General features: G+C 41.4%; 56 protein-coding genes, 3 pseudogenes and 1 other annotated feature (1 of these 60 running past the window's edge). Of the genes and pseudogenes, 53 read left to right on the plus strand and 6 right to left on the minus strand.

Features of this window, described 5'->3' with window-relative positions; translation table 11 throughout:
• The first annotated feature begins 192 nt into the window (after positions 1-192).
• From G613_RS0111835 to G613_RS19685, 14 genes are all read left to right on the plus strand, one after another.
• Positions 193-564, plus strand: a complete 372-nt coding sequence (locus G613_RS0111835) for a helix-turn-helix domain-containing protein (protein WP_029232844.1) — start codon at positions 193-195, stop codon at positions 562-564.
• Positions 565-1,113: a hypothetical protein gene (locus G613_RS0111840; RefSeq protein ID WP_026652490.1), complete on the plus strand. Its 549-nt coding sequence runs from the start codon at positions 565-567 to the stop codon at positions 1,111-1,113.
• 316 nt (positions 1,114-1,429) lie between these two features.
• On the plus strand, positions 1,430-1,915 hold the full coding sequence (locus G613_RS0111845) for an EndoU domain-containing protein (RefSeq protein ID WP_029232845.1): 486 nt from the start codon (positions 1,430-1,432) through the stop codon (positions 1,913-1,915).
• On the plus strand, positions 1,912-2,265 hold the full coding sequence (locus G613_RS0111850; RefSeq protein WP_236845909.1) for a hypothetical protein: 354 nt from the start codon (positions 1,912-1,914) through the stop codon (positions 2,263-2,265). The genes G613_RS0111845 and G613_RS0111850 overlap by 4 nt, the downstream gene beginning before the upstream one ends.
• Positions 2,246-2,920, plus strand: a complete 675-nt coding sequence (locus G613_RS0111855; protein ID WP_029232846.1) for a DUF4417 domain-containing protein — start codon at positions 2,246-2,248, stop codon at positions 2,918-2,920. The genes G613_RS0111850 and G613_RS0111855 overlap by 20 nt, the downstream gene beginning before the upstream one ends.
• 256 nt (positions 2,921-3,176) lie before the next feature.
• On the plus strand, positions 3,177-4,172 hold the full coding sequence (locus G613_RS0111860) for a serine hydrolase domain-containing protein (RefSeq protein WP_029232847.1): 996 nt from the start codon (positions 3,177-3,179) through the stop codon (positions 4,170-4,172).
• Between the two features lie 317 nt (positions 4,173-4,489).
• Positions 4,490-5,839, plus strand: a complete 1,350-nt coding sequence (locus tag G613_RS0111865; RefSeq protein WP_029232848.1) for an MATE family efflux transporter — start codon at positions 4,490-4,492, stop codon at positions 5,837-5,839.
• A 91-nt stretch (positions 5,840-5,930) separates the two neighbouring features.
• Positions 5,931-6,995, plus strand: a complete 1,065-nt coding sequence (locus tag G613_RS20055; protein WP_029232849.1) for a DUF3795 domain-containing protein — start codon at positions 5,931-5,933, stop codon at positions 6,993-6,995.
• A 257-nt stretch (positions 6,996-7,252) separates the two neighbouring features.
• A complete protein-coding gene (locus G613_RS0111875; protein ID WP_029232850.1) occupies positions 7,253-7,699 on the plus strand; it encodes a GNAT family N-acetyltransferase in 447 nt (148 codons plus the stop codon).
• A gap of 279 nt (positions 7,700-7,978) precedes the next feature.
• On the plus strand, positions 7,979-8,800 hold the full coding sequence (locus G613_RS0111880) for a helix-turn-helix domain-containing protein (RefSeq protein WP_029232851.1): 822 nt from the start codon (positions 7,979-7,981) through the stop codon (positions 8,798-8,800).
• Positions 8,801-9,043: 243 nt separating this feature from the next.
• Positions 9,044-9,220 carry a GNAT family N-acetyltransferase gene (locus tag G613_RS19220; protein WP_330361460.1) on the plus strand — a complete coding sequence of 59 codons (177 nt, stop codon included), beginning with the start codon at positions 9,044-9,046 and terminating at the stop codon, positions 9,218-9,220.
• Between the two features lie 101 nt (positions 9,221-9,321).
• Complete coding sequence (locus G613_RS0111890; protein ID WP_029232852.1) at positions 9,322-9,801, plus strand: MarR family winged helix-turn-helix transcriptional regulator; 480 nt, start codon at positions 9,322-9,324, stop codon at positions 9,799-9,801.
• A complete protein-coding gene (locus G613_RS0111895; protein ID WP_029232853.1) occupies positions 9,798-10,349 on the plus strand; it encodes a flavodoxin domain-containing protein in 552 nt (183 codons plus the stop codon). Before G613_RS0111890 ends, G613_RS0111895 begins: the two co-directional genes overlap by 4 nt.
• Complete coding sequence (locus tag G613_RS19685; protein WP_196805059.1) at positions 10,333-10,470, plus strand: hypothetical protein; 138 nt, start codon at positions 10,333-10,335, stop codon at positions 10,468-10,470. The genes G613_RS0111895 and G613_RS19685 overlap by 17 nt, the downstream gene beginning before the upstream one ends.
• Before the next feature lie 236 nt (positions 10,471-10,706).
• On the opposite strand, the gene G613_RS20215 is transcribed toward G613_RS19685, so the two are convergent.
• Positions 10,707-10,868 carry a hypothetical protein gene (locus G613_RS20215; protein ID WP_442852304.1) on the minus strand — a complete coding sequence of 54 codons (162 nt, stop codon included), beginning with the start codon at positions 10,866-10,868 and terminating at the stop codon, positions 10,707-10,709.
• A gap of 46 nt (positions 10,869-10,914) precedes the next feature.
• The gene (locus G613_RS0111910; RefSeq protein ID WP_029232854.1) at positions 10,915-11,796 is read right to left on the minus strand and encodes a LysR family transcriptional regulator; all 882 of its coding nucleotides are present in this window, start codon (positions 11,794-11,796) and stop codon (positions 10,915-10,917) included.
• 129 nt (positions 11,797-11,925) lie between these two features.
• On the opposite strand from G613_RS0111910, the gene G613_RS0111915 reads away from it, so the two are divergent.
• From G613_RS0111915 to G613_RS0111960, 8 genes are all read left to right on the plus strand, one after another.
• Positions 11,926-12,150, plus strand: coding sequence for a hypothetical protein (locus tag G613_RS0111915; RefSeq protein WP_022779700.1), 225 nt, complete (start codon positions 11,926-11,928; stop codon positions 12,148-12,150).
• 22 nt (positions 12,151-12,172) lie between these two features.
• A complete protein-coding gene (locus G613_RS0111920) occupies positions 12,173-13,174 on the plus strand; it encodes an alpha/beta hydrolase (RefSeq protein WP_029674885.1) in 1,002 nt (333 codons plus the stop codon).
• A 72-nt stretch (positions 13,175-13,246) separates the two neighbouring features.
• Positions 13,247-13,789, plus strand: a complete 543-nt coding sequence (locus tag G613_RS0111925; RefSeq protein ID WP_029232856.1) for a flavodoxin family protein — start codon at positions 13,247-13,249, stop codon at positions 13,787-13,789.
• Between the two features lie 12 nt (positions 13,790-13,801).
• Positions 13,802-14,407: a cyclophilin-like fold protein gene (locus tag G613_RS19885; protein WP_029232857.1), complete on the plus strand. Its 606-nt coding sequence runs from the start codon at positions 13,802-13,804 to the stop codon at positions 14,405-14,407.
• A 316-nt stretch (positions 14,408-14,723) separates the two neighbouring features.
• Complete coding sequence (locus G613_RS0111940; RefSeq protein ID WP_029232858.1) at positions 14,724-16,892, plus strand: alpha-L-rhamnosidase-related protein; 2,169 nt, start codon at positions 14,724-14,726, stop codon at positions 16,890-16,892.
• Between the two features lie 409 nt (positions 16,893-17,301).
• Positions 17,302-19,764: a glycoside hydrolase family 2 TIM barrel-domain containing protein gene (locus tag G613_RS0111950; RefSeq protein ID WP_029232859.1), complete on the plus strand. Its 2,463-nt coding sequence runs from the start codon at positions 17,302-17,304 to the stop codon at positions 19,762-19,764.
• Positions 19,761-21,992, plus strand: coding sequence for a glycoside hydrolase family 95 protein (locus tag G613_RS0111955; protein ID WP_029232860.1), 2,232 nt, complete (start codon positions 19,761-19,763; stop codon positions 21,990-21,992). Before G613_RS0111950 ends, G613_RS0111955 begins: the two co-directional genes overlap by 4 nt.
• Complete coding sequence (locus G613_RS0111960) at positions 21,989-24,355, plus strand: glycoside hydrolase family 31 protein (RefSeq protein WP_029232861.1); 2,367 nt, start codon at positions 21,989-21,991, stop codon at positions 24,353-24,355. The genes G613_RS0111955 and G613_RS0111960 overlap by 4 nt, the downstream gene beginning before the upstream one ends.
• Before the next feature lie 340 nt (positions 24,356-24,695).
• Here the strand turns inward: G613_RS0111960 and G613_RS0111965 are convergent, their stop codons facing one another.
• Complete coding sequence (locus tag G613_RS0111965; RefSeq protein WP_026528408.1) at positions 24,696-25,583, minus strand: LysR family transcriptional regulator; 888 nt, start codon at positions 25,581-25,583, stop codon at positions 24,696-24,698.
• Between the two features lie 190 nt (positions 25,584-25,773).
• Here G613_RS0111965 and G613_RS0111970 point away from each other — a divergent pair, with 190 nt between their 5' ends.
• The 3 genes from G613_RS0111970 (at position 25,774) to G613_RS0111980 (ending at position 27,286) form a co-directional block, all read left to right on the plus strand.
• Positions 25,774-26,295 (plus strand): flavodoxin, encoded by a 522-nt coding sequence (locus tag G613_RS0111970; RefSeq protein ID WP_029232862.1) that lies wholly within the window; start codon positions 25,774-25,776, stop codon positions 26,293-26,295.
• A gap of 65 nt (positions 26,296-26,360) precedes the next feature.
• Positions 26,361-26,636, plus strand: a complete 276-nt coding sequence (locus tag G613_RS0111975) for an aldo/keto reductase (RefSeq protein WP_081647879.1) — start codon at positions 26,361-26,363, stop codon at positions 26,634-26,636.
• A gap of 173 nt (positions 26,637-26,809) precedes the next feature.
• Positions 26,810-27,286: a pyridoxamine 5'-phosphate oxidase family protein gene (locus tag G613_RS0111980; RefSeq protein ID WP_029232864.1), complete on the plus strand. Its 477-nt coding sequence runs from the start codon at positions 26,810-26,812 to the stop codon at positions 27,284-27,286.
• Between the two features lie 33 nt (positions 27,287-27,319).
• On the opposite strand, the gene G613_RS0111985 is transcribed toward G613_RS0111980, so the two are convergent.
• Positions 27,320-27,979 (minus strand): Crp/Fnr family transcriptional regulator, encoded by a 660-nt coding sequence (locus G613_RS0111985; RefSeq protein ID WP_026670529.1) that lies wholly within the window; start codon positions 27,977-27,979, stop codon positions 27,320-27,322.
• 176 nt (positions 27,980-28,155) lie between these two features.
• On the opposite strand from G613_RS0111985, the pseudogene G613_RS19895 reads away from it, so the two are divergent.
• Both G613_RS19895 and G613_RS0111995 read left to right on the plus strand, forming a co-directional pair.
• Positions 28,156-28,284, plus strand: a pseudogene (locus G613_RS19895) (4Fe-4S ferredoxin); the annotation flags it as partial.
• Positions 28,285-28,366: 82 nt separating this feature from the next.
• On the plus strand, positions 28,367-29,314 hold the full coding sequence (locus G613_RS0111995) for an L-lactate dehydrogenase (protein WP_029232866.1): 948 nt from the start codon (positions 28,367-28,369) through the stop codon (positions 29,312-29,314).
• A 179-nt stretch (positions 29,315-29,493) separates the two neighbouring features.
• Here G613_RS0111995 and G613_RS0112000 read toward each other — a convergent pair whose 3' ends face one another.
• A complete protein-coding gene (locus G613_RS0112000; protein WP_029232867.1) occupies positions 29,494-30,546 on the minus strand; it encodes a LacI family DNA-binding transcriptional regulator in 1,053 nt (350 codons plus the stop codon).
• A gap of 239 nt (positions 30,547-30,785) precedes the next feature.
• Between G613_RS0112000 and G613_RS0112005 the strand changes: the two genes are divergently transcribed.
• The 19 genes and pseudogenes from G613_RS0112005 (at position 30,786) to fucO (ending at position 49,346) form a co-directional block, all read left to right on the plus strand.
• Complete coding sequence (locus G613_RS0112005; RefSeq protein WP_029232868.1) at positions 30,786-31,706, plus strand: ABC transporter permease; 921 nt, start codon at positions 30,786-30,788, stop codon at positions 31,704-31,706.
• 11 nt (positions 31,707-31,717) lie between these two features.
• On the plus strand, positions 31,718-32,632 hold the full coding sequence (locus G613_RS0112010; protein ID WP_013281097.1) for a carbohydrate ABC transporter permease: 915 nt from the start codon (positions 31,718-31,720) through the stop codon (positions 32,630-32,632).
• 72 nt (positions 32,633-32,704) lie between these two features.
• Positions 32,705-34,357, plus strand: a complete 1,653-nt coding sequence (locus G613_RS0112015; RefSeq protein WP_013281096.1) for an ABC transporter substrate-binding protein — start codon at positions 32,705-32,707, stop codon at positions 34,355-34,357.
• A gap of 204 nt (positions 34,358-34,561) precedes the next feature.
• Entirely contained in the window at positions 34,562-36,043 is a 1,482-nt protein-coding gene (locus G613_RS0112020) for a glycoside hydrolase family 32 protein (RefSeq protein ID WP_026661993.1), read from the plus strand.
• Between the two features lie 3 nt (positions 36,044-36,046).
• Complete coding sequence (locus tag G613_RS0112025; RefSeq protein WP_029232869.1) at positions 36,047-37,012, plus strand: carbohydrate kinase family protein; 966 nt, start codon at positions 36,047-36,049, stop codon at positions 37,010-37,012.
• Positions 37,013-37,197: 185 nt separating this feature from the next.
• Positions 37,198-37,857, plus strand: coding sequence for a flavin reductase family protein (locus tag G613_RS19530; protein ID WP_242826144.1), 660 nt, complete (start codon positions 37,198-37,200; stop codon positions 37,855-37,857).
• Positions 37,858-37,913: 56 nt separating this feature from the next.
• Positions 37,914-38,081, plus strand: a pseudogene (locus G613_RS20220) (LuxR C-terminal-related transcriptional regulator); the annotation flags it as partial.
• A gap of 6 nt (positions 38,082-38,087) precedes the next feature.
• A complete protein-coding gene (locus tag G613_RS0112035; RefSeq protein ID WP_155828083.1) occupies positions 38,088-38,777 on the plus strand; it encodes a hypothetical protein in 690 nt (229 codons plus the stop codon).
• Positions 38,778-39,003: 226 nt separating this feature from the next.
• A complete protein-coding gene (locus tag G613_RS0112040; RefSeq protein WP_029232872.1) occupies positions 39,004-39,771 on the plus strand; it encodes a ZIP family metal transporter in 768 nt (255 codons plus the stop codon).
• A gap of 72 nt (positions 39,772-39,843) precedes the next feature.
• A pseudogene (locus G613_RS0112045) lies at positions 39,844-40,152 on the plus strand (MGMT family protein); the annotation flags it as partial.
• 97 nt (positions 40,153-40,249) lie between these two features.
• On the plus strand, positions 40,250-40,723 hold the full coding sequence (locus G613_RS0112050) for a hypothetical protein (protein WP_029232874.1): 474 nt from the start codon (positions 40,250-40,252) through the stop codon (positions 40,721-40,723).
• Positions 40,723-40,962, plus strand: coding sequence for a helix-turn-helix transcriptional regulator (locus tag G613_RS0112055; RefSeq protein WP_029232875.1), 240 nt, complete (start codon positions 40,723-40,725; stop codon positions 40,960-40,962). The genes G613_RS0112050 and G613_RS0112055 overlap by 1 nt, the downstream gene beginning before the upstream one ends.
• Positions 40,963-41,024: 62 nt before the next feature.
• Positions 41,025-41,252 (plus strand) — a binding site (T-box leader).
• A gap of 91 nt (positions 41,253-41,343) precedes the next feature.
• Positions 41,344-43,104, plus strand: coding sequence for a threonine--tRNA ligase (gene thrS, locus G613_RS0112060; protein ID WP_029232876.1), 1,761 nt, complete (start codon positions 41,344-41,346; stop codon positions 43,102-43,104).
• 71 nt (positions 43,105-43,175) lie between these two features.
• A complete protein-coding gene (locus G613_RS0112065) occupies positions 43,176-44,669 on the plus strand; it encodes a sodium/proline symporter (RefSeq protein WP_029674893.1) in 1,494 nt (497 codons plus the stop codon).
• Positions 44,670-44,860: 191 nt separating this feature from the next.
• On the plus strand, positions 44,861-45,637 hold the full coding sequence (locus G613_RS0112075) for a class I SAM-dependent methyltransferase (protein ID WP_029232877.1): 777 nt from the start codon (positions 44,861-44,863) through the stop codon (positions 45,635-45,637).
• Between the two features lie 14 nt (positions 45,638-45,651).
• Entirely contained in the window at positions 45,652-46,689 is a 1,038-nt protein-coding gene (locus G613_RS19695) for an NUDIX domain-containing protein (RefSeq protein ID WP_196805060.1), read from the plus strand.
• A 46-nt stretch (positions 46,690-46,735) separates the two neighbouring features.
• Entirely contained in the window at positions 46,736-47,461 is a 726-nt protein-coding gene (locus tag G613_RS0112090) for a sulfite exporter TauE/SafE family protein (RefSeq protein WP_029674895.1), read from the plus strand.
• Between the two features lie 64 nt (positions 47,462-47,525).
• The gene (locus tag G613_RS0112095) at positions 47,526-48,086 is read left to right on the plus strand and encodes a TetR/AcrR family transcriptional regulator C-terminal domain-containing protein (RefSeq protein WP_029232879.1); all 561 of its coding nucleotides are present in this window, start codon (positions 47,526-47,528) and stop codon (positions 48,084-48,086) included.
• 111 nt (positions 48,087-48,197) lie between these two features.
• Positions 48,198-49,346 carry a lactaldehyde reductase gene (fucO, locus tag G613_RS0112100; RefSeq protein ID WP_029232880.1) on the plus strand — a complete coding sequence of 383 codons (1,149 nt, stop codon included), beginning with the start codon at positions 48,198-48,200 and terminating at the stop codon, positions 49,344-49,346.
• Positions 49,347-49,408: 62 nt separating this feature from the next.
• Here the strand turns inward: fucO and G613_RS0112105 are convergent, their stop codons facing one another.
• Positions 49,409-50,299, minus strand: coding sequence for a LacI family DNA-binding transcriptional regulator (locus G613_RS0112105; protein WP_029232881.1), 891 nt, complete (start codon positions 50,297-50,299; stop codon positions 49,409-49,411).
• Positions 50,300-50,458: 159 nt separating this feature from the next.
• Here G613_RS0112105 and G613_RS18740 point away from each other — a divergent pair, with 159 nt between their 5' ends.
• From G613_RS18740 to G613_RS0112140, 7 genes are all read left to right on the plus strand, one after another.
• The gene (locus G613_RS18740; protein WP_029232882.1) at positions 50,459-51,541 is read left to right on the plus strand and encodes a hypothetical protein; all 1,083 of its coding nucleotides are present in this window, start codon (positions 50,459-50,461) and stop codon (positions 51,539-51,541) included.
• Between the two features lie 12 nt (positions 51,542-51,553).
• Entirely contained in the window at positions 51,554-53,230 is a 1,677-nt protein-coding gene (locus G613_RS0112115) for a glycoside hydrolase family 13 protein (RefSeq protein WP_029232883.1), read from the plus strand.
• Entirely contained in the window at positions 53,227-54,678 is a 1,452-nt protein-coding gene (locus tag G613_RS0112120; RefSeq protein WP_029232884.1) for a sugar ABC transporter substrate-binding protein, read from the plus strand. Before G613_RS0112115 ends, G613_RS0112120 begins: the two co-directional genes overlap by 4 nt.
• Positions 54,679-54,690: 12 nt before the next feature.
• A complete protein-coding gene (locus G613_RS0112125; RefSeq protein WP_029232885.1) occupies positions 54,691-55,977 on the plus strand; it encodes a carbohydrate ABC transporter permease in 1,287 nt (428 codons plus the stop codon).
• The gene (locus G613_RS0112130; protein WP_029232886.1) at positions 55,974-56,801 is read left to right on the plus strand and encodes a sugar ABC transporter permease; all 828 of its coding nucleotides are present in this window, start codon (positions 55,974-55,976) and stop codon (positions 56,799-56,801) included. Before G613_RS0112125 ends, G613_RS0112130 begins: the two co-directional genes overlap by 4 nt.
• Before the next feature lie 32 nt (positions 56,802-56,833).
• Positions 56,834-57,022: an MATE family efflux transporter gene (locus G613_RS19900; RefSeq protein WP_029232887.1), complete on the plus strand. Its 189-nt coding sequence runs from the start codon at positions 56,834-56,836 to the stop codon at positions 57,020-57,022.
• Between the two features lie 414 nt (positions 57,023-57,436).
• On the plus strand, positions 57,437-57,671 hold the 5' end (the start) of the coding sequence (locus G613_RS0112140) for an ATP-binding cassette domain-containing protein (protein ID WP_029674897.1). 1,301 nt of this gene lie beyond the right edge of the window; 235 of the gene's 1,536 nt are visible here — the first part of the coding sequence; it begins with the start codon at positions 57,437-57,439; the stop codon falls past the right edge of the window.

Raw genomic sequence — 57,671 nt, forward strand, 5'->3', positions numbered from 1 at the left:
AGTTCTCAAAGAGATAATCGTTTCACAACGTATTACGTCTTTGGACAATTATATACGACTTATTACACCTCAGGACAATTGTCCTGGGGTGTTTTTACAATCTGTAGTTAACCTAAAAATGGTTAACTAAATTACTTGAATTTAATATAATTCAGTGATACGATAATTGATATAAAGAAAGGAGCTTGTATCATGTCATATACAAAATACGGTGAATTTGTACGTGTGTTAAGAATCAAACATCATGAAGTAATGGGCGATATGGCTGAAATACTTGGAGCTTCATTGCCGTTTATTTCAGCAGTAGAAAATGGAAGGAAAAATGTACCTGCTGAGTGGGTAGCAAAATTGGTTGAACACTATCATCTCTCATCAAAAGAAAGAGCAGAATTAGAAGAGGCTATAGAAGAATCAAGGGCGCAATATAAAATTGATTCAAAAAAGGCAGGGAATGCACAGAGAAAAGCAGTGTTAGCATTTGCTAGAGCATTTGACGAGATGGATGATGATACGGCAATTAAAATACTGGAATTATTAAGCAAAAAGGAGGATACATCAAAGTAAATGGATTACGAAACAAAACCAACTAGTAGAAAAGATTTACGAAGATTTGCAGTGTATTTTAGAGAATTGTTTGATGTTCCTCTTTCAGGACCATTTCCAGTCTTGGAGGCACTTGATAAGTTAAGAGATGTTTTTGAGGACTGTGATTATGAGATTGTTGAAGATAAGAAACTTGCTCCACAAACAATGGCAAGATGTACTCCAAATGATAAAGGCGGATTTACAATCGAGATAAAAGAGACAGTGTACTGGGGAGCATACAAAAAAGGTATTGGAGCGTTTCTTGGCTTTATATGTCACGAAATTTGCCATGTTTTCTTATTTGAAATAGGATTTACACCTCTTTATAACAGAAGCTTTGAGGATAATGAAGTACCTGCATATTGCAGTGTTGAATGGCAGGCCAAGGCATTATGCGCGGAGGTTATGATACCATATGAAGAAAGTAAGGGAATGAAGCCTAAGCAAATTGTAGATAAGTATCATGTTTCACAAGCTTTTGCTGCAAATAGGAGAAAATTGGATAGAGCTGATAAGAAAAAACATTGATAAATGAAAAAGCTTAATACATCATGTTTTTCATTCAGAGAAAGGAGGCGAAAATGATAAGAGGCTTTACGTAGATAAAGAAAAAACGCATAACTGTTGGCGCAGTTATACGTTCTCTCGAAGAAAGACTCAGTAGAATCTTTCAAAATCGGTATATATTATTCTACTTCAATCTTTCTAAGAGAGCAATAAAAATGTAACTAATAATCTTTTTATTGTTTGGCCAAGTATGATTCTTGGCAGAAAGATGAGGAGAAAATGGAAAAAGTAATTGTTTTAGTTCCTTGTCTGTCAGATATGACAGGAGGGAACGTCTATGGGTACAACTAAATCTGGAAGAACTTTAAATACACATGGCGCAAGAGGACAGGCCAGTCAGTATGCAGTGGTTCATTCTAATGAAGGAGATTATACAAAGGCATCAAAAAATAATAAGATAAGGCTTAAGCGTGGTGGGCACGGACAAGCTGGAATGAATGAACTTGATAAGTATGGCATAGAATATCATGTTGTAAAGACGTATTCCAATGGAGTTCGCGTTGGATATATTCCAAATCATAAGGAAAAAATGAAACAGACTGGAATGAATCAATCCTGGTTTCCTAAATCTTGGACAAGCAAAGATATAAAGCATGCTGGCGAACATGTAGCAAATCTCAAAGCAAATCGTCATGTTCAAGATGGAAAGCGAATTTATGGAATGTGGAAGGGTGTTAGAGTTGGTGTGATAAAGACTCATGGACAGATAGGGACGATATTTCCTGATGCAAAGCAACCGACCAAGAAAGGAAGCAAAAAGTGATGGATGTTATCAAGTTTAGAGAGATTATAAAACAGCGAGAAGAGACAGATGATGAATGGGATTATGGCGTAGAACAATGTTGGAAGCAAGAAGTAGAGCTTCTTACTAAAGATATTCCTTCAACAATTGAGTTTTTAAAAAATGATTGTACAGCCGAAGAGTATTCTTGGATAAGCGAGGTATTAGATGATATTGTGGAATTGGTGCCTAGCCAAGAACTCGTTCAGTGTTATAAAAATCTTATGACAAAGTTCCCTGAGGAATGCTCCAAATACAACATTGCCGGAAGCATTGAGAGTGCTGAAGCAATTCTTAGATGGGAGGCAGAACATGGGAAAGGCGGTAACTAATCTAGTTGATGAAGGATTTAGAGTCTCTTTGGTTGAAACTGCATTTTTCGACGGAAAGTATGAAATTCCACATATCGATGCACCAAGCAAAATCATTATACCTAAGGGTATGGTTCCGTTCTCGTTAAGAGAACGGAGCCAGGATAAAAGCGATTTTGTTTGCTTTTATGAGCATGATATCAACTTTCGTGAGATTCTAACGAACACTGAAGAATATGTCGATGATCTAAAAAGATTTCCAGGAATTATAACGCCAGATTGTTCGCTTTATATTGATGCTCCATTATGTGTCCAGATTGCAGATATTTACTTGAATAGGGCAGTAGGATACTATTTAAGCCAACAAGGAATATATGTTGTTCCTAACATTCGGTGGGGAGATGAAAGAACTTATAAAGCGGATTTTCTCGGAGAAAAGGTTGCGTTTAAGGGTGTAGATAAGCATAGTATTGTTTCTATTGGAACATATGGCCAAATCAGATCAGCTGAATCCAAAAGGTATTTTAGAGAAGGTCTAGAAGAAATGCTGAAGGAACTTGAGCCAGAAGTTGTTCTTGTTTATGGATCTATGCCTGATAAGATATTTTGTGGACTTTATGATAAGACGAGGTTCATACAATACCCTGATTGGACTACACGTATGAAACAAAAATGATTAGCACATAATATTGAACAGGATGGTAGATATAGGTATAATTATAAACAGTTGCTACAAAGTATAAATTTAAGTATTTCTGAATAGATTAACTTACAGTAGAACTAAGTCGCTGCGCGACGGCCTGCCAAGGCTGTGGCGCAGCGACTTAGTTCTCTTCGAATATAAAAATTTTAAGATTTTTCTTGAAAACAATTTTTAATCATATTAGCCTTTTCTTAGGACGTCCGAATCATTCCTAAGAGGAGGCTTTTTAATGACGAAAGAACAACTTCATAAATACGTTTCTGAAAGCACCGGAAACGAGAGTAACATTTGCCAGATTTATGCGATTAAAGAGGGGCTGGATGTTTATGACGACTGCTGGCACGGATTTAAGAACTTAAATGCCATGAATGTCAATTCTGTTACCAAAGGAATTATGGCGTTACTTGTAGGAATTGCGTTGGACAAGGGTTTTATCAAAAACGTGGATCAAAAGGTGATAGCTTTTTTCCCTGATTACATTGTAAAGCGTGGGGAGAAGACCATATATGATGTCACAATCAGGCATCTGCTCACTATGACAGCTCCTTATAAAGGCAGGTCAGAACCCTGGAAGAAGGTGTGTACTTCACAGGATTTTACATATGCGATACTTGATTATCTCGGAGGACGTAGCGGAATTACAGGTGAGTTCAGATATGCTACGCTTGGTATTCAGATTTTGGCAGGGATAATCGAGAAGGCAGCCGATGAGAAGTGCATAGATTTTGCCAACAATAATCTGTTTGTGCCGTTGAACCTTCCTGAGCGAATAGCGCATGGAGACAGCTCTAAAGAAGATCAGTTTGATTTTTTCATGAATAAGAATCCAAGGAAATATGAATGGTACAGCGACCCTCGGGGCTGCGTTACTGCGGGCTGGGGATTATGTATGTCAGCGAAAGATATGGCTGTAATCGGCGCTATGGTGTTGAATGATGGCTTGTATAACGGAAATAGAATAATCTCAGAAGAATATCTGAAAGATATGCTCTCTCCCCATCTCAAGCTAGGCGAACGGTTTGGCTTCATGAACTATGGCTACTTATGGTACAAACCCTATGATGATAAAGAGGTATATGCGGCGATTGGTGACAGCGGAAATATCATCTATATAAACAAAGAGAAAAAAGTATCTGTTGGAGTGACAGGTACGTTTAAGCCGAGGATATTTGACAGAGTGGATTTTATCGAGCAAAAGGTATTGCCTGCCATTGGTGTAGGGTGACCATAAATACTGATGATCTTCTAATTTTTGACTCCTCAATTGAAAATGAATATCTTAGACTATACAGGGCGGGTACACTGAGCGCAGAGCAGCTTAATGAGATAAGGCAAACAGGATTAGGAATTCTGTGATAGAATGAAATAACATCTGAGGATAAAGGATTTCAATGTACTGATCACAAAAACTACGTTTGAAATGAATCCCGGAAATCATTTCAAAGATGCCGATTTGCGTCTTGCAAAGGGAATAGCCTGGATACTTAAATGATCTTAACTATTAAATAATTAACATCAAGAGAAAGACCAAAGAGAGCGGCCATGACAAATACAGAACAGACCACACAAAATATGACCTCAGGAAACAGTATGAAACAGATCATACTGTTCTTTTTGCCCTTATTATGGGGAAATCTTTTCCAACAACTATATAGTCTTGTGGATAGCATTATAGTTGGCAAGGGAATCTCGGATCAGGCGCTGGCTGCTGTTGGGGCAACCGGGACACTTAACTTCCTTATACTTGGATTTGTTGTGGGGATGACCAGAGGATTTGGCATAACCTTTGCCCAGAGCTTTGGAAAAAACGATATGGCTATGCTGAATGCATACATCAGAGCAGCCAAGAAGCTCAGTATCACGTTTGGAATAGCCTTTACTGTTGTATGCGTTTCTTTGCTCAATAAGATGCTGACGTTCTTGAACACTCCTGAAGATATCTTTGACGATTCGTATAGATATTTTGCTGTGATCTTATTGGGAATTGTAGTGACGGTTATGAATAACCTTGAGATTACAATTCTCCAGTCAATGGGAGATTCCAGAACGCCCCTCACTGCTATGATCTGTTCATCACTCGTGAACATCATGCTTGATATTATTTTCATAATGGCCTTTGGCACAGGAGTTGTCGGAGCAGCAGTGGCAACAGTGGTCTCTCAGTTTGTATCATACCTTTTGTGCCTTAAAAAGCTTAGAACCATCGATTTTATGAGTCTGGGAAAAGACACGTCAGAAATAGCAGATGAAAAGAATATATTGGTTGAACTGATGAAAATAGGACTTCCTGTGGCACTTATGAATTCGGTCACAGCTGCAGGGGCCATGGTATTGCAGTACTTCGTAAATCTTATGGGAAGCGCATATGTAGCAGCCTATTCAGCCTGCATGAAATTTGCATCACTCTTTGAGCAGTTCGGAATGTCCGTAGGTCTTTCCATGATGACCTTTGTGGGGCAAAATAAGGGCGCTGGCAAATATGACAGGATACGCACAGGAGTAAGACAGGGCCTGATGCTCTCTACACTTGTGAATGTGCCTATATCGCTCATTATGATATTTGTGCCCGGAAGCCTGGCAAGGATGCTGCTGACTGACAACATGATAATCGGTTATTGTACCGATTTCATGCCGATCATGGGAATAAGCTTTTTTGCCCTGGGCTGGCTTTTTGTATACAGATACTCTGTTCAGGGGTTGGGCAATACCTTTATACCAATGCTCTCAGGCGGGCTCGAAGTCATTATGAGACTGATCTTTGGCTTTTTGGTAGGAAGGAACGGATTTAAGGGAATTGCCATTTCTGAAGTATCTGCATGGATAGGCGCTTTTCTGATGCTCATGGTGACATACTATTGTTTAATTGGCAAAAGAACTAAAGCAATAGCATAAAGTAGCAATAAAAAGACTCCCTGGATTTTTTATAAAATGTAAGAAAGCACCATGGAATAATATTGGATTAACCGATGAGAGAAGATAGATTATGGACAAATCATGGTCAGAAAACAATAAAGAAATACAGAAATTGTTGACAAAGGAAGCAACCTTTAAAGAGGCTATTCAGAAGCTTTTGGCTTTCCGCGAGGAAATGTTTGAGCAGATTACTCAGATTGTGAGTGGATACCCGGATGAGGCCTTTGCCAAAATGCCTTTTGCGGGTGCAGACGGATATCACAGTAAAACCCTTGCCTATTCTATCTGGCATATTTTCAGAATTGAAGATATAGTTGCCCATGAGATGATAGCAGGGGATAGCCAAATCCTTTTTACACATGACTTTCATAATCGCATTGGCGCGCCTATTATTACTACGGGTAATGAACTTCAGGGAAACGAGATTACAGAGTTTTCAGAAAAACTGAATATTAAAGAACTATATCTGTATGTAAAAGCTGTAAAGGAGTCTACGGATCAGATTCTTGGAAATCTGACATACAAGGATTTGAAGCAAAAATTCGGCGGCGATGTAAAGGAAAAACTTATCCGCAGTAAATGTGTCAGTGAGAATGAGAATGCCTTTTGGCTGATTGATTACTGGTGCGGAAAGAATATAAAAGGACTGATTCAGATGCCATTTAGCCGTCACTGGATCATGCATATCGAAGCCATGCGCCGCATCAAGAATAAACTCTGCAAGATAGCACGAAAGGGTGTTGATCCTGTTGCTTATTGTGGCTTTTCCTGTAATCACTGTTTCCTTTCAGAGTGGTGCGGATCCTGCAGAACGAAGTACAATGTCTGCTCTTTTGCCACCTGTGCGGAGGACAGAATATGTCCGAATGTGAAGTGCTGTAAGGAAAAAGATTTGGACGGATGTTATGAGTGTGATGAGCTCGAAAATTGCAATAAAGGATTCTATATACCATCAAATGACGGAGCAAATGCAGCAAAGGCTCAGGCATTATATATAAGGAAATACGGAAAGAAGGCGTTCTTAAAGGTTCATGACAGACTACATGAGAAGTATGACTTCCAAAAGACACAGGAAGTTTTGGGGCAGGATTATAAGGAAGGATTGAGAATTCTGGAGGAAAGCTATATGGAATAAGGAACTGGAAGAGGGCTGGCTGACGGAGATTCAGTTGCCAATATATCCTATTAAATGATGAATCCGGTGAAGCGAACCGGTTTGTCTAAAACCGCTACTTAAGGTATCTTTATTATAGTGAACGTACTGGAGAAATTTGTGAAGACTCTGGTCCGGAGGGCCCCTGCGGGGGCCTTTCGTTATTTTAGGAGATATTATGGACAAAACCATTTAAGACATACAATGAGTTGCTGGATTAAAAAAGAAGGAGGGTGGACATGAATATAAGACAAGCTAAGCCATCGGATGCTTCTAGAATTGCCGAAATCCTGGTGTTTTCAAAAAGAATGAAGTACAGAGCGATATTTCACAATGATGATTACTCTTTTAACGAATTGCAGGTAGTAAAGGTCGCCAATGAATTCAAGGATCCTGAACTTCTCAATAAAGTTTGGGTATATGATGATGGCATAGTTAAGGGAATGATGCATCTGGAGGGAAAAGAAATCTCGGAATTATATGTAGATTACTTCTTTTGGAAACAGGGCATAGGATCCCAATTGTTAGAGTTCGCAAAAGAAAAATATGATTGCAGATTTCTATGGACGCTGGAGAAGAACAAAGAAGCTATTCAAATTTATAATACACATGGTTTTAAGCTCAACGGAAAAAGACAATTAGAAGAAGGCACACCTGAATATATCGTGATGCTAGAGCGATACTGAAACTAGGATTTTTTTGAAAGAAATAACAAAGCTACCACCAGCCGCATACAGTAGCCCTGAGCTTCCTTGCGTACGCAGCAGGTAAACAGCAACTTGAGGTGAAAATGCTTTAAATCCGGCACTTCAACACCTCAAAAAGTTTTCAGAGGGATGAGAATATCTGCAAAAATGGACCTGGGGGACGGAGGTAGTGGTCCATTTTTACTCATTTTATCAAGAATAATTCTATATGCCTTTGTATAATATGATTACGATATCGTAGTAGAAAGGATCTTGAGCATGGAAAATTTTCAGCTGCTTATAGAAGCAATGGAATATATCGAAGATAATCTCACTGAGCCTATAAAAACAGAGAACATTGCTGATAAGCTGCATTGCTCGAAATCCACTATTGAAAAGCTTTTCAGGTACATTAACAATATCAGTATCAGGGACTATATAATTCGAAGGCGTATGAGTAAGGTTTCGAGAGAAATTGTAAGTAATCCGGAAAAGTCTCTGCTCGATATAGCTGTGGAATATGGCTATGGCAGTAATGAAGCTTTTTCAAGAGCCTTTTGCAGCGTGTGGCAGGTATCGCCTTCGGAGTTTAGAAAGAATCCCTCTAAATTTGAGTTGTTTCCCGGATATAGAATTGACCGGGAGCTAATGGAGGAAAAGACGATGGATGACAGGAAGAAGATTGATATAAGTGAGCTATATGACTGCATTAGAGAAAGAAAAGGCTGCTATCTGGTGCTTGGTGATATCAAGAGCCTTATTCCTATAAATGAGATTTCTCATAAAGCAGGCGATTTGGCGATAATAACTGCTATGAAACGCATGGAACAGGCTGCAGGCGCTGAGGATATAGTTTTTCGCATTGGCGGAGATGAATTTGTAATTCTTACAAATTCTAAAGAAGAAAATTATTCGAATAGTATATGTGAAGAAATTATAAGTCATAATGATGAGCCTATATTCTGGGAGGAAAAAGAAATCCCACTCTCACTGTATGTTAAAGTAATATGTTATGAGGGCAGAACAGCTCTGAGATATTCTGAATTTTTTACCATGCTTCAAAATGAGCTAAGTGAAGAATATAAAAGGCTGTATTTTTGATTGCCACCGGCCTTGCACAGTAGTCCTGAGCTTTCTACCGTACGAAGCAGGTAAACAGCAACTTGAAAGAGAAATGCCTAAATAAGGCACATTCACTTCATTAATCGTTCTCAAAGAGATAATCTGCGCGTTTCTACAATCGATGCGAATACAAAAAGGGATTGCTTCCGCAAGTTTACTTGCTGGGGAGCAATCCCTTTTTCGTATTCATAGCGCGACAGCGCGACATGAGCAAGACACGAAGTGTCTGCGAATGGCTTTGAGCAGGTAGAGCTGGGAGTTTACAGCGATAATGACAGAGCAAGGCATATGTACAGGAAGATGGGATTCAGGGAATATGGGATGAATCCAAGAGCTTTCAAGCTAAAGGACGGAACATACCGAGATGAGATTATAATGGCAAATATATTTGAGGGTTAAATCCCGAAGCTTTTTCTTTGGAATTGTGTTGACAAAAAATATGTAATATATTACATTGTTTCGTATAGGTAATATATTACATAATATAAAAAGGAGCTCACATGAATTACGATGAAGCAATGAATATCGAAAAAGTAACGTTTGGAGATATGCCACCACAGCCGTTTTTACTCGGATTACTCAGTGCATTTGATAACAGATATCAGGCTGCAGCCGATGCATATTTCAAGGAGATTACCTGGAAACAATTCTTTGCAATAATCTGTATCAACCTATGCAAGGAACCTCCGACATTGAATGAGCTTTCAGATGTAATGGGAAGTTCTCATCAGAATGTAAAGCAGATTTTACTTAAGCTTGAGAAAAAGGGGTTTGTCTCTGCAATCACTGATGATAAGGACAAGCGAAAGCAGCGAATCTTTGTCACAGATAAATGCAGGACTTTTCTGGAACAGAATGACAATAACGGTCAGCAGAGCCGGTACGTCATCGGAAGAATATTTAATGGAATCGATGAAAAGAGCCTTCAGACTACCATACAAACTATCATGAAAATGGAAAGGAATTTGAGCGAGTTATGAAAACACTGATTATTTACACATCACAGACAGGATTTACTAAAAGGTACGCAGAGTGGATTGCAGAAAAAATGAGCGGTGAGCTTCTTGATCTAAGGGATGCTCGGAAAAAGAGTGATGATTACTTCAAGGACTTTGACGCGATCTGCTACGGAGGTTGGGCTATGGCAGGTAATCTGGTCAAAGGTAAGTGGTTTCTCGAAAAAGCTTCTGACTGGCAAGACAAGCGCCTGGCTATGTTCTGCGTAGGCGGCAGCCCTAATGACAATCCTGATGTAGATGCTTTTCTTCAGAATGTCCTTGCGGAGGAGCAGAAGAAGTATATTAAAGTATTCTACTGTCAGGGCGGTTTTAACTATGAAAAGATGAAGGCACCATCCAGACTTGCGATGAAGATGTTTGTATCTACTCTCAGGAATAAAAAAGATGCTACTGAGAAAGAAAAGGCCATGGCCGAGAAGATGGCTTCATCCTATGATATTTCTGATGTCAAATATATAGAACCTATAGTGGCTTATCTGTTGGAGAAAGATAATGAAAAGGCTGTTTAAAACCCTGCTTGCAATAGTAATCGTAATTGCGGTGATCATCATATCTTCAGTCGCAATTGTTAGTGTCAGGATGAGTGGACAGGTCAAGGCTTTCGACAAATCAGGCATTTCGCTGCCGTAAAAAACATGTCGCAGTAGTTTGATTTTATACTTGAAGGCAGCCCTGTCATTTTTTACATCTTGAACAGTGACAGTTTTACCTTTATCATCGACCTTATCCATAATGTATCCATGATTTGTATCAAACTCTTTATAATTAGTGTAGACATCTCCCACCGAAATTAACAGCTCATTGTAACGAACAGCTTGTTTATATAAGGGATCTTGCAGTCCAACAATAAAATAAGTGTCGCATAGTCATTCGAGGTCTTCTTTAGCTGCTATTTGTATACCTTCACGGTTTAGTAGAATTTCTGCTCCAGCTGTTATATGTCCACCCGCGCTGCCGCTGCTAATAACAATTCTTTCTGAATCAACTTTAAGCTCATCTGCATTTTTAATCAGCCATACAATGAACATTTTGTATCTGCATAAAACCGGAAGATAGAACGGAAAGAGAATTTTGCTACGGTTTGTGGAACGATGTTTTGATCTGTGTAAGGAATTTTTCAGCTATGGGAGTAAAAGAAGGATATTTATTCCATATCAGATACAACTCGGATGTCTGCTTAGGTGAAAGGGGACGAAAAACAAGCCCGCTCTCTTTGGAGCAGTCGATCAGATGCTCAAAGGTTAGCAGGATCCCAAGCCCTTCCTTTGCAAACATGGAACCGTTATAGGACAGACGGAAAGAGCCCTCAAGATGAAGCTTGTCAAAACTATCCCTTGCCCATTGAGGAATTTCGTTGTTCCAGCTTTGTTCAGAGCAGAATAATGGCCTACCGATAAGATCCTTTACTCTAACGGACTTCTTCTTGGCGAGAGGGTGATCAGCAGGCATGACAGCTCCCCAGACATCGGCTTCCGGAAATTTCAAGTAATCGTATTTTGCAGAGTTTGGCTTTTCGCATAATACCGCAAAATCAAGCAGGCCCTTATCAAGTTTTTCCGTCACCTGCTCGGTATCTCCACTGGTGATATGGTAGGTAAAACCGGGATATCGGTTCTTTAACTTGTGGATTTCTTTTGCAAGATGCCGTATCTGAAAGCTTTCTGCCAGTCCAAAATAGATATCCCCGCCGGTGATATCGTCAAGGGTGATGAATTCCTGTTCTATACGGTCGGCCATGGCGATGAGATCTTCCGCACGGTCGCGAAGAAGCATCCCCTCATCAGTCAGGGATATGCTAAAGCTGTGACGTGTGAACAACTTCTTTCCCAGTTCATCTTCGAGTGATTTTAATGTTTTTGAAAGCGTAGGCTGTGTGACATGAAGCATGTCCGCAGCCTTTGTCATATTCTCTTCCCTTGCGACGGCAAGGAAGTATCGCAGGCTTTTGATCTCCATAGAATCCTCCAGTTCGCAGTGCACTGTTCATTACTGCATGACATTCCATTTTGGAATATCACGATATTCATTTTATTCATTAGCGAAGAATTCGTCAAGTAAATATAATGAGGATACGAGGTAGGACAGATGGAAGTAAAAGCCCTGATAGAAAATCTTACAGACAGTGGATGCTCTGCGGAAGGAACAAGAAGAGCAAAAGCACTTTACGAAGCAGGAGATATGGATGGGCTCGTAAAGTATCTTCGAAAATGTCGATGTGATCTGGTGGAGGAAATGCACGACAGTCAGAGGAAGGTTGATCGGATGGACTATCTGATCAGACAGACACAAAAAGAAGCGGATAAACAGTGATAAGAGAACGGAGGATGCAATCATGATCAAAAAGGAAGAACTGAAACTGGTAACTGAATGGGACAAAACATTCCCTATGAGCGATAAGGTAGACCACAGCAAGGTGACCTTTGTGAACCGATATGGGATAACACTTGCGGCAGATCTGTATGTACCCAAAGATGAAGAGGGCAGACTTCCCGCAATCGCAGTATGCGGTCCCTTTGGTGCGGTTAAGGAGCAGTGCAGTGGATTGTATGCGCAGACCATGGCAGAGAGAGGCTTTCTGACAATAGCGTTTGATCCTTCTTTTACCGGAGAAAGTGGCGGGGATGTAAGATATATGGCTTCCCCGGATATCAATACTGAGGATTTCATGGCGGCGGTTGACTTTCTTTCCATGAATGACAGAGTTGATCCTGACAGGATAGGGATCATAGGTATCTGCGGCTGGGGCGGAATGGCGATCAATACGGCGGCACTTGATACGAGAATAAAGGCAACCGTGGCATCCACCATGTATGATATGACCAGGGTGAACGCAAAAGGTTACTTTGACAGTGAGGACAGTGAAGAGGCACGTTATGAGAAGAAGAAAGCTATGTGTGCTCAGAGGTTGGAGGATCTGAAATCGGGTGATTATAAGCTTGGCGGTGGAGTTGTCGATCCGTTGCCTTCGGATGCACCTTTCTTTGTTAAGGATTACCATAGCTATTACAAGACCGATCGTGGATATCATGCAAGAAGCCTTAACTCTAATGGTGGTTGGAATGTGACCGGATGTGAGTCTTTCATAAACCAGCCCATCCTGAAATATTCAAACGAGATCAGAAGTGCAGTATTACTTGTCCATGGAGAAAAGGCACACTCATGTTATTTCTCAAAGGATGCTTATGCAGATATGATTAAAGACAGCAAGTATGCTGATAATAAAGAACTTATGATAATCCCTGATGCGGTGCATACAGATCTATATGATGGCGGAGATAAGAATTATATTCCTTATGACAAGCTGGAGAGCTTCTTTAAGGAGAATTTAAAGTAATGATAACGGTTGATGAAATACTGGAATATCTTAATTCGGACAGAATAGAAAAGAAATAAAGGATGGGATGATATGAGTAAAGTGTTAGTGATTTCTACAAGTCTTCGAGCAAAGAGTAATTCCGATATACTTACGAAAAAGCTTATAGAGGGAGCAAAAGCTTCAGGTCATGATGTGGAACATATAAGCCTGAAAGGGAAAAATATCAGTTTCTGTATAGGATGTCTGGCCTGCCAGAACACTCAGAGATGCATCATTAAAGATGATGCTGTTGAAATTGCAGAAAAAGTAAAGAATGCAGATACCCTGGTTTTTGCAACACCAATCTATTACTACGAGATGAGCGGACAGATGAAGACTCTTTTGGATAGGCTCAATCCGTTGTATCCTTCAGACTATAAGTTCAGGAATGTATATATGCTATCTGTTGCAGCTGAGGATGAAGAGTTCGTACCTGAAAAGGCAATTAGTGGACTCCAAGGGTGGGTTGCCTGTTTTGGAAAGGCAGAATTTTCAGGGTCCTTATTCTGTGGAGGAATAGGTGATATGGGCGAAGCTTCAGGTAAAAAAGAGGAATTAAGTGAAGCCTATGAGTTTGGAAAAACATTAAAATAAAGGAAGTTTGCGATGAAAACGAAATTGATTATGATGACACTCTGTGTGTTCATGATGCTTTATACCAGCGCATGCTCAGGTGATACTAAGACACCATATGAAAACTATGATTCGAGCGCTGCCATTTCTGAATCAGAAGATATAGAAGCAGAAAGTACAGAGGAAATCGCTTTATCAGAAGACGTAAAAACATATCACACAGAAGAAACTGATAATCAAGCTGTTGAGAGTGACACTTCTTCTGATGATACGGGTATTAGAGAAAAAACTATGATAATGAAAATTGGTGATATTAAAGTAAATGTAGATTGGGAAAATAATCAGGCAGTAGACGCGCTGCGAAATATGGTTGAAAAAGGCGATGTCATAATTCAGATGTCAATGTATGGCGGATTTGAGCAGGTGGGATCTATAGGTCAGAGTCTTCCAAGAAATGACAAACAGACGACAACATCATCAGGGGATATAGTTCTTTATTCAGGGAATCAAATGGTTGTGTTCTATGGGTCTAATAGCTGGTCATACACACGGTTAGGTCACATATCTGATAAGGATGAGGCTGGCATGACTGAGTTGCTTTCAAATGGCGATGTTACAATAACTATTAGCATGGGATAGGGATTATTAAAGTGGAAATATATTGGTACAAAAACGGTGGCTATAAGTCGAAAGATTAATAGTCACTATTTTTTTTTTAATTATTTTGATGTAACTATTGACATTACATCTCGGGGGGGGTGATATGTTTGCACTATCAAATGAAACCACGGCGGTTACATCAATGAACTTTTTAACAGAGGAAGACGTTGCAGAAGCATTCTTAGACGGAATGATGTTTCCTGCTCAATTATAACAGCCATGACACGTGGCATTATTGGAACTTGCTAAAGAGATAACAGGAGAAGTATGATGCTACTTGGGAGGACATTAAAAGATGAACGCAAAATGGATATGGAAACAGGGCAAAAACGGTGAAAACACATGGATGGATCTTGTAAAGAAATTCACGCTTGAAGGCGCACCGGAAAGGGCTATAGCGCAGATAGCTGCCGATTCAAAGTATTGGCTCTATATAAACGGTGAAATGGTCGTAATCGAGGGCGGCATCAAGCGCGGGCCGTCAAGGAACTCTACATATTATGATGAGGTGGATATTACAAGGCATCTTAGTGATGGTGAAAATACGATTGCCGTGCTTGTGTGGCATTTCGGTCAGCAAGGCTTTTCTCACTATTCAAGCGGTATGGGCGGACTGCTGTTTGAAGCGGATATTGACGGCATGATCGTATCGTCGGACAGCTCGTGGAAAATCATGAAGGATCCCGCGTATGTTGTGGCGGACGAAAATGACCTCAAGGCGAATTTCAGGCTTCCGGAATCAAACATATATTATGACGCATCAAGGGCTTTGGGAGAATGGTATATGCCATCGTTCGATACAAGCGATTGGGATAATGCCGATGTTGTCGGTAACGCTGGCACGGATGCGTGGGGCGAGCTAAGAAAGCGTATCATTCCGCAGTTTAAGGACTGCGGTATTGAGGACTACATAAACAGCGCCGATTATACAGGGTTTACTGCCACAAAGGACACTGTGCTTGAAATGCGTTTGCCGTATAACGCGCAGATAACTCCGTATCTGAAGGTCACAGCACCTGAGGGGAAACGAATAGATATCAAGGCTGATAATTATATCGATACCTTATACGATACGCAAAGCGTTATGGCAGTTTATTATACAAAAAATGGAGAGCAGGAATACGAATCGCCAGGCTGGATAAACGGTGAAAAAATGTATTACAGCATTCCCGCAGGTGTTACGGTGCATGAGCTTAAATACCGCGAAACGGGCTATGATACGGAATTTGCAGGCAACTTTGAGTGTGATGATGAATTTTTAAACAAGCTATGGCAGAAATCGCTCCGCACGCTTTATATCACTATGCGCGACAACTTTATGGACTGCCCCGACAGAGAACGTGCGCAGTGGTGGGGAGATGTCAATGTAGAAATGCAGATGATGATGTACTCCCTTGACGAAAAGGCTCTTTTGCTCTACAAGAAGGGTGTGGATGCAATGGCGGGCTGGGCGGAGGATAGTGGCTATATGCTTACAGTGGTTCCGTCAGGAAAGGATCAGTTTGAGCTGCCTCTGCAAAACCTCGCGGGAATATGGGGCTTTTGGTATTACTATGAATATACGGGTGATAAAACAGTACCCGAGCGTGCATACAATATGTCAAAAGATTATCTTTTAAGCTATGCTATGAAGAACGGTCTTGTAGAACATAAAACCGGCAGCTGGGACTGGCCGGACTGGGGCGACAATGCCGATATCGCTCCTATGGAAAACGCATGGTACTATATGGCGCTCACTGCCTGCCGCAGCATGGCGGAGCTGCTCGGATACAGCTCTGACCTTCCGCTGTATGATGAGCGCCTTGAAAGCATAAGGGCAAATTTTGACCTTATGTTATGGAAGGACGGTCATTACTATGACAATACCGAAAACGGCGCACCCGATGACCGGGCAAACGCGCTTGCCGTTCTGTCAGGACTGGCGGACAAGGATAAATACAGCGATATATTAAAAATAATACTCACGACCGAGAATGCGAGCCCGTATATGGAAAAGTATGTGCTTGATGCGCTGTGCAAAATGGGACATATTAATGAGGCTGTAGACCGCATAAAAAAGCGTTATAAGGAAATGGTCGAATTTGACTACTCCACGCTCTGGGAATACTGGAACAGGGAAGGAACATTAAATCATGCATGGTCGGGTGGTCCGCTTATTACGATGTCAAAGTATATAGCTGGCATCCGTCCGCTTGAAACGGCGTACAGACGCTTTGAAATAAAGCCATATTTGGGCGGGCTGAAGCATATAAAATGCACCGTTCCGTCGGTTGCCGGAGCTATTGTGCTTGAAATAGACGCTGGCGCGGCAATAGAAATGCGTGTCAGAATACCCGAAAACACTACCGCTGAAGTATATCTGCCGCTAATAAACAACGAGCTGCCCCAAAATACGGAGCTTGAATTTACCGTTTTGGACGGTTACGCGCGATTCATCCTCACCGGTGGGGAATACAGATTATGATCCAAAAGCTCTTGCCAAAAACTTTAGAGATGTTATTTATAGTGAGAAAATTACGCGCCGATCTACATGCTTCTGACCATATGCGATCGGGATCCAGAGCGGGAGAAAGAGGCACTTAAGACTATGGAAGCGCATGTTCGGCAGTTTAATAAACTGTACGCAAGAGATGAAAAAAACATGCAGAATAATAAGAGGAGATCGCCGAGGAGAACAAAATGAAGATCACAGTGATAAACGGAACCGAAAAACGCAGCGTACATATACTTTGGAATTATAAATGAATATTGAAAGTAAAATTTTGTATATATACTTTTAAACCAATTTGTGGTTAATTGGTAGTGGGTTGTTTTAATAGACAGATATCGGTTGTTTTCGAAAACAACCAACTATAAACAGATTCGGGGCAAGTATGAAAAATATAAGTATTGATGAAAAATGGGTTTTCAGAAATGGTTACGTGGATAATCTTGGAATGCTAAGAGATGATCCCGGAGTAGAAGTGAATCTTCCTCATGACGGAATGATCGGAACCAAGGTGCAACCTGACGCACCGGCTAAGGCTGATAGCGGATATTTCGTCGGAGGTCTTACTAATTACACCAAGTATCTTATGATCCCTAAGGAATGGGAAAATGACTGCGTTGGCCTTAAATTTGACGGAGCCATGATGAATGTGACCATAGAAGTTAATGGCTGCAAAGTAGGAAGTCAGCACTATGGTTATGCTCCTTTTTATGTGGATCTGACAGATTATGTTACCTTTGGAAAAGAAAACAGAATAACTATAAACTGTAATACTAGTATGTATGTGAATTCTCGCTGGTATACAGGTTCCGGACTGTACAGAGGTGCCATTCTCTGCCATGGTCCAAGAGTTCATGCGGTAAACGATGGCATCTACGTAAAGACCAGAGAAGTGGCTGATGGCTATGCATTTCTTGAGGCTGAAGTAGAGGTAGCCAACAGCACATTGGAGAACAGGCTTGCAGAAATAATACTTGTTATTGCTAGGGACGGCTCAGAAGAAGCAAACTGTACTGTAAAGCGCGTTATTTTTATAGGAGCCGGTAAAACAGAAACAGCTCACATCGCATTTAATGTAAAAGACCCTGAGCTTTGGGATGCAGAGAATCCAAACCTTTACAAAGTAAAGGCACAGGTAAAGAACCTTGGTGTTTACCGCACTCATTTTCTCCCACAGGACAATACAGAGGTTGATGAAGCTGAGACTTTATTTGGAATTCGAACAATAACAGCTGATGTTATTAGAGGACTCAGAATAAACGGAAAAACAGTAAAGCTTAAAGGTGGGTGTCTTCATCATGATAATGGCCTTCTCGGAGCAGTATCTCTTTATGAAACAGAGGCAAGAAAAGTAAAGAAGCTCAAAGAAGTTGGATTTAATGCTATAAGAACAGCTCATAATCCGCCATCAGCTGCACTTGTTGAGGCTTGTGACAGACTCGGTATGTATATTTTTGACGAGGCTTTTGACGCCTGGGGCATGGCAAAGAGAGGAGGCGATTATAGCCAGTTCTTCATAAGTGATTGGGAAAAAGATCTTACAGCCTTTGTTAAGAGGGACAGAAATCATCCGTCAGTTGTTATCTGGTCAACAGGAAATGAGATTCCTGAAAGAGGAGGCCTTGATAACGGTTATGAGCTGGCAACAAAGCTTGCAGAAACTATCAAAAAACTTGATGGAACAAGACCTGTCAGCAACGGTATCTGTTCGCTTTGGAGCGGTCTTGATGATGAACTTATGATAAATCAGAGCCAGAAGCAGAATTCGGCCGAAGGACTCCATGATACAAGCTGGGAAACAATTACAGAACCATTTACAAACGGTCTGGATATTGTTGGCTATAACTATATGGAAGGCCTTTATGAGAGAGATCATGAGATGTTCCCGGAAAGAGTAATTCTCGGTTCCGAGAATTTCCCGAAAGAAATTGGCTTCAGATGGCCATTTGTAGAAAAACGCACATATGCAATAGGAGATTTTACCTGGACAGCCTGGGATTATATCGGCGAAGCCGGAATAGGCAAGGCTGCCTATGTGGATGAGGATGACATTATTGCAAAGACAAATGGATGGGTTCTTATGCCCGGTACAGGATCTCCTTATCCATGGAGATGTGCAAATGATGCGGATTTTGATATTACAGGACATATGCTGCCGCAGGGAGCCTACAGAAGCGTTGTCTGGGGAAGCCCAAAAACACATCTGTTTTCGCAAAGACCTGAGACCTTCGGAAAGAAAGAATGCACAACAATGTGGGGATTCCCTGAACTTTTCGTGAGCTGGAACTATGCAGGCAGCGAGAATAAAGATATCAGACTTGTTGTCTTTTCAAATGCAGATGAAGTGGAACTGATTGTAAATGGTAATTCTGTAGGAAAGAAGCCGGTATCTACCGAGTTCCCTATGCCAAATTCAGTAAAGTTTGACACGGTATATGTACCCGGAAAGGTAGAAGCAATAAGCTACAAGGACGGTAAAGAGGTCAGCAGAGATACACTTGTCACAACCGGTGCACCTGCCAAAATCAGACTAATTCCGGAAAAGAGCACACTAAAGGCTGACGGACATGACGCAGCATATATTGGAATTGAAATCCTCGACAATGAAGGAAATGTTGTTCCCGGAGCTGAGATCGAGCTTGTTGCTGAAATTACAGGAAATGCTTTCCTTGCAGGTTTTGGATCAGGTAATCCCAAGACGGATGATAACTACACAGATGGCGAAACAGTAAGCTTTAAGGGGCGCGCAATGGCCATTGTAAGGTCAGGATATGAAAAAGGCACAGTTACAGTTAAAATCTGTGCAAAAGGAGTAGGTGAAGCTCACGATGCTTTAGAGATAATATGAAAAACATGGATGGGAAAATGAGTTTGTGGTATGAACAACCTGCACAGTGCTGGGAAGAGGCTCTTCCGGTGGGAAACGGAAGACTTGGCGCTATGGTAATGGGCGGAGTGTCAAGCGAGAGGATCTACCTCAATGAAGACAGCATATGGAGCGGAAAGCCTGTAAACAGGATAAATAAGGACGCGTATAAAAATCTGGATAAGATCAGAAGTCTTATAAAGGAAGGGAAGATTCCGGAGGCTGAAAAGCTCTCGCTTCTTGCACTTTCGGGCACTCCTAATTCTGAGAGATCCTATGAACCGGCAGGAGAGCTGATCATTGATTTTGAAGGTGATGAAGCGCATGACTGTTACAGGCGTGAGCTGAATCTTGAAAATGGTGTTACTTCAGTCTCTTACAGGAATAATGGAGCAAGCTTTAATAGAGAGTTTATTGCTTCATTTCCCGATCAGATCATGGCTTATCACCTAAGAGCAGATGATGCCAAAATCGGATTTACCTGCAGACTTGATAGGTTTCACAATAAGCTTGATGAGGTATGGGCAGATAAGGATGAAATCGGATTTAAAGTGGAGTCCGGGACAGGTATTCCTTTTGCAGTGCGAGTAAAAGCGCAGCTGCGTGGAGGTGAGGTAGAGACTATCGGTGAGCATCTTATTGTTAAAGATGCCTCTGAAGTTACACTTTTTATAGATATACAAACAGAGTTCTATCACGATTCCACAAAGGGTGAGGACTATCTTGCTGCCGGCAAAGAAAATCTTGATAGTATTTCAAAGAAAAGCTGGGAGGATGTTTTAAAGTCTCACAAGGAAGAGTTTGTAAAAGGATTCAATACTCTGTCCCTGGAATTTGGAGACGGACATACTAAAGACAGGAGTGACATTCCTACTGACAAGAGACTTTCAGCCCTGAAAAACGGAGAGAAAGATCCCGGCCTTTTTGCGCTGTATTTTAGCTATGGAAGATACCTTTTGTATTCATCAAGCAGAGGAAATTGTCTTCCGGCAAATCTGCAGGGAATCTGGAATCACAGGCTAACTCCGCCCTGGGACAGCAAGTTTACCATCAATATTAATGCTGAGATGAATTACTGGATGGCGGAGAGCGGGAATCTTTCCGAGTGCCACATGCCATTTTTTGAGCTTTTAAAAAGAGTTTGTGAAAACGGCAAGCAGACAGCAAGGCAGATGTATGGTTGCAAGGGTTCTGTTGCACATCATAACACTGATATTTATGGTGATACAGCTCCGCAGGACCACTATATACCGGCCACCTTCTGGGTTATGGGCGAGGCATGGATGGCCACACATATATGGGAACATTATCTGTACACCGAGGATAAAGACTTCCTGGCAGATAACTTTGAGGTACTTACTGAATGCGTAGACTTTTTTGACGATTTCCTGGTCGAAAATGAGAGCGGGGAGCTTATCACTTCTCCATCAGTATCACCTGAAAACGTCTATATCATGAAGGACGGTACTAAAGGATGCCTTTGTGAAGGCTCGACCATGGATATCGAGATCCTTACAGAGCTTTTAGAGGACTATATCAGCGCATGCAAGGTGCTTGGATGCGCTGAAAAGTCAGAAAAGGCCCGTGTGATCTTGGAAAAGCTTCCAAAGATAAAAATCGGTAAATATGGTCAGATCCAGGAATGGATGCAGGACTATGAGGAGCTAGAACCCGGACACAGGCATATTTCGCATCTTTTTGGAGTTTATCCGGGACATTCAATAAGCTTTGAGAAGTCTCCTGAGCTTATGAAGGCGGCCCGCGTAACTCTAGAGAGAAGGCTTGCAAACGGCGGCGGACATACCGGCTGGTCAAGGGCGTGGATCATAGGCCTTTGGGCTCATTTCCTGGATGGCGCCAAAGTATATGAAAATCTGGAGGCGCTTCTTTCCAAGAGCACTTTTGATAATCTGATGGATAACCACCCATACGGACCAGGAGCGGTTTTCCAGATAGATGGGAATTTTGGAGCGTCAGCAGCGATCATAGAGATGCTTGTTCAGTGCAGGGATGGATATATAAGGTTCCTTCCTGCGCTTCCGAAGGAACTTTCAAATGGCCGCGTCAGCGGAATATGCCTCTGCGGCGGACTTGAGCTTTCAATGGAGTGGAAAGATATGAAGGTTACGAGCTGGAACATTATAAACAAGAAAAAAGCCAAGCATATAGTTGTTGAGGTCAATGGGGAGAAAAAGGAATTAGAGCTATGATGGACGTAATACCTGCAAAGGATAGTAGTATATTGGAAGTATGCGAAAAGGATGGAATGGTTTTTGTCAGGTCACAGGAGGGAACACTCAGGATCATTCCACAAAAAGGCGGAATTGTCAGAGTCTCTTTTTCATCCGATGGCTCTTTTGCCAAGGAACAGGGCAGTGAGTATTCTGATTTTACCGGCAGCATAGACTTTAAAGTAGATCAGAGCGGAAACGAACTTTCAATTTCTACAAAAGAAGGTACTGTGCACATAGATAAGGAGACAAGCGCAGTATCATTTTGGGATCAGAACGGAAGGGAGCTTGTTTCAGAGAGAAATGAGCACCCACGTGACCTTGAGCGGATCTCTTTATACAGAACAATCAATGCGGATAAAGCACTGGTGGAGGAAATAGTTACTCCGGATGGAGTGAAGAAAAAGGTTAAAGCGGCAGAACGTGAAGAGTACGGCTCTGCCTACAAAACCCGCACATATTTCAATTTTTCCGAGGATGAACTGCTTATTGGCTTTGGCCAGGGCGAAAAGGGCGAATGGAATCTCAGGAAAAGTACCTACTATGTTCATCAGAGCAATAGAAAAATCGCCATTCCCATGATGGTTTCAAGCAGAAATTACGGGTTGCTCTATAGCACCGGCTCACTTCTGATGTTTTCCGAAAATGAGAGAGAGGCATTTGTTCAGACGGAGGCAGACTTTTATCTGGATTACTATGTCCTCTTTGGAGAGAGTCTTTTTGACGTGGTGAAGAACTACAGAAGGCTTACGGGTAAAGCAGCTATGCTTCCGATGTGGGCTTATGGATATATTCAGTCAAAAGAGCGCTACGTTAGCCAAAAAGATATATTGGACACAGCCGGGGAGTTCAGAAAGAGAAACATAGGTGTAGACTGTATGGTTCTTGACTGGATGAGCTGGGAGGACAACAAATGGGGACAAAAGAGCTTTGATACATCGAGATTTCCTGATCCAAAGGGTATGACGGATAAACTCCATGAAATGGGAATCCGTTTTATGATGTCAATTTGGCCCAATATGGCGCAGGGAACAGAAAATAACGCAGAATTCAAGGAAAATGAGCTATTGCTTCCTGGAACAGATATCTATAATGCTTTTAGCGATGAAGGCAGAAATCTATATTGGTCACAGGTGGAAAGAGCATTATACCCGGCAGGAGTTGATGCCTGGTGGTGCGATTCCAGCGAACCGATAACTCCGGAGTGGGAGCATCGTATAGAGCCTGCGGACAGCGATAAATACTATGAATACAAGAATGATTCGGCAAATATCATGCCCTTTGAAAAGGCCAATGAGTTTGGAAAATATCATGCTCAGGCAATCTGGGAAGGCCAGAGAAAATGCTCTCTTGAAAAAAGAGTCGTTAATCTTACCAGAAGTGGCTGGGCAGGAAGCCAGAAGTACGGAACAATCCTATGGTCGGGAGATATTTCAGCCAGCTGGGATACTCTTAAAGATCAGGTGAGATCCGGACTGCAGTTTGCTGCAAGCGGTATGCCGTATTGGACGATGGACACAGGTGCATTTTTTGTTAAAAGAGGCATACAGTGGTTCTGGGACGGTGATTATAAAGATGGCATAGATGAAGCATATAAAAAGCTATATGTGAGATGGCTGGAATATGCAGCCTTTTTGCCGGTCTTCAGGGCGCACGGCACGGATATTGAACGTGAACCATGGGCGTTTGGAGATAGCGGAGATGCGTATTATGAAGCTATCTGCAGTACAATTCGCAACAGGTATAAACTGCTTCCTTATCTCTATTCTGTGGGGGCAGGAGTTCATTTTGACGACGGAATGCTAATCAGACCGCTGATGTTTGATTTTAACGCTGACGAAAAGGCACTGTCAGTCTCAGATCAGTTTATGCTGGGCGATAGTCTGATGGTTTGCCCTATGATCGAAGATGCTGATCAAAGAAATGTATATCTGCCCAAAGGCTGCGACTGGTATGAATTTAACCTGAGTGACATTTATGACAATGGCAAGGATATAGAAAATCTGCCCTGTCGCCGCTTCGAAGGTGGACAGACTATAGAATACACATGCGGTCTGGACAACATCCCTGTATTCGTGAAAGTCGGCTCCATCATACCTGTGAAAAAGCCACTCGCCGGCTCCGAATATATGAAGGACGAAGATATTGATGTCCTGGTATATCCGGAATGCGACGCAGAGTTTTCTTTGTATGAAGATGCCGGAGACGGATATGGCTATGAGAGCGGAGAGTTCAGTATAACAAGACTGATCTGGAACGATAAGGAAAAAGCGTTCTCTTATGAGACATCGGGTGATGACAGATTCTTTAAACCTGGCTTCCGGCCTTATGTCCTCCGATAAAGCTATTTCTGGCTATTGTATTTCCTTCCTTATATCGCTTGTAATTGCTATTTAACAACGATGCCGATTTGTTGTCGGAAGAAAAGGCGTTAGAAGATATAAAGAAGTTTGCTATTAGTAATTATCAGAAAAGTAAGAGGAAATGAATATAACCCTTGGGACGCAGAATGTGAGTATTAGTTTTTCTGCCATTATTTTAGAAAAAGTCCAAATTGGCAGTGGGATATTGCACTGAAGTTCTGCTAACATCTGAAGATACTGGAATTTAGGCAGTGGAAATTAGAGTTAATATACTGCCAATAATTTGAAAATAATGAATTTCAGCAGATAAAACCGGAAGTTAAAGTGGGAAGGCCACTGCATCATTGTACAGCTTTTGAAGCGTCTTGATAAATGCGGCAAGGCTCTCTCGGCTATCCGTCTTGTGAGTGCAGAGAACGCAGTGAAAGCATTCCTTGCAGTCATAAGGGATCCATGCAAACTGCCCGCTATGGTCGTTTAAGAATCCGGGAGCAAGGCAGATGCCTTTGCCGGATGCAACATTTACAAGAGTAGAGTCGTGATCGGGACTGTTAAAATATTCGATCTTCCCGGAGGCGATGAGCTTCTGCTGGACACTACGTAAAGCGTTCGGAGAGCCACCTCCTACCATGAGTGTGCGTCCGTAGATATCTTCATCTGTGATGAGGTTCTTTTTTGCCAGCGGATCGTTTTTATCAGCAATAAGGTAAATCCCGGAATCAAAGAGCTTGTGCACGTTGATCCCCGGGATATGCTTAGTCTGTTCGATGAGCGCAAAGAGGACATCGGACTCATCCTTTAAAAAACTTTCTACACCATTATCGTACTGAAACAGAGGAGTGACCTGAACACCGGGTTGCTCCTTTTCAAATATGCGAATCGCCTCAGGCAGGAAATATATGGCCTGTCTGACCATCATGGAAACTGTTATATTGTCAGTATACCTGGCACTGAAATTCTGCCCCTGTTCTATTGCTCTCTTCATATCCTCACGCATACCGGAAAGATACGTTACGAACTGCTGACCGGCAGGAGTGAGTGCGGCTCCCTTGCCGTTCCTTTCAAATATCTTAAAGCCGACCTCATCTTCCAGCAGTTTTACCTGATAGGAAAATGTGGGCTGGCTTACAAAGGCATTCTCTGCAGCGCGACTGAAGTTAAGTGTTCGCGCCAGTTCTATACAGTAATCGATCTGTTTGGTGGTCATTGAAAAATCCCCCGAAATCAGTTATTTAAAAATTAAATCAATTATATGATATTTGAATTGGATATTTCAAGCGCTTCATGCAATAATTTTATCAACGAAGCAAATAAACACAATTCACGAAAACTAAACACTGACCTAAGGCATCCACTGCAAGCGGTACCCCTTAGGTCGAATAACGGAGGATAACACGATGGCAAAAACACTGATAGCATTCTTTTCAAGAGCAGATGAGAACTATTTTGGCGGAGCAATGAGATACTTAAAGGTCGGGAACACCGAGATCGTAGCAGGGATCATGAAGGAGCTGATCGATGCGGATACATTTAAGATCGAGATGAAGGACCCTTATTCACCGGTTTACATGACCTGCATCGATGAAGCGAAGAAGGACAAGCAGAATAATGCAAGACCCGAGCTTACTGATTATTTAGGCAGCATCGATGAGTATGACACCATCGTTCTTGGTTACCCGAATTATTGGGGAACTTTCCCGATGGCAGTCGCAACTTTCCTGGAAAGATATGACTTCACCGGAAAGACGATCCTTCCCCTTTGTACCAATGAAGGAAGCGGAATGGGATCCAGTGAGAGTGATATTAAAAAGTCTGCCAAAGGAGCAACGGTAAAGAGCGGACTTGCGATCACTGGCTCTAAGGCAGCTGATTCCTGGGATGTAGTAAAGAAGTGGTTTGCGGCAAACGGTTTGATCTAAAAAAGGACGGTGACAGAGATGGATTACGAAAAGGGATATGTTTTTGATCTGATGGAACAGGGCGTATAAATGAACCGGTATTTGCCGAACTTGGAAAGGAGTACGGAAAGTCTCCGGCACAGATCATTCTTCGCTGGCATACACAGATGGGATTTGTGGTGATCCCCGGCAGTAAAACGAAAGATCATATCAAAGATAATCTCAACATTCTCGATTTTAAGCTGACGGACGAAGAGATGGCTAAGATTGCGGAGCTTGACAAGAATGAGAAATATTATCACAGGACAGAAGAGCAGCTTAAACAGTTCGCAGGCTGGAAACCTGATTTTGAAAAGGGTTGAGGTGAAGATCAGTGAAGACGAGAATGTTAGGCGGTTTTTGACGTAGGAAATGATAGTGAAGAAAAAATGAGAATTCTAAGTCTGCTTCTTACAGCACTTATGGTAATATGTGTTATCCTGATTGTAGTTGGAATTACTGGACTAAAGATTTTAGCGAAAGAGTGAGGTTTACCATGTTTAGAAAGATGAGAAGATTTAATCAGCAGATTTCTGATTCAGAGTGTATAGAAATACTGAAGAATACTAAGAGGGGCGTACTTTCATTGATAGGTGATGATGGGTACCCATACGGACTTCCGATAGATCACTGGTACTGCGAAGATGATGGAAAAATCTATTTTCACGGCGCCAAAGAGGGTCATAAGATTGACTCCATAAAAGCTTGTGGTAAGGCCAGTTACTGTGTTTATGATGAAGGATTTCGTAAAGAAGGTGACTGGGCTCTTAATATAAAGAGCGTTATCACTTTTGGCAGGATCGCCCTTGTAGAAGATGAAGAAAAGGCGCGAGAAATATGCACAGCTTTGGTCAGAAAATTTACCGATGATGAAGAATATCTGGAAAAGGAGCTAAAGAACGCATTGCCTCGTGTTCAATGCTTGGAGTTTGCACCTGAACATATGACTGGAAAATTGGTTAATGAGTCATAAATGGCTTGATTTGCATGGTCGATAATATCCAATTTAATCCGCCTTAATAAGCTTGAAATGACTTTTTCTATATTCGATAAGCCCCTCATCTTTCATGTGCGAGAGTTCTTTTGACATGTTGGTCCTTTCGAGGTTAAGGTAATCGGCAAGCTGTTGCCTGTTGAAGGGAATGTCAAATTCCCTTGAACTTGTCTGGAGTGCGATGGCATTGAGATATGACAAAAGGCGTCCACGGCAGCTCTTGGGAGAAGTATGGAAACTGCGTCCAGAGAGGACAAGGTTTTTCTGAGATGAAATAATAAGTATGTTTTTTAGGAGCTTTTCCTTCCAGGGAGAGCTCTTTTTGCTGTCTTCAAGAAGGTTCCTTATATTGCAAAAGAGAATTCGGCAGTCTTCATTTGCTCTGACATCAACCAGAAGGACTTCGCCAAGTAGAGCATAGGTTTCAGCGAAGAACTGATTTTGGCCTACATGGCTTAAGACAGAGCAATTGCCCCAGACGTCATTGCTTTCAATAGTAACACTGCCTGAGAGTACCATGCCTATGCTTGAAGTTCGCTCTCCCGCGCGGAGAATCAGATCGTCTTTTCGATATTTCTTTTCCCTGGCATCCAGTGAAGCAAGGCATGAAGACAGTTCTTTAGCTGTCATTCCCTTGAACAATCTACTCTTTTCTATACCTTCAAGGTTCATAAATTTTTCTCCAAAATGTGGTTTGAACAACATACTTGTCATGAACAGTATATTATACTGACACCATCAGAACAAGAACAAAGGTCAAACAGAGAGGTTTAATATAATAAAAATCGATGAAGAAAAGTGTAACGGCTGCGGTATCTGCGCAAACGCATGTCATGAAGGAGCCATTGATAGTAAGAATGGAGGTTCCATGCTGCGGAGGGCTGCAGAGAGCCGCAGAGAATGCAATAAAGAATAGCGGAAAGTTTATTCCTTGGCAGGTTGTGACAATCTCCAGAAATGGTAAGATACTTGATTAAATTTCCCAGTAAGCATATATTTCATGGGCTTTTGATATAAGTGAGTTTATACTGAATGTAGCAAGAAAAAAGGAGGCATATTATGTCAGCATTAAATGAGAGAAAAGTAGCAGTAGTAGGTTGTGGATTTGTTGGGTCAGCATCAGCTTTTGCCCTAATGGAGAGTGGGCTCTTTTCCGAAATGGTGCTGATAGATGTGAATAAGGAGAAGGCTGAGGGTGAGGCTCTTGATATCAGCCATGGACTTCCCTTTGCAAAGCCAATGCAGATATATGCCGGAGATTACAAGGATGCAGGTGATGCTGCAGTTGTGGTTGTTACGGCAGGGGCAGGACAGAAGCCCGGCGAGACAAGGCTCGATCTCGTAAAAAAGAACGTGGGAATCTTTAAGTCGATTATTCCGGAAATAGCAAAGTACAACAAAGATGGAATTCTTCTGATAGTGGCTAATCCTGTTGATGTTCTTACATACGCAGCAGCCAAACTCAGTGACTTCCCTGAAAACAGAGTATTTGGCTCAGGAACAGTACTTGATACGGCCAGATTCAAATATCTTCTTGGTGAGCACCTGAGTGTAGACAGCCGTTCAGTACATGCATTTATCATAGGTGAACACGGAGACAGCGAGATAGCAGCATGGAGTAGTGCAAATGTATCAGGAATTCCAATCCATGATTTTTGCGAGATGAGAGGACATTTCGAGCATGAAAAAGCTATGAAAGAGATTGCTGAAACTGTCAAGAATAGTGCTTATGAGATCATCGAGAAAAAAGGTGCTACTTATTACGGAATTGCCATGAGTGTAAGGCGTATCTGTGAGGCTATCATACGTGATGAAAAGTCAGTTCTTCCTATATCCAGCATTCAGCACGGTGAGAATGGCATTGATGGCGTCGCTCTCAGCATGCCGGCTATTGTCGGAAGAGATGGCGTTGAAGGATCTGTGCCAATCAGACTCAGCGAGCAGGAAAAGGCTGCATTACTAGAGTCATCGGAGACTTTGAAAGCAGTAATAATTGAATCGCTTTGAGTACGGATGTGAGTTATATTCGAATAATCTTACAAACCTCAGAAACTCAGCGTTTCTGGGGTTTTTCTTTTATCTATAATTGTATTCAGCCTCGGTGAAACGCAGAAAATATTGTTCTGTAATAGGAAATTGCTTCCTATTACAGAAAAATCGCTCGCGACATTCTATTTTACATTTTATTACATCTGTGTTGATTCTCTGTAAATAAGATCAGTCTCTGTATAGGTTATCCTGTAATTGAGATCAGGCTGCTCAATCCTGGAGATTACAAGGTTGGCAGCTGAATAACCGATTATCTGGCTGTGTATGTGGCTGGTTGAGAGAGAAGGAGACATGATCTTGGACTCAGGGGAATCATCAAAACCGAATATCTTGATATCACGTGGACATTCTATTCCCATTCTCTTGAGGCCGGATATCAGATCGAGAGCTACAAAATCGTTGGCACAAATAAAGAGTTCGGGCATTTCTTGAATCTTCGTAAGAGCTTCGAATAAGTATTCTCTATATTCTAATCCGTGAGGATGAACCTCTGTAAGACAATATTTCTCATCAAAGTTCAGATTATTGATATACATTGCCTCCCTAAAGGCTATGAACCGCTCGTAGAAAGAACGGCAATGTGTGACCTGGCCTACAAATCCTATCTTGGTAATTCCCTTTTTGCTCATGTCATTAACGACTGTATATATATTGGAAAAATTATCCATGAGCAGAACATCTGCGTTTAATGGTCTCCAGTAGCTTGCAACGGGAGCATCTATCATGAGAACAGGTAATCCTAGGCTGCACAACATTTCACAATAGGAGTGATCAAACATTTCGATGCATATAATAGCCTTGGTGTTATCCGGTCTGTATGAGAGAGGAAGAGTTCTTGACTCTATATTCTGATGATCAACCCGGTGCATAGTCAGGCTATAGCCAAGCAGAGAAATTTCATATTGAAATTTATCCAGCATGGTAGAAGCAAAGTGAGAATTATTAAGGAAACTGCCTGAAAAGAGAGCAATCTCTCCTGAAGCCTTGGGCTGGGAACTAAAAGGATTTGTAATGTCTGAAATGGAATTGGCATAAGAAAATTGCTTGTATCCCATTTCGATAGCCTTCTCTAAAACTTTCTGTCTGGTAGCTTCAGCTAAAACTCCGGTGTTATTTATAGCCTTGGATACGGTATTTCTGGATACTCCAAGAGCATCTGCTATATCCTGTAAGGTGACTTTTGCTGGCATAATGTAGTCTCCACTTTCTAAATAAATGATGAATGTGTCAAAAGATGGGTGTGCCCCAGATAGTAGGTATTTATGACTTTTTGACACCTATATCATTATAAAATGTAAAAATTAAAGTGTCAAATGTAAATATTTGTTGTGCAAATGTAAAATAATTATGTTGACAGCTGAAAATATGGGTGCTATATTTTACATATGCAAATGAGAATTATGCAAATGTAAAACTCGGGAGGGGCTACATGAACACAAAGGTAAAAGATAATTCGATGCATAACACCCTGGTATATGTTAAGCAGCATTGGCAACTGTATGTGTTCTTTTTGGGGCCGGCACTGTTACTGACAATAGTGTTCAGGTACATTCCTATGGGAGGCATTCTGATTGCTTTCCAGAAATACAATCCATTTAAGGGAATATTGGGAAGTGAATGGGTAGGACTTAAGTATTTCAAACAGTTCTTATCATCACCCGATTTTATGCAATATCTTGCAAATACTTTAAAGCTTAGTGTTTTTGGCCTGTTATGGGGATTCCCAATGCCGATAATATTGGCACTTCTTCTTAACAGGATTTCCAGCAGCAAGATCAAACAGAAGATACAGCTTGTTTTGTATATGCCTAACTTCATATCTGTCATAGTCCTCTGTGGTATGGTCAGAATTCTTTTATCGGTTACAGGACCATTCAACATGCTTTTGGGAACGAACATCAACTTTTTGACAATCCCTGCAGCATTCAGACCAATCTACATCATAAGTGGTATCTGGCAGGGCGCCGGCTGGGCATCTATCATGTACACAGCAGCTCTTTCAAATGCCAGCAAGGAACTCAAAGAGGCAGCACAGATTGATGGAGCTAATATCTGGCAACAGATCAAGGCAGTAGAGTGGCCGGCTATCAAGGATATGGTAGTTATCCAATTCATCCTTCAGGCAGGAAACATTATGAGTATCGGCTTTGAAAAGGCCTATGCACTTCAGTCAGATATGAACCTTGCTTCATCTGAGATCATAGCTACTTATGTTTACAAAAAAGGTCTTTTGAATGGTGATTACAGTTATTCAACAGCGGTTGGATTATTTAATACGATCGTAAATGTAATACTTCTAATAGCGGTTAATAAAGTTGTTGAGAAGCTTAACGACGGTCAGGGACTATAAGGGGGAGCGAAATGCAACAGACAGTAAATATTAAAAAAAGCGAATTTGCCAGAGCTTCCATTGGAGATAAAGCATTTCTTTTGGTCGGTTATATTCTCCTTGCAGCCTTTGTAATGGCTATCATAGGCCCTGTAGTTTATATTATTGTAGCTTCCTTCATGGATCCTATAACACTTCAGAACAAGGGAATTGTATTTGATTTCAGCAAATGGACTCTTACAGCTTATGAGAGAGTAATGACCAATTCTCAGATATGGATTGGCTTTAGAAATGCAATTATTTATTCCGTATTATTTGCGGTTATTTCAGTATTTATAACACTTTTGTGTGCGTATCCAATGTCAAGAGATGATTTTAAAGGCAAGAAGTTTTTTAACGCAATCTTTATTATCACAATGTTCTTTGGCGGCGGACTGATTCCTACATACCTTCTTATCAGTAACATGGGGCTTCTTGATACCATGTGGGCTGTAATTCTTCCGGGATCATTTAGCGTATGGAACATGATCATCGCAAGAACTTACTACAAAGGTATTCCAAGCGAACTTAGAGAAGCTGCTGATGTGGACGGAGCTAATGAATTGGTGTTCTTCTTCAGAATACTTCTTCCTGTGTGCACACCACTTATAGCAGTGCTGATATTGTGGCAGTTTGTAGGAATGTGGAACAGCTACTTTGATGCAATGATCTATCTGAATTCAGCAGATAAGCAGCCTCTTCAGCTGGTGCTTAGGGCTATCCTTATCCAGAATGAACCAGATCCGGGAATGATAGCAGATATGCAGAGTACAGCTCAGAGAGCACAGCTTGCAGAACTTCTTAAATATGCAACCATCATTATTTCAAGCTTACCGCTTATAGTAATGTATCCATTCTTCCAGAAGTATTTTGATTCAGGAATCATGGTTGGTTCAGTTAAGGGCTGAGAAGAGTTAAAAAAAATCAGAACTTCCCCTGGCAACAGGAGATAATAAAGAATTTTTATAAGGAGAGGGAAAATGAAAAAGAAGACAACAAAGTTATTTTCAGCAGCACTTGTTCTTGCAATGTCAGCCAGTGTTCTGACAGGTTGCGGAAAAGGTGCTTCAGGCAGTGGGGCAGCATCAGTTTCAGCGGATGATATCAGTTTTCCGCTGGAAAACAAGGTTACTATCACAGGTACAATCAGCTATCCGTCAGGAACTGAGTCAGAGCCTAACAACAGAACAATCTTCAAGAGACTTGAGGAAGAGACAAACGTACATGTTGACTGGACAGCTATTTCAAATGATCAGTGGGGCGACAAGATCAAGCTCAACATGGCTAACAAGAACACACTTACAGATTTTGTATTTAATGCAGGCTTTAGTAACTCAGACCTTATCAGATATGCTGATCAGGGAGTTATCCTTCCTGTAGAAGAATACATTGACAACAACATGCCTAACCTTAAGGCAGTATTTGATAAGTATCCAGAGTACCGCACAATGTGTGAGGACTCCGAGGGACACATCTGGGCACTTCCATGGATTGAGCAGCTTGGTTCTAACAAGACAGCTATCCAGACAGTAGGTAATAACTTCACTTACATCAACAAGAAATGGCTTGATTTCCTCGGACTTCAGACACCTACAACAGTTGATGAATTCGAAGAAGTACTTAAGGCATTCAAGGAGCATGCTTCAGAGCTTCAGGCTGAGTTTGGTATTGAGGGCGACATCATTCCTATGTCATGCATCATGAACGATCAGGATCCAAGCCTTCTTATTAACGGCTTTGGCGAAGGTTACGGTGACAATGATATCGGACAGCACATTGCAGTTACAGATGACAAGAAGGTTATCTGCACAGCAACACAGGAAGGTTTCAAGTCAGGTATGCAGTGGCTTCATAAACTCTATGAAGAGGGACTTATCGATCCTGAGTGCTTCACACAGGACTGGTCAACTTATGTAGCTAAGGGTAAGTCACACAGATATGGTGTTTGCTTTACATGGGACGTTGCTAACATTGATAACCTTGAAGATTTCGTTCCACTTGCAGCTCTTAAGGCTGATGTTAAGAATGTTACACCTATGAACAGCTCTTTCACATCAGGTTTTGATCGTGGCAGATGCGTTGTAACTTCTAAGTGCGAGAATCCTGCATTCGTATGCGCTTGGCTTGATAAGATGTATGATCCATTCCAGTCACCACAGAACAACTGGGGAACATATGGCGAGGATGATGAGTTTGATATCTTTGAGCTTTCAACAAATGCAAACGGCGACAAGATGCTCAAGCATGCACCTCTTGGCGATGCTTCTCCTGTAGAAGTTCGTGAGGCTGAGTGTGTTGGTGGCCCTCTTGCAATCCTTGATGAGTACTACGGCGTATATGTTACATGCCCTGATGATGCGCAGTACCGTCTTGACTGGATCAAGGAGTACTACACAGACGATATGAACTGCAAGTATGTATATCCTAACGTATTTATGACAGCTGATGATACAGAGGCTCTTACAACTATCCAGACAGATCTTATCAGCTATATCAACTCCAGCAGAAGTAACTTCGTTATGAACGGTCTTACAGATGCTGAGTGGGATGAGTACCTCAAGCAGGTTAATGCATATGGTCTTGATGAGTATCTCTCTATCTACCAGAAATATCTTGATGAGTTCTATAAGTAATTCATATAACCGGAAAGGCAGGGAGGAGATTTTCTCCTCCCTTTTTTTAAAATGAATTTCGGATAATTTCTTTGGACCATGGGAAAAAGAGGAGATTGATACTTTCGATGGGGATGGCTTTTATGCAGCTGTGGGAGCGGATTGGGAAATTGAGCTTACAGATGCTTTGGAATATGTAATGATTTACGGTAAGTGAGGATAGAAATGAGTGATAAGTTAAACAAGGCACGTGAATATGAAGAGAAAAAGGAAAAGATGATCGCCCCTGAAATGAGGCCTCTTTTTCATCTGACACCAAGATGTGGATGGATGAATGATCCTAACGGTTTTAGCCTTTATAAGGGTGAATACCATCTCTTTTACCAATATTATCCATATGAGACAGTATGGGGACCTATGCACTGGGGACATGCGGTTAGTAAGGATCTGATCACATGGGAATATTATCCTGCTGCTATAGCTCCTGATATGGAATATGACAAGAACGGTTGCTTTTCAGGTAGTGCCATTGAAATGGAAGATGGCAGACAACTTCTGGTGTACACAGGAGTTCAGAAAATGGAAGATGAAGATGGCAACATCAGAGAGGTTCAGACCCAGTGTGTTGCTTTTGGTGACGGTAAGGATTATGAGAAGTATGCCAATAATCCTGTAATTGACAGTACTATGCTTCCTGAGGGCGCCGGCAAATATGACTTCAGAGACCCTAAGGTATGGCGCGAAAATGGCAAATACTACATTGTAGTTGGCAATAAAACTGAGGATATCGATGGACAGATATTACAGTTTGTAAGTGATGACGGTATCAACTGGTCCTATGATAAGACTGTTATCAAGAACAACCACAGATTCGGTGTAATGTGGGAGTGCCCTGATTACTTTAACCACGATGGCAAACAGGTTCTTCTCACAAGTCCTCAGGATATGCTCCCTGAAGAGCTTGAGTTCCACAACGGAAACGGCACCTTGTGTGTGATAGGAAGTATCGATGAAAATGGAGAATTCTGCGAAGAAAACTGTCAGGCTGTTGACTATGGTATTGATTTTTATGCGCCACAGACAATCAAGACTCCTGATGGACGAAGAGTCATGATCGGCTGGATGCAGAACTGGGATACATGCGGAATCAGGCGCGATGACTTCCCATGGTTTGGCCAGATGAGTATTCCAAGGGAAATAACTATTAAGGATAACAGACTTATTCAGTGGCCTGCCAGAGAGATAGAGAATTATTACGGCAAAAGAATCAGCAGACAGAATGTACTTATTTCTGATAGTGCTTCACTTTCAAGTATTGAGGGCAGATGCGTAGATATGACAGTAAGAGTCAGATCTACACAGGCAGAACTTTCATATAAAAAATTTGAAATTCGTTTTGCTGATAATGGCAAGGCTTATTCAACGATTGAATATGACCCTGTTGACAATATTGTTAAGATAGACAGAAAGCATTCAGGAAGCAGAAGAGCCATTGTTCATCAGAGAAGATGTAAGGTTGCAGGAAATAAGGGTGAGATTTCACTTAGACTTGTTCTTGACAGATACAGCATGGAGCTCTTCATCAATAATGGACAGCAGGCAATGTCTATGGTAATCCTTACAGATGTCAGAGCTGAAGGTATCAGTTTTAAGGCAGTTGGAGAACTTCTTATGGATGTTACTATGTATGAGCTTGAGAGGAAATAACTTATGAAAAAAGATGTAGTTGCGCTGGGGGAGTTGCTTATTGATTTTACAGGAAGCGGAGACAGCAACCAGGGAAATCCTTTATTTGAGGCTAATCCAGGCGGAGCACCCTGTAATGTGCTGTCAATGCTTCAGAATTTAGGAGGCAGCACAGCTTTTATCGGCAAGGTTGGAAGCGACTTTTTCGGAAGGATGTTAAAAGAGAGAATTGAAAAGCAGGGTATAGACTCTACCGGACTTGTCTTTGACGAGGAGGTAAATACTACCCTTGCATTTGTAAATAAACTTCCAAATGGAGACAGAGATTTTTCTTTTTACAGAAAGCCCGGAGCAGACATGATGCTGACAGCAGAGGATGTTGAGAAGAATGCTGATCTTATCAGGAATGCAGATGTATTTCATCTTGGAACACTGTCAATGACAGACGAACCTGCAAGAGAGGCAACTGTCAGAGCTGTTACAATAGCTAAAGAGAGCGGAGCAGTCATATCTTTTGATCCAAATTACAGAGAACCTTTATGGAAGAACGTAGATGATGCAATAGATGCTATGAAATATGGCTTTGAAAACTGTGATATCCTGAAAATTTCAGATAATGAGATTGAGCTTTTTACAGGCCTTAAGGATATAGAGGCAGGAGCAAGGAAAATAAAGAGAGACTTTGGTATTCCAATCGTGTTTGCCACACTTGGACCTGAAGGAAGTATAGCTCTTTACAAAGATATGGTGATCAAAAAAGACGGGTACAGAAATCCTGCTACTATAGAGACTACAGGAGCAGGCGATACCTTCTGTGCCTGTGCCATAGATTACGTTCATAGAAACGGACTTGATAATCTGACAAAAGACGGATTGTTTGAATGCCTGTCGTTTGCAAACGCTGCGGCATCAATTATAACCACCAGAAAAGGTGCGCTTTCTGTAATGCCAACCAAAGAAGAAATAACAGCTTTTCTAACAAACAAGTAATGATAAGAACAAAGAATATGAGGCTCGGTACATTGTACCGAGTCTTTTTTTGCAAAGGCTTGAATATTGAAGAGTATAGAAGAAATACTTATACTAAGCGTAAGGCATATATATACAAATCGAAGGTTGTCGAGATAATTGAAGTCGATTCTTATGTTGATTTTAGTACGGAGGGAAGGAAAAAGATGAAATACCAATACAAAGAAATGCCGGAATCTATGAAGGGGACATACGGAGAATTTGCAAAAAACTTCGGCTTTGATTGGAAAGAGTTTATTATGGGAATCCCGACGCCGATGTTCCTTGTCACAACATATAAATCTAACGGACAGCCCAATGCTACGATGCAGTCATGGGCAGGGTTTACGAGTGCGAATCATGGATGCGGGTATTACGTGATTCTATGCAGCGTGAATAAGTGTGGACATCTTTACCAAAGCCTAAATGAAAAGAAGGCAGCAGTGCTGAATTTCATGTCTTCTGATTTATACAAAGCCTGCATGAAGACGATACAGAATAATCAGCTCGAGGCAGATGAGATAACTGCATCAGGGCTTACTGTGGAGAAAGCTTCATGGATAGAAGCGCCGATGGTCGCTGAATGTTTCATGAACCTTGAGTGCAAGTATTTGTGGGAGAAAGAAATCGTACCGGGTGATGATCATGTTATGATTTGCCTTGAAGTTGTAGGCGGGCATATAGAGAAGGATTATATAGAGAATATGTTCAGAGACAAAGGGATTCTTTACAATGTCCATTATCCTATAAATCCGGAAAATGTGAAAGAAAAAGGCTGCGATTATGTAGCTGCACTTAGGAAAGTAAATCAATCCTACGAATATTGATCATATACAAGGCAGCGTAATGCTAAAGCAGTGATAAATTCGGATTTACGAAAAGAGAGCTTGAACTCGGATACCTTAAAGTGTCGGGGTTTTCAAACCATAGAATTGTTTATATGCTTGGGATTTCTGAACAGACAGTAAAAAATCATTTCACTCACATATATGAGAAGGCATGGGTTCCCGTAAGAAAAGAATTCCAAGAGTTGTTCACACAGGATAAATAAATGCTTATGAAAAAATCTTTTAAAAAAGCCATTGTCGGAATCATCATATTTAACTGCTTTCTGATAATTGCTGCCATTTGCGGAAAAATACAGAGCAGATTCGTTTATGAAGATCATCTTGATGAGCCTTTGATCACAGTTGATGATACCGAGATTACCTTAAGAGAATTTGGATATTACATATATGAAGTAGAAGAGTTTGTGCAGAACCAGGCTCTTTTGTATGATCCTGAGAATCCAAAGCACTGGTGGAATACCCACTTTTCAGCCGGCATGGATTCTCAGTTTGTCTGTGATTACGCCAAGAAGGTGGCAGTTAGCACTTGTATATCAGATGAGATTTATTATAAAAGAGCTCTTTCTGAAGGAGTTGTATTAAGTAGCGCGGAAGAAAAACAAGCAATGGTCGAAGCAAAGATGCTCTTAAGCAGCATGACCGGGAATCAGCTTGCAAGAACAGGGTTGGATGAAAGCATCCTCACTAATATGCGGATAAAACATGCTCTTGCAGTAAAATATGCCCAATTTCTTGTAAATACCTGTGATTTATCAGGATATTCCGAAGACCCAGAAAAGCTTCTAAACTGGGACGGCGTGTATTATCAAGAAAAGATTCTACCGGAACATACAGTAAAGACTAATGATAAGGTTCTGGATAAAATAACGTTGGGAAAAATAACAGTGAATTATGAGTGATGATATAGTACATTAAATTGTGGGATACTAATAGACCGGGTGCTGAAGGAACTTGAGGCTATGAAAGCAAAGCTTATTATAAAGCTGGATAGCCCTTTACTATTGCTTTTTAAACCTGCCCAAAGAGGGTATTATTGATTTGAAAAGAATTTTGGACAGGGCAGTTGACTTGATGTGGCCGGAAAAGCCATAAAGATGGAATACTGATGGAAAGGAGCTATCTGCTATGTGGAATATAATCATCATTCCGTTCATCGGAACAGCGCTGGGAGCGGCCAGCGTATTTTTGTTTAAAAAAGAGATGGGGCAGAAAATGCAGCGTGCCCTTACAGGTTTTGCATCAGGAGTGATGGTGTCCGCATCTTTTTTCAGCCTCCTACTTCCTGCACTTGATCAGACTGCAGATATGGGAAAACTTGGGTTTCTTCCTGTGTCGGTCGGATTTGGGATAGGTATGCTTTTTTTGTTGGTAATGGATATGGTGACACCCCACATGCATTTGGATAAAAATGAGGAAGGCCCAAGGAGCGGACTTAAGAGAACAACAAAGCTTGTCCTTGCGGTTACTATCCATAATCTACCTGAAGGAATGGCAGTAGGAATAGTATGTGCAGGCTGGCTTTACGGGAACAGCACAATCTCTTTTACGGGAGCACTGGCTCTGGCAATCGGTATTGCAATACAGAACTTCCCTGAAGGCGCAATTGTTTCAATGCCGCTTTTGGGCGAGGGCGTTCCCAAAGGAAAGACCTTCCTTTATGGAGTTTTGTCCGGAATTGTTGAACCCATAGGTGCACTTTTAGTCATTGCTGCATCAGGATTGTTTATTCCGTTGATGCCATATCTTTTGAGTTTTGCAGCAGGAGCCATGATATATGTTGTAGTAGAGGAACTCATTCCTGAAATGTCCGAGGGTGAGCATTCGAATATCGGAACAATATCTTTTGCCATGGGTTTCATACTTATGATGGCCCTGGACGTAGGATTAGGGTGAAGATAGGATGAAATAACAGAGTTGCGTGTAGCTAAAGGGGAGAAGAACCTTATGAAAACAAGAGAAGATGCTCTAAGTGATTCTCCTACAAAAAGAATATATGAGGCAGTAAAGAAAATTCCAAAAGGAAAAGTAGCCACCTATGCGGATGTGGCGGAAATGGCTGGCGATAGGAAGATGGCCAGAGCTGTAGGAAATGCACTTCATAAAAATCCTGATCCAAGTACAATACCTTGTCACCGTGTTGTAAATTCCAAGGGTGAACTTGCCGGAGAATATGCCTTTGGCGGGGCATGGAAGCAGGGGCAGATACTGGAAAGTGAAGGAGTGGAGGTCAACCAGGGCAAGGTGAATTTAGAGAAATACAGAATTAAGCTCTAATGAACTATGAAGTATAAAAAGGTACTATATAATTCCGTATAGGTTTGTGGTAAGGTCAAATTAGGAACAGAGATTTATGTTTGAAAGGAGACCTGCCATGAAGAATATCAGATTGGTTTTGATAGGAGAATTGATACTGTTTATAGCTGTATTTATGCTCAATGTTTTAGGTGGTAGTTGGGGAATGTCTGCAGTCCTTTGGTTCCTTGATTTACCGTCGCTGCTTCTTATAATACTAATCTTCATTCCCGGATTACTGATCATGGGAGAATGGAAAGATTTCTTAAAAGCATTTTCTGTTGGCATCAAGCCCTATAGCCTTTTGGAACTCAAAAACATAATAGGAGCCGTCGAAGCGGCCCAAAAACTTACGGTATATGCAGCTCTTTTTGCAATTATCATATCAGGGGTTCTTGTGATGGGTAGGCTTGACGATCCTTCTATAATAGGCCCCAATCTGGCAGTGTGTTTTCTGGCCGGATTATATGCAGTCATTATCGAGTTCCTGCTCCTTCCGCTAAGGCTTAATGCAGAGCGGAAGATGAATGAAGAAATGGATCTTGGAGAATGATGGAAAAAGAGATAACAAAAGAGCATTATCTCAAAGTTACTCAGAAATTCGGCCTTACAAGGCGTGAGCTGGAACTGGGCTTTCTAAAGGTGTCCGGATTCTCCAACAGAAGAATAGCATATATGCTTGGAATATCAGAGCAGACTGTTAAAAACCATTTTACGCATATCTACGAGAAAGCCTGGGTTCCCGGGAAAAAGGAATTCAAGGAATTGTTTGAAACAGATAATCCTGCATGAATTCTGCAAGAAATGTGTTGACAGCCTTCCAAGGCCTTTGCTACAATCACTTCAATAACATAAGAAAAGCATTGACGGAAAGAGTAGTTTGCGATGAATCATCCAGAGAGAGTAACATTTGGTGGAAGTTACTTATGAGGATAGCAGGCGAAAACCATTCCTGAGCTGTAATGCCCAATTAGTGATTATATCTAACAGTAAGCATTATCGTAGGCCTGCGTTAAAGGATAGGATTTGATAGAATCTGAAGTAAAAAGTTAAGGTGGAACCGTGCGTAATGCACCCTTAAGATCAGTAGATCTTTTGGGTGCTTTTTTTATTCCTTTTTCTTATGTTGTTGCCAAACAGTAAACATTTCAAAAATGAAAGGAGCAACACATCATGAAAGTATTATTAAACGATCAGCAGGTAGTGGAAATGTCTTTTGACAGCAAAGAAGGAAAGAAGGCCTTCTGGCACACAAGCGCCCATGTCCTGGCCCAGGCAGTAAAAAGGCTTTATCCTAATGCTAAATGTGCTATAGGACCTGCAATTGAAAACGGATTCTACTATGACTTTGATTTCGATTTTTCTTTTAACGATGATAATCTCAAGGCTGTAGAAGATGAGATGATGAGTATTGTAAAAGAGTCACTGTCTCTTTCAGTTGAAGACAAGCCAATGCAGGAGGCAATCGACTATATGGAGGAAGTGCAGGAACCCTACAAGCTGGAAATGATAAAAGAGCTGCCTGAGGGCGAAAGGATCTCTTTTTACAAACAGGGAGACTATGTTGAGTTCTGCTGCGGGCCTCATATTGCCAATGTGAGCCAGATCAAAGCAGTTAAACTTCTTTCTGTGGCAGGCGCATACTGGAGAGGCAATGAGCACAACAAGATGCTTACGAGAATATACGGAATCTCTTTTCCTAAGGCATCTTTGATGGAAGAATACCTTCACCAGTTAGAGGAAGCCAAGGCCAGGGATCACAGGAAACTGGGAAAAGAGCTGGAGCTGTTTGCAATAATGGACGAAGGGCCGGGACTTCCTTTTTATTTTCCTAAGGGACTGATCCTCAAAAATCAGCTTATTGATTATTGGAGAAAAATACATATCCGTGAAGGCTACCAGGAAATTTCAACGCCTATAATGCTGATGAAATCTCTTTGGGAGAAGTCGGGGCACTGGGATCATTACAGAGATAACATGTACGTGACGAGCGTGGATGATATGGACTACGCTATTAAGCCCATGAACTGCCCGGGTGGAATGCTGGTGTATAAGTCAAAGTCACATTCCTACAGGGAATTCCCTATAAGAGTTGGAGAACTTGGAATTGTTCACAGAGCTGAGAAGTCAGGAACGCTCCACGGCCTTATGCGCGCCAGATGCTTTACGCAGGATGATGCCCATATCTTTATGAGGCCGGACCAGGTAAGAAACGAGATTCAGGGAGTTATAAGGCTTATTGACGAGGTATATTCAAAGTTTGGATTCCCCTATGAGATTGAATTATCAACGAGACCGGAGAACTCCATTGGAAGTGATGAGGATTGGGAGCTTGCCATAAATTCCCTTAAGGAAGCTGTTGAAGAGATGGGTAAACCCTATGTCATTAACGAAGGTGATGGCGCCTTTTACGGACCCAAGCTTGACTTCCATGTTAAGGACTCCATAGGCAGAACGTGGCAGTGCGGAACAATACAGCTCGACTTCCAGCTTCCACAGCGCTTTGAGCTTGACTATGTGGATGAAAATGGGGAGAAACAACGCCCAATCATGCTTCACAGAGTGGTGCTCGGTTCAATAGATCGCTTCATTGGAATCCTTATAGAACACTATGCAGGAAAGTTCCCGGTATGGCTATCTCCTGTGCAGGTTAAGGTTCTTCCCGTGTCAGATAAGTACCTGGAATATTCAAAAGAAATAGTAAAGGCCCTGAGAGATAAAGATATCCGCGTAGAACTCGATGATCGCAATGAAAAACTTGGCTATAAGATAAGAGAAGCCAGAATGGACAAAGTTCCTTATATGGTTGTTATCGGAGAAAAAGAGCTTCAGGCAAACATGGTATCTGTCAGAGCCAGAGATTTAGAGCCGGATAAGGCGGATATAGGGCTGATGTCTTTGGATGAGCTAATTAAAAATATCGATAAAAAATAACTTGATTATTGATTTCAATACACTACTGTGGTAACGTATTAAAAACACATAATTTTTGCTGGGAGGAAAGTATGGGAACACAGATAGTTATTGGAATCGTAATCGTATTGTATTTGGCCATGATGATCCTCATCGGTGTTGTCTTCTCAAAGGGGAACGACGATGCAGGTGATTTCTATCTTGGTGGAAGAAGGCTGGGGCCTTTTGTGGCTGCCATGAGTGCTGAGGCTTCCGATATGAGTAGCTGGCTGCTATTGGGGATACCGGGACTTGCATATTTATCCGGTATGGCAGATGCTACCTGGACAATAATCGGTCTTGCAATTGGAACATATCTCAACTGGCTTTTTGTGGCAAAAAGGCTCAGAAAGAGTACTGAAAAGCTTGGGGCAATCACTATCCCTGAATACTTTGCCGCCAGATATAAGGATGAGAAAAAGATAATTACTCTCATTTCAGCGGTGATTATTGTCATTTTCTTTATTCCATACGTTGCATCAGGGTTCGCAGCCTGCGGAAAGCTATTCAACACGTTGTTTGGAGTTGATTATCTTTTTGCAATGATCGTAAGTGCCATTATTATTGCGCTATACTGCTCACTGGGCGGATTTAAGGCTGTGTGCATGACAGACTTGGTTCAGAGTATTGCTATGACGTTGTCCCTGATAATCGTAATTTTCTTCGGAATAACTCAGGCAGGTGGATGGGATGCAGTAGTAGAGAATGCCAAGTCCCTTCCGGGATATTTCAGCATTACGCAGATTCACGATCCTGTTTCTAAGAGCGCAAGTCCATATGGAGTGCTGACAGCGTGTTCAATGCTGGCATGGGGACTTGGATACTTTGGAATGCCACATATTTTGGTTCGTTTCATGGCTATTGAGAATGAAGATAAGATCAAGATTTCAAGAAGAGTAGCCAGTGTATGGGTTGTTATTGCCATGTTTGTGGCTCTTTTAATTGGTGTTATAGGCCTTGCCATGAGTTCTAATGGTGCTATTCCGGTTCTCGAGGGAAGTGGAAATGCAGAGCGAGTTATAATCTACATCACAAACCTTATGAGCACCTACGGAATACTGCCTGCTATAGTTGCAGGTATTATCCTTTCAGGAATCCTGGCAGCTACAATGTCTACCGCGGATTCACAGCTTCTTGCATCTGCATCGGCCATATCATCAGACCTTATTCAGGCTTTCGGAAAAAAGAAATTGGATGACGAGAATCAGGTTAAGGTAGCCAAGGTTACTGTTATCATCATATCAATAGTAGCTATCTTCATCGCAAGGGATCCTAATTCATCTGTTTTCCAGATTGTATCATTTGCCTGGGCAGGTTTTGGAGCAGCATTTGGCCCGGTTGTTCTGCTTTCTCTTTTCTGGAAGCGTTCAAATCTATATGGAGCTCTTGCCGGTATGATCAGTGGAGGAGCTTTTGTATTCATTTGGAAATACGGAATTGCAAAGCTTGGAGGAGGATTTGCTATCTATGAACTTCTTCCGGCATTCCTTATTGCACTGATTGTGAACGTCGTGGTCAGCCTTGCAACAAAAACTTCAGATACCTAACAAGAAAGCCAAGCCTCGTGCTTGGCTTTTGGCAACATTACTCAGTATAGGTATGCTGCTTGAGCGAAAGTTTATTGAACCTCAGAATATATCTGGGGTTCTTTTTACACTACAAAATCAATGTTATACTATGGCTTGTATTCTTGGAAAAACAATCCAGAAATTTATGATTTGTAAAATGGAGAATAAAATTGAACAATAAATCTTTTGATTCAAAAAGAATAGCCTATGGGTATGCAAAAAGACCCTGGCTTCACAAATCAGTAATAAAGCAGCTGCAGATAGACTGTAATCTGGTAGCAGATTTCACCTTCAAAAATGGTCTTGATGTTGGCTGCGGTGCAGGTCTTTCTACCAAGGCGCTGAGACTTATATGTGACAAGGTTACAGGAACGGATATAGCAGATTCCATGGTAGAAGTTTGCAAGGAATTATATACAGACGACAAAGCTTATTCTTTCTATGTGGCTAAGGCAGAGGAAACCAGGATTCCGGATGAGAAGTATACAATCGTAACGGCAGCAGGCTGCATCAATTGGGTGGATGAAAAAGTCTTCATGGAAAACATGAGGGAAGTACTTGCGGATAACGGCCTCATCGTTATCTACGATTTTGGAATTACAAATCGTATGGTAGAAAGCGACGCCTACACTAAGTGGTACAACGACGAGTACCTGGCAAGATTTCCTAAGCCACCAAGAAAAGAAAACAAGTGGACACAGGAAGATCTGCCACAGGGCTTTACCATGGAGAAACAGACTGAGTATGACATGGAATATTCTTTTGATCTTGAAAAGTTCGTTGATTTCATGCTGATTCAGTCAAATGTAAATGTTAAAATTGAAAGTGGTGAAATTAGTCCTGAAGAGGCTAGAAGTTGGATGATGGAATCTCTTTCTCCTATTTTTGAGGGAAAAGAAAAGCAGCTTATTTTCAGTGGCTATAGTTGGTATATCAGAAAGAATTGACAGGAGGATAGCCCTTGAGACAATTATTCGAAATTGATCTAAAAGACTATAACAACAATGCCAAGGTTTTCAAAAGGCCATCTGCTCGAGCTATCATCATGAAAGATGGCAAGCTTGCCCTTGTTTACAGCAAGAAAGAGCAGTACTACAAGTTTCCCGGCGGCGGAATCCGGGAGGGCGAAGACAAGGTGCAGGCCCTTATTCGTGAGGTTCGTGAAGAAGTTGGAATGGTGGTCATTCCGGAGAGTATCACCGAATTTGGAAGCGTTCTTAGAAGACAGAACAGTGAGAAAGATGAGAACAAAGTCTTTGAGCAGGAAAACTACTACTATTTCTGCGATGTACAGGATGAAGTCCTCTCGCAGAAGCTTGATACTTATGAGGATGAAGCTGGATTCGAGCTTAGAATAGTAGATTTTGACACCGCTATTGAAACCAACGACGTTTATTCTAGTGAGGATTCTTTTAACCACGTCATGATAAAGAGAGAGCTTCGTGTGCTAAGGCTTCTTAAGACTATGAGTGATGCCAGCAAAGAGGTCTGGGATCTTTTCGACAGAGATGGTAAAAGAACTGGTGAAACCTTTGTAAGAGGCCGCGAAAAGAAAAAGAACATACCCGAGGGCAGATACCATCTGGTAGTTGATCTTCTAGTACTCCACGAAGACGGCACATATCTTTTGATGAAGAGAAGTGAGTGTAAAGAAGTTTATCCTGGCTATTGGGAGGCCAGCGCTGGCGGATCGGCTCTTTCAGGAGAAGACCCTGAAACTGCAGCAAGAAGGGAACTTCTTGAAGAGACAGGCCTTATTCCTGATTCTCTGGAACTTGTGGGAACTCTTTTCAAGGATGCCAGTAGAGCTATGTTCTATTCATATATTGCCAGGGTTAGTTGCGACAAGGACAGCATAGTCCTTCAGGAAGGTGAAACCACTGACTACAAGTGGGTAGACACAAAAGGGTTCTTAGAATACGTGGACTCAGACAAGGCTATCGAATCCCACAACGATAGGTTTAGGAGCTATATTGATGGGCTACGGAGACTGAGTTAAGGCCAATTTCAAGTGCAATATGATAGAGGAAAGTTGAGATTATATCATGGATGATATTTGGTTTTGGATTGTGGCAACAGTAGCTGCCTATTATATCAAGGGACTTTGCGGCTTTGCCAACACCCTTGTTTTTACATCTATTATGGCCTTTGGAGCCAATAACGTAAATATTTCCCCGGTGGAGCTGGTTTTGGGCTTTCCCTCCAATCTGGTTCTCACCTTTAAGAACAGGAAAAAGCTTAATCATAAGGTGTGGATTCCACTGGCTATTCTTGTTCTTGTAGGAAGTGTTCCGGGAGCATTGATGCTCAAGAACATAGATGTTACAAAGGTTAAAATATTCTTTGGAATAGTAGTTGTACTTCTTGGAATTGAGATGCTTCTTCGTGAAAAAGAAGTTCTTAAGGTTCGAGAGTCTTATTTCATACTTATGGTCATAGGAATTATGTCCGGTGTACTATGCGGATTATTCGGAGTGGGAGCTCTTTTGGCTGCTTATGTTGGAAGAGTTACTAAGAGCAGTGATGAGTTTAAGGCTAATATCAGCGCAGTATTTATTGTTGATAATATATTCCGAATGATTCTGTACAGCATCCTTGGTATTATTTCTTTTTCCACGCTGAAAAGCTCTGCTATCCTTATGCCAATTATGCTTCTTGGCTTGTTTGCAGGCATAAAGAGTAGCCAGATTCTGGATGAGAAAAAGGCCAGACATCTGGTGATAGTTCTTTTGATAATATCAGGAATCAGCATGGTGATACTGAATATATAGGTGACTTCGGAGCGCGTGTTATAAACGCAGTAATGATCTACGGAGAAGTTATGGGGATTTGATTATGGCAGACAGCATAGACAGCAGCAAATATAAGCTTGCCCAGGCGATGAAAGAGTGCATGAAAACCACAACTGTGGAGAACATAACTGTTAAGCAGGTTGTGGAAACCTGCGGAGTTTCAAGGCAAACCTTTTATCGCAATTTCATTGATAAATATGACCTTATAAACTGGTATTTTGACAGGCTACTTGAAGAGTCTTTTAACGAGATGGGAAGCGGAGAAACGTTAAGAGACGGGCTTATCAAGAAGTTTAAATACATCAGGCAGGAGCGTGTGTTCTTCCAGGCTGCCTTTAAGGTGGATGAACAGAATAACCTCAAGGAGCATGATTTTATTATGATCTTTGAGTTTTACTGTAGACTCATTCGGGAAAAGACAGGGAATCTTCCCGATAAAAAGACAAGAAAGCTTCTGGAGATGTACTGCCAGTCATCCATATACATGACTGTTCAGTGGGTTCTAAAGGGAATGAAGGAATCGGAAGAGGAACTGGCGGAGCTTATGATTGAGGCAATGCCGGCTCATCTGGAGAAAAAGTTTAAGGAAATGAATATCCTGTAATGGAACAAATCGGCTCAAGTGTAACTTACATTAAAGCCGCCATAATGCTATGCTTTTTATGGATTGTTTTGATCCGTGTAACGTAAAAAAGTTTTTTGGAGGACATGTATTATGGCAAACAGAATTTCTTTAAACGGAACATCTTATCATGGCGCAGGCGCTATTTCAGAGGTTGTTAATGAGTTTAACAGCCGCGGCTTTAAAAAGGCTTTTGTAGCATCTGATCCTGATCTTATCAAATTTGGCGTAACTGCTAAGGTTACAGACCTTCTCGATGGAGCTAAGATTCCTTACGAGATTTATTCAGACATTAAGCCAAACCCAACTATAGAGAATGTTAAAAACGGTGTTGAAGCCTTCAAGAAGTCAGGCGCTGACTGCATCATCGCTATTGGCGGCGGATCATCTATGGATACTTCAAAGGCAATCGGTATCATCATCACAAACCCTGAGTTTGCTGATGTTCGCTCACTTGAGGGCGTAGCTCCAACCAAGAACCCTTGCGTTCCAATCATCGCAGTACCTACAACTGCCGGAACAGCTGCAGAGGTTACAATCAACTACGTTATCACTGACGTAGAAAAAGAGAGAAAGTTCGTATGCGTTGATACTCACGATATGCCTATCGTAGCTATCGTTGATCCTGAGATGATGGCATCAATGCCTAAGGGACTTACAGCTTCAACAGGTATGGACGCTCTTACACATGCTATCGAGGGTTATACAACAAGAGCAGCCTGGGAGATGACAGATATGTTCCATCTCGAGGCTATCAAACTTATTTCCAAGAACCTTAGAGGCGCTGTAGAGAATACCAAGGAAGGCCGTGAAGGAATGGCTCTTGGTCAGTACATCGCAGGTATGGGATTCTCAAACGTTGGTCTTGGAATCGACCATGCTATGGCGCACACTCTTTCAGCACACTATGACACACCACACGGCGTTGCATGTGCTATGTTCCTTCCAATTTCAATGGAGTTTAACCGTGAATACACTGGTGAAAGACTTCGCGAAGTAGCAAGAGCTATGGGAGTTGAAGGCGTAGATAACATGAGCCAGGAAGAGTACAGAGATGCAGCAATTGCAGCAGTTAAGAAGCTCTCTGAGGATGTTGGTATTCCTAAGACTCTTGACAAGATCAAAGAGGAAGACCTTGACGTTCTTGCAACAGATGCTCTTAACGATGCATGCTATCCAGGAAACCCAAGAGAAGCAACTAAGGAGCAGGTAATCGAAATGTTCCGTATGCTTATGGCATAATTTAGACCAAATAATAGGCCTCATCAGACTGAAAACAGTTTGATGAGGCTTTTTCTTCATATTTAGAACACTTTGTATTCATGTTTAACATCAAATTTCTTTTCTATGGCATTCATCATGATATTCATGGCAAGATTAGCCTTTTTCTCGATATCATGGTGAATGTTTTTTATTGCGGGAGAGTAATAATTTCCGGCATCTTCACTGGTTATTACCAGCATATCTTTGCATTTTGCATTCTGCTTAATTATCATTCCAAGCTGTGTTCCGTAGACAAGGACTTTTTTACCATCCAGAACAGAAAATCCTTTTTCTTCCAAATCCGAGAAAAAGAGGGACTTCCCTTTAGGAAGAGAAGAAATCAGATAATCGTTATATTTACTATTGCTGTATTTATCAGTTACCAGATAAAAACCATCCCCAAGTATTTCCGAAGCTGCCCTGGAAATACTCTCCATATCAGTGTAAATCTGATAGAAAAGAAAATCGTTGATCATCATATCAAGACAGAGAATGGGGATAAAGTACTGTCCGGACATCTGCTTGAATACAGATTCTTCCAGATCTATAGCTATTATGCCATCCAGTCCTTCTACGGGTTTCTGGTACTCAGAAGATGATTCTAAAGGAATCAACTGGCAGTTAAAACCTATTCTAAAAAATCTACCGGCTAGAAGGTTGATCAGGGACATTATCTCCATATTCCTTGAAGGAGTATCCGGTCTTAGGGTGTACATTACACCTATAGTATATGCGCCCTTTCTGGCGTCTATATTCTTATACTTCTCAGGAATACTGTAATTTAGAAGGTTAGCCACCTGGAGAACCTTTTTTCTGGTTACATCACTTATCTTAGTATCCTTTTTGTCGTTGAGTACATAGGAAACCGTAGCTACCGATACACCGGCCTTAGCAGCAATATCTCTGACGGTAGCTTTTTTTTCATTAGCCATATTAAGAGTTCCTTTATGAATTATTAGGTTAACAAGTTAAGTTAATAATATCAAAGCCTTTAGATATTGACAAGAGATTTTCAAAGTGTTATTACTAATTTAACAGTTAAGTTAACAAACTTAACAAAACGACAGCACCTATAGAATGGGAGGGAAATCATGAAAAAGAATGCATTTTTAACAAAGACTCTTGCAGGAACAATGGCAACACTTCTGATAATCAGTGGACTTACAGGGTGCGGAGCAGCTAAGGCTAGTGACGCTACTAAGGAAGAGCTTACGATTACATTTATGAATCAGGATCAGACTCTCGGAACAGCTACAGCATACGTGGATGAGCTTCTTGACAAGGCTTCCTACGAGGCTTTCGAGCAGGTAGAGGATGCAGAGTTTAACGGATGGTTTGAGACTCCGTCATTCCTTGAATCCAGTAAAAAAGATCTTTCTACAGATACTTTTGAAAAAGATACTACTCTTTATGGTGATTTTAGAAGCAATACAGTAGCAGAAGATACAAGGCACTGGTACATCGCAGGAACATCCACAAAAGGCGCACTTAAACTTAATAACTGGGCAGGAAGTCTTAGCGACGAAGAAAAGGCTTCTTTTGAGCTTACACCTACAGGAAACAATGTAAATGAATTTTCTCTTACAATAGACCTTTTCGAAGGAGATCAGTTCCAGGTTATACATGACTGGAAGTGGGACGGACAAAAAGGCTATGGCAAGTTCACAGATATTGATGAGTCTCAGATGGAGAATGCAGGAGGCCTTGGAGGAACTGCAGATACATCAAATGTTCAGGTTTTAGTTGATGGAAACTACACAATCACTCTTACAACAAACCCTGATAATCAGGCCCAGGATACTCTGAGTATTGTGAGAAACTCAGATCCTCTGACAGATGGTGAAGAAACAGAAGAGGAGCCATTTGAAGTAACAGAGAACACAAAGGTTTTCGTAAAGGGAAGCTGGGTTGCAGACTGGTCAGAACTCAAAGAGCTTGAGAGAAAAGATGGTGCTGACACCTATACTATCGAAATGGAACTTAAAGCAGATACAGAGCTTTGCTTCTCAGTATTTGAAGGAGAGGAAGATACCGGCCTTGTACTCAAAGAAGAAAATGTAACGGCTGGTATGGATCTTTTAACAGAAAATGGAAACAACGTGAAAATTTCTGCAGACGGAACATATACATTTACAGTAAATCTTGATGATATGACTGTAGAAATTGCTAAATAAGAGGCAGGAAAAATGAATCAGTTTGCACTACTACATATGACAGATTCAGCGTACTGCTTTCCGGTATCTGAACATGAAATTGTCATAAGGCTTCGCACAGCCAGGGGAGACATAGAAAAGGCCTGGATTATCTTCGAGAGCAAATATGTAATCGGGGAAAGCCAAAAAAAGCTTCCAATGGAAAAAGTGCTTAGCGGAGAACTATACGATTATTATTCAGTAAAACTGGATCTCGAAGATACGAGACTTGCTTATGTCTTTTATCTATGGGATGGTCGTGAATACTATTACTACTCTGAGGATGGCGCAACACTCACTTATGATTTTACCAAGGGCTACTATAACTTCTTTCAGTATCCCTACATCAATGCTGCAGACATCATGAAAAAGGAAGACTGGCTAACTCAGGCAAGCTTTTACCAAATATTCATCGACAGGTTCTGTATAGGAGATGAGAACAAGGACAAGAGTTATATAAATCTTAAGTGGGGAGATGTCCCTACTCCCAAAAGCTTTGCAGGGGGCGACCTCAAGGGAATTATTTCTAAGCTTGATTATATTAGTAATCTTGGATGTGATGCACTTTATCTTACTCCAATTTTTAAGTCACCCTCCAACCATAAGTATGATATTGTGGACTATTTTGAGATAGATCCAAACTTTGGTGACAATGCAGATTTGCAAGAATTGGTAAAAGAACTCCATAAAAGAGGAATGAAGATAGTTCTGGATGCGGTTTTCAACCATGTCAGTGAACTAAATGAGAAGTTTCAAGACGTGGTAAAAAAAGGCAGAGAATCACAGTATTTTGACTGGTTTGTAGTAAAGGGTGATTTTCCGAAAAAAGATCCTCTTAACTACGAAGTATTTGCCGGATGCACATATATGCCAAAGTGGAATACTTCGAACAGTGATGTCCAGGATTACCTTATATCCATTGCCACCTACTACATCAAAGAGTTTGATATAGACGGATGGAGACTTGATGTATCAGATGAGATAAGCCACGATTTCTGGAGGAAGTTTAGAAAAGAAGTTAAGAAAGCCAAGGAGACAGCAGTAATTATCGGTGAAAACTGGCATGATGCAAATAACTACCTTCGGGGCGATCAGTATGACAGCATCATGAATTATGCATTTACTAAGGCAGCTCTTGACTATTTTGCCTATGATAAATTTGATGCTGAGAAAATGGCTGACAAGCTTAACGACATCCTTGCAAGGAACACTGACACTGTCAATGATATGATGCTAAATCTTCTTGATAGTCATGATACGGACAGATTCTTTAGTGAAGTGCATGAAGACCGTGATAAGTTAAAAGCTGCGCTGGCGCTATTATATCTGTTTCCCGGTGCGCCATCGATTTTCTACGGCACAGAGTGCTATACTGTTGGTGGATATGATCCTGATTGCAGGCGATGCATGGATTTCGGAAAAGAAAAAGAGAATACACTGACAGATTTTATCAGGCAGCTGGCGGATATACGAAAGAAATGCAACTTCTCATTTGATGGCACCAGGATTTACTCTTCAGATGACAATAAGCTCTTATGCATGGAAAGACATGGCGAAAATGGGGATGTCACGCTGTTAATAAACGAGTCGGACAGCGTCGGAAAAGACAAAGATATTCAGGTAGAACCTGGCAGCTACAGATTATATGTAGGCGGAGGAGAGGTATTATGAGAAATATAAAAAGAGCTCTTGGGCTGTTGCTTATATCATCACTCGCTATTTCAATGACAGCTTGCGGAAGTGATAATGCTAAGGCTTCCGGGAAGACTTCAAGTGATGAAGTAATCACTCTTAGGATTCTTGAAAATGACACGGCCAAGCAGGAGGGCTATCTGGATGAACTATTAAGTGCATTTAATGAGGCTTATAAGGACAAGGGAATCCAGGCTGTTGATGCGAACATGGAAGAATACAGTAACCTGGCAGAAAACGGCCCTTATGGCTACGGCCCTGATGTTCTTTACCAGGCTAACGATAAGCTTATGTCTTACGCAGAAGATAAACACATCCTTGCACTAAACAGAGAAGATTTTGAGTGCGCCGATCTAATTCCGGAAGAAGCCTGGAATGCCTTCACTATTGGTGTTAATGGCAATAAGTACACCTGCGCAATTCCTGTTAATGTTCAGGAACCAATGCTTTTTTACAGAAAAGATAAGCTTCCTGAGAATTGGGAGACTGATTGGGATCAGGATGGAGATAAGACACCGGATTTCCTTCAGAGCTGGAGCAGTCTGTATCAGCTTTCACAGCAGATAGTAACAGAGTCCGGCGGCGAGAAATATGGTCTTGTTGCCTCCTGCAAAGACCTTTATATGATGGCAGAGTTTGACTTTTCCTATGGTGGATATGTTTTTGGAAAAGATGAAAATGGCCTTACTAATTCTGAGGATGTAGGCTTTGGACAGGGTGATGCGGCAAAAGGTATGCTGGGACTTCGCCAGTTTGCCGGAGTTATGAATGAAGAGTGTATTGATGATTCAATAGCGCAGAATAGATATGTTAAAGTTGCTGATGGTACATATTTTTGCTCAATCTCTACACCTGATACTTACGTCCTGTTCCATGACAGACTTGCCGATGTGTATAAGGCAGAAGGCTGTAGCCAGGAAGAAGCTGACAAAAAAGCTACAGAAAACCTTGGAATGGTGGAACTTCCCGGCAAGATGCCTGCAGATGGAGACCTTAGCAAAAATGGAGATACAGTTGAGACTGTTGTTATGGGCGGCGTTAACGGCTATGGTATCAGTGCGTACACGGAGCACAGAGATGCATGCATTGAGTTTGTAAACTTTGCTACCAGCAGGGAAATGATCACAAGAAGGGCACAGATCCTTGGTATTGCTCCAACAAGATCAGATGTGGCTCAGGAAATGGGCGGAACAACAGAAATGATCTTTGGTAGTTTGAGCGCTGGGCATATAAATCTTATGCCTTCTGTTAAGGCTGTAGATCAGATTTGGGACCCCATGGGAACGCTTCTTAGTGATGTGGCCAAGGATGCTTTTAGAGAGAAAAAGGGTGAAACTGTTAAATATACAGATGAAGCTTCCATGCAGGAGGCTTTGGATAAAGCTTCAAAGAGCATTTATGACGCCATTTATACTTTATCTAACTAAGGGAGCTTTGGTATGAAAACTGGGAATATTAAGACAAAATGCTCCTATGTAATAATGGGACTTGGACAGTTTCTTTATGGGCAAAGAGTTAAAGGACTTCTTTATATGGCTGTTCTTGCTCTGTATTTATGGTATTTAGTCACCTCAGGTATAGGGGATATGACAGGTTTTTTTACTCTCGGCACTGTTGAGGGTGATCCTTGGCTTGGAACAAAAGGTGATGACTCCATCATCATGATGCTTAGAGGAATCCTGGCATTTCTGGTGCTGATTGCAGTTATTGTCTTTTATCTTTCCAATATAAAAGATGTCAAGAATACAGAAAGGCTTGTGGAGCAGGGGAAGACTGTTCCGGGATTTATCGCGTCATTACAGGCCTTTGTTGATAAGAAGTTTTATGTTGTGGCGCTGTTCTTGCCGGTTGTCGGAGTTGCAGTGTTCAACATCCTTCCAATCATTTTCATGATCCTTATTGCTTTCACAAACTATGGGGGAGATATAGTGCCCCCAAAGCTTGTGGACTGGATAGGGCTTGAAAATTTTATACAGATCTTTTCACTTACAGGAATAAAAGACACATTTGTAAAAATCCTGGGGTGGAATCTTGTCTGGGCAGTATGTGCGACCGCTATCAACTATTTTGGAGGACTTTTACTGGCGCTTCTCCTTAACAAGAAGTGTGTAAAGGGCAAGACCTTTTGGAGAGCATTTCCTATACTTGCATACGCTGTGCCGGGATTCATAACTCTTTTAGGCTTTAAGTTCATGTTCTCCTATGGAGGTCCAATTAACTATTATCTGAAAGCTTTTGGACTTCAGGCAGTGGGATTCTTGGATATAGATGCAGGTTGGAAGGCAAGGATAATAGGTCTTTTGGTAAATGCATGGATATCTATACCGACATCGATGCTGCTTGCCACAGGAATTCTTTCTAACATGAATAATGAGCTGTATGAGGCCGCAAGTCTTGATGGAGCAGGAAGATGGAAACAGTTTACCAAGCTCACACTTCCATTTGTAGTTTTCTCTACAACACCGACGCTTATTACCAGCTTTGTTGGCAACTTTAATAACTTCGGAGTATTTTACTTCTTGAGAGGCGGCTTATATCTTGACGGATACTTCCTTGCAAGTGATACGGACCTTCTCATCAACTGGCTTTATAACCTTTCGATTGATAATAACTATTATGGTATAGGCGCAGCAGTCAGCCTTATTATTTTCCTGATCACATCAGTGATCTCTTTGACTACATATGTGAATTCATCAGCATTTAAGAAGGAGGATACTTTCAGATGAGAAAAGAACGACTTTCAGAGACAGTCGTAACATACATTGCACTGATCCTTGTATCCTTCATATTCTTTTTTCCTGTGCTGTGGCTTGTACTGGCATCTTTTTCTGCGTCGGGTTCAATCTATGATTATGAAGGATTTTTCCCTAAGAGCTACAGTCTTGGTACATATATTAAGCTCTTTTCGGACACACAGATGTATGATTATCCAAGTTGGCTACGGAATACCTTGTTTGTTGCAGTATTTTCCTGTGCGCTTTCCACAGTCCTGGTGATACTGACTGCTTATACCATGAGCAGATTCAGGTTCAGGATGAGAAAGCCTATCATGAAGACGACTCTGGTTCTTAGTATGTTCCCAAGCTTTATGGGAATGACAGCGGTTTATCTTATAATGATCAACTTTAACCTCATCAATAATCTGTGGAGCCTTGTGCTGGTGTACTCAGCAGGAGCGCCTATGGGATACCTGGTGCAGAAGGGGTATTTTGATACTATCAGTAACTCGATTTACGAAGCGGCCAGGATTGACGGGGCATCTAACCCTACAATTTTCTGGAAGGTTACAATGCCGCTTTCCAAGCCAATCCTAGTGTATACCGCACTTACCTCGTTTGCATGGCCATGGAGTGATTTCATTCTTCCGAACATGCTTCTCAAAAACCGCGATCTTTGGACAGTAGCGGTGGGCCTTACTCATCTTGGAGAAACAGAGTTTTCAAGATTTGCTGCAGGAGCCATATTTATTGCTGTTCCAATAGTAATTCTGTATTTTTCCTTATCAAGGTTCCTAATATCCGGAGTATCAGATGGTGCTGTTAAGCAATAAAATGCGAGGTTAGATTATTAGAGGGAGAGAGAGTGACGCAAGAATCATTTTTCAGAAAATCTATGAAGATTGCAGTGCCTGTAGCTTTACAGGCTATGCTGCAATCTTCTTTTTCTATGATCGATCAGGTTATGGTGGGGCAATTGGGGAAGACTGCCATAGCCGCAGTAGAAGTTGGTGTTGCCATGTCAGTAAACATGTTGGTGTTGCATTTTTGCTGATTCCAACAGATTTAGAATTTATTATTGCAACTATATATTTTCGGTGTTAGTATGAGAAAGTATTAAAAATATAAAGAAAGAACGCTTGTCGTACAGGTGATGAAATGTTTATTAGATAATTTAGTTTGAGTTTACACGATATGTTTTGTTATAGCTGCTGATGCGGCTATTTTGTGTACGCTTAAATTAGATTATCATGCATTCTTAGCCTGACTGTAATAGTGGGTCTATTTGTGTGAGTCTATTTTGCGTATGCAAAAGAGGCTCTTTTTCATTTTCAATGAAAATAAGTCAGTAAATGTGCATCGGCGCGAAATGAATTTGTTTCTTGAAGCAACCGCGCCTCGCACGAGAATTTCGCAAGCGAAATTCTATATTAGTACAGTACGCTATCAGCACAATAGGAGATTATATATGCTACAAGTTAAGAATCTGACCATAACCCATCGGGGGGACCTGCGGGTCATACTAGAGAAATTCAATATGGTCCTTAATGATGGCGACAAGGCCGTAATTATTGGGGAAGAGGGAAATGGCAAATCGACCCTCATGAAATGGATATACGATCCGGAAATGGCTGAAGAATACACGGAATGTGAGGGAGAAAGAGTACTGGCAGGAGAGGTGCTTGGGTATCTTCCACAGGAGC

It is taken from the genome of Butyrivibrio sp. VCB2006, from assembly GCF_000420945.1.
Lineage (GTDB): Bacteria > Bacillota > Clostridia > Lachnospirales > Lachnospiraceae > Butyrivibrio.

What these genes read in the sequence shown, in the direction of transcription:
- G613_RS0111835 (WP_029232844.1), top strand. Translation starts at nt 193, where the DNA reads ATGTCATATACAAAATACGGTGAATTTGTACGTGTGTTAAGAATCAAA.
- G613_RS0111840 (WP_026652490.1), top strand. Translation starts at nt 565, where the DNA reads ATGGATTACGAAACAAAACCAACTAGTAGAAAAGATTTACGAAGATTT.
- G613_RS0111845 (WP_029232845.1), top strand. Translation starts at nt 1,430, where the DNA reads ATGGGTACAACTAAATCTGGAAGAACTTTAAATACACATGGCGCAAGA.
- G613_RS0111855 (WP_029232846.1), top strand. Translation starts at nt 2,246, where the DNA reads ATGGGAAAGGCGGTAACTAATCTAGTTGATGAAGGATTTAGAGTCTCT.
- G613_RS0111860 (WP_029232847.1), top strand. Translation starts at nt 3,177, where the DNA reads ATGACGAAAGAACAACTTCATAAATACGTTTCTGAAAGCACCGGAAAC.
- G613_RS0111865 (WP_029232848.1), top strand. Translation starts at nt 4,490, where the DNA reads ATGACAAATACAGAACAGACCACACAAAATATGACCTCAGGAAACAGT.
- G613_RS20055 (WP_029232849.1), top strand. Translation starts at nt 5,931, where the DNA reads ATGGACAAATCATGGTCAGAAAACAATAAAGAAATACAGAAATTGTTG.
- G613_RS0111875 (WP_029232850.1), top strand. Translation starts at nt 7,253, where the DNA reads ATGAATATAAGACAAGCTAAGCCATCGGATGCTTCTAGAATTGCCGAA.
- G613_RS0111880 (WP_029232851.1), top strand. Translation starts at nt 7,979, where the DNA reads ATGGAAAATTTTCAGCTGCTTATAGAAGCAATGGAATATATCGAAGAT.
- G613_RS0111890 (WP_029232852.1), top strand. Translation starts at nt 9,322, where the DNA reads ATGAATTACGATGAAGCAATGAATATCGAAAAAGTAACGTTTGGAGAT.
- G613_RS0111895 (WP_029232853.1), top strand. Translation starts at nt 9,798, where the DNA reads ATGAAAACACTGATTATTTACACATCACAGACAGGATTTACTAAAAGG.
- G613_RS19685 (WP_196805059.1), top strand. Translation starts at nt 10,333, where the DNA reads ATGAAAAGGCTGTTTAAAACCCTGCTTGCAATAGTAATCGTAATTGCG.
- G613_RS20215 (WP_442852304.1), bottom strand. Translation starts at nt 10,868, where the DNA reads ATGTTCATTGTATGGCTGATTAAAAATGCAGATGAGCTTAAAGTTGAT.
- G613_RS0111910 (WP_029232854.1), bottom strand. Translation starts at nt 11,796, where the DNA reads ATGGAGATCAAAAGCCTGCGATACTTCCTTGCCGTCGCAAGGGAAGAG.
- G613_RS0111915 (WP_022779700.1), top strand. Translation starts at nt 11,926, where the DNA reads ATGGAAGTAAAAGCCCTGATAGAAAATCTTACAGACAGTGGATGCTCT.
- G613_RS0111920 (WP_029674885.1), top strand. Translation starts at nt 12,173, where the DNA reads ATGATCAAAAAGGAAGAACTGAAACTGGTAACTGAATGGGACAAAACA.
- G613_RS0111925 (WP_029232856.1), top strand. Translation starts at nt 13,247, where the DNA reads ATGAGTAAAGTGTTAGTGATTTCTACAAGTCTTCGAGCAAAGAGTAAT.
- G613_RS19885 (WP_029232857.1), top strand. Translation starts at nt 13,802, where the DNA reads ATGAAAACGAAATTGATTATGATGACACTCTGTGTGTTCATGATGCTT.
- G613_RS0111940 (WP_029232858.1), top strand. Translation starts at nt 14,724, where the DNA reads ATGAACGCAAAATGGATATGGAAACAGGGCAAAAACGGTGAAAACACA.
- G613_RS0111950 (WP_029232859.1), top strand. Translation starts at nt 17,302, where the DNA reads ATGAAAAATATAAGTATTGATGAAAAATGGGTTTTCAGAAATGGTTAC.
- G613_RS0111955 (WP_029232860.1), top strand. Translation starts at nt 19,761, where the DNA reads ATGAAAAACATGGATGGGAAAATGAGTTTGTGGTATGAACAACCTGCA.
- G613_RS0111960 (WP_029232861.1), top strand. Translation starts at nt 21,989, where the DNA reads ATGATGGACGTAATACCTGCAAAGGATAGTAGTATATTGGAAGTATGC.
- G613_RS0111965 (WP_026528408.1), bottom strand. Translation starts at nt 25,583, where the DNA reads ATGACCACCAAACAGATCGATTACTGTATAGAACTGGCGCGAACACTT.
- G613_RS0111970 (WP_029232862.1), top strand. Translation starts at nt 25,774, where the DNA reads ATGGCAAAAACACTGATAGCATTCTTTTCAAGAGCAGATGAGAACTAT.
- G613_RS0111980 (WP_029232864.1), top strand. Translation starts at nt 26,810, where the DNA reads ATGTTTAGAAAGATGAGAAGATTTAATCAGCAGATTTCTGATTCAGAG.
- G613_RS0111985 (WP_026670529.1), bottom strand. Translation starts at nt 27,979, where the DNA reads ATGAACCTTGAAGGTATAGAAAAGAGTAGATTGTTCAAGGGAATGACA.
- G613_RS0111995 (WP_029232866.1), top strand. Translation starts at nt 28,367, where the DNA reads ATGTCAGCATTAAATGAGAGAAAAGTAGCAGTAGTAGGTTGTGGATTT.
- G613_RS0112000 (WP_029232867.1), bottom strand. Translation starts at nt 30,546, where the DNA reads ATGCCAGCAAAAGTCACCTTACAGGATATAGCAGATGCTCTTGGAGTA.
- G613_RS0112005 (WP_029232868.1), top strand. Translation starts at nt 30,786, where the DNA reads ATGAACACAAAGGTAAAAGATAATTCGATGCATAACACCCTGGTATAT.
- G613_RS0112010 (WP_013281097.1), top strand. Translation starts at nt 31,718, where the DNA reads ATGCAACAGACAGTAAATATTAAAAAAAGCGAATTTGCCAGAGCTTCC.
- G613_RS0112015 (WP_013281096.1), top strand. Translation starts at nt 32,705, where the DNA reads ATGAAAAAGAAGACAACAAAGTTATTTTCAGCAGCACTTGTTCTTGCA.
- G613_RS0112020 (WP_026661993.1), top strand. Translation starts at nt 34,562, where the DNA reads ATGAGTGATAAGTTAAACAAGGCACGTGAATATGAAGAGAAAAAGGAA.
- G613_RS0112025 (WP_029232869.1), top strand. Translation starts at nt 36,047, where the DNA reads ATGAAAAAAGATGTAGTTGCGCTGGGGGAGTTGCTTATTGATTTTACA.
- G613_RS19530 (WP_242826144.1), top strand. Translation starts at nt 37,198, where the DNA reads ATGAAATACCAATACAAAGAAATGCCGGAATCTATGAAGGGGACATAC.
- G613_RS0112035 (WP_155828083.1), top strand. Translation starts at nt 38,088, where the DNA reads ATGAAAAAATCTTTTAAAAAAGCCATTGTCGGAATCATCATATTTAAC.
- G613_RS0112040 (WP_029232872.1), top strand. Translation starts at nt 39,004, where the DNA reads ATGTGGAATATAATCATCATTCCGTTCATCGGAACAGCGCTGGGAGCG.
- G613_RS0112050 (WP_029232874.1), top strand. Translation starts at nt 40,250, where the DNA reads ATGAAGAATATCAGATTGGTTTTGATAGGAGAATTGATACTGTTTATA.
- G613_RS0112055 (WP_029232875.1), top strand. Translation starts at nt 40,723, where the DNA reads ATGGAAAAAGAGATAACAAAAGAGCATTATCTCAAAGTTACTCAGAAA.
- thrS (WP_029232876.1), top strand. Translation starts at nt 41,344, where the DNA reads ATGAAAGTATTATTAAACGATCAGCAGGTAGTGGAAATGTCTTTTGAC.
- G613_RS0112065 (WP_029674893.1), top strand. Translation starts at nt 43,176, where the DNA reads ATGGGAACACAGATAGTTATTGGAATCGTAATCGTATTGTATTTGGCC.
- G613_RS0112090 (WP_029674895.1), top strand. Translation starts at nt 46,736, where the DNA reads ATGGATGATATTTGGTTTTGGATTGTGGCAACAGTAGCTGCCTATTAT.
- G613_RS0112095 (WP_029232879.1), top strand. Translation starts at nt 47,526, where the DNA reads ATGGCAGACAGCATAGACAGCAGCAAATATAAGCTTGCCCAGGCGATG.
- fucO (WP_029232880.1), top strand. Translation starts at nt 48,198, where the DNA reads ATGGCAAACAGAATTTCTTTAAACGGAACATCTTATCATGGCGCAGGC.
- G613_RS0112105 (WP_029232881.1), bottom strand. Translation starts at nt 50,299, where the DNA reads ATGGCTAATGAAAAAAAAGCTACCGTCAGAGATATTGCTGCTAAGGCC.
- G613_RS18740 (WP_029232882.1), top strand. Translation starts at nt 50,459, where the DNA reads ATGAAAAAGAATGCATTTTTAACAAAGACTCTTGCAGGAACAATGGCA.
- G613_RS0112115 (WP_029232883.1), top strand. Translation starts at nt 51,554, where the DNA reads ATGAATCAGTTTGCACTACTACATATGACAGATTCAGCGTACTGCTTT.
- G613_RS0112120 (WP_029232884.1), top strand. Translation starts at nt 53,227, where the DNA reads ATGAGAAATATAAAAAGAGCTCTTGGGCTGTTGCTTATATCATCACTC.
- G613_RS0112125 (WP_029232885.1), top strand. Translation starts at nt 54,691, where the DNA reads ATGAAAACTGGGAATATTAAGACAAAATGCTCCTATGTAATAATGGGA.
- G613_RS0112130 (WP_029232886.1), top strand. Translation starts at nt 55,974, where the DNA reads ATGAGAAAAGAACGACTTTCAGAGACAGTCGTAACATACATTGCACTG.